Annotated in this window: 47 protein-coding genes and 1 riboswitch (1 of these 48 running past the window's edge); of the genes, 14 read left to right on the top strand and 33 right to left on the bottom strand. The window is 48.7% G+C overall.

Annotated features, from left to right (window positions below; genetic code table 11):
• The 9 genes from KJA68_RS05800 to KJA68_RS05760 all read right to left on the bottom strand — a co-directional run.
• On the bottom strand, positions 1-225 hold the 5' portion of the coding sequence (locus KJA68_RS05800) for a TOBE domain-containing protein (protein ID WP_213035987.1). It extends 204 nt beyond the left edge of the window; the window shows 225 of its 429 coding nt (coding positions 1-225); its start codon is at positions 223-225; the stop codon falls past the left edge of the window.
• Between the two features lie 335 nt (positions 226-560).
• On the bottom strand, positions 561-1,364 hold the full coding sequence (locus KJA68_RS05795; protein ID WP_213035986.1) for a TOBE domain-containing protein: 804 nt from the start codon (positions 1,362-1,364) through the stop codon (positions 561-563).
• 156 nt (positions 1,365-1,520) lie between these two features.
• Complete coding sequence (locus tag KJA68_RS05790; RefSeq protein ID WP_213035985.1) at positions 1,521-2,546, bottom strand: septal ring lytic transglycosylase RlpA family protein; 1,026 nt, start codon at positions 2,544-2,546, stop codon at positions 1,521-1,523.
• 30 nt (positions 2,547-2,576) lie between these two features.
• The gene (locus KJA68_RS10855) at positions 2,577-3,134 is read right to left on the bottom strand and encodes a septal ring lytic transglycosylase RlpA family protein (RefSeq protein WP_213035984.1); all 558 of its coding nucleotides are present in this window, start codon (positions 3,132-3,134) and stop codon (positions 2,577-2,579) included.
• Between the two features lie 249 nt (positions 3,135-3,383).
• Entirely contained in the window at positions 3,384-4,481 is a 1,098-nt protein-coding gene (rodA, locus tag KJA68_RS05780) for a rod shape-determining protein RodA (RefSeq protein WP_213035983.1), read from the bottom strand.
• Positions 4,474-6,378, bottom strand: coding sequence for a penicillin-binding protein 2 (mrdA, locus tag KJA68_RS05775; RefSeq protein ID WP_213035982.1), 1,905 nt, complete (start codon positions 6,376-6,378; stop codon positions 4,474-4,476). The genes rodA and mrdA overlap by 8 nt, the downstream gene beginning before the upstream one ends.
• Positions 6,375-6,893, bottom strand: coding sequence for a rod shape-determining protein MreD (mreD, locus tag KJA68_RS05770; RefSeq protein WP_213035981.1), 519 nt, complete (start codon positions 6,891-6,893; stop codon positions 6,375-6,377). Before mreD ends, mrdA begins: the two co-directional genes overlap by 4 nt.
• Positions 6,890-7,801, bottom strand: coding sequence for a rod shape-determining protein MreC (gene mreC, locus KJA68_RS05765; protein ID WP_213035980.1), 912 nt, complete (start codon positions 7,799-7,801; stop codon positions 6,890-6,892). Before mreC ends, mreD begins: the two co-directional genes overlap by 4 nt.
• Before the next feature lie 157 nt (positions 7,802-7,958).
• Positions 7,959-9,002 (bottom strand): rod shape-determining protein, encoded by a 1,044-nt coding sequence (locus KJA68_RS05760; protein ID WP_213035979.1) that lies wholly within the window; start codon positions 9,000-9,002, stop codon positions 7,959-7,961.
• Positions 9,003-9,118: 116 nt separating this feature from the next.
• Between KJA68_RS05760 and gatC the strand changes: the two genes are divergently transcribed.
• The 3 genes from gatC to gatB are packed head-to-tail and all read left to right on the top strand — an operon-like array spanning position 9,119 to position 12,350.
• Positions 9,119-9,406, top strand: a complete 288-nt coding sequence (gene gatC, locus KJA68_RS05755) for an Asp-tRNA(Asn)/Glu-tRNA(Gln) amidotransferase subunit GatC (RefSeq protein ID WP_213035978.1) — start codon at positions 9,119-9,121, stop codon at positions 9,404-9,406.
• A gap of 23 nt (positions 9,407-9,429) precedes the next feature.
• Positions 9,430-10,890, top strand: a complete 1,461-nt coding sequence (gatA, locus tag KJA68_RS05750; protein ID WP_213035977.1) for an Asp-tRNA(Asn)/Glu-tRNA(Gln) amidotransferase subunit GatA — start codon at positions 9,430-9,432, stop codon at positions 10,888-10,890.
• Between the two features lie 11 nt (positions 10,891-10,901).
• Entirely contained in the window at positions 10,902-12,350 is a 1,449-nt protein-coding gene (gene gatB, locus KJA68_RS05745) for an Asp-tRNA(Asn)/Glu-tRNA(Gln) amidotransferase subunit GatB (protein WP_213035976.1), read from the top strand.
• A 227-nt stretch (positions 12,351-12,577) separates the two neighbouring features.
• On the opposite strand, the gene KJA68_RS05740 is transcribed toward gatB, so the two are convergent.
• The 8 genes from KJA68_RS05740 to KJA68_RS05705 form a co-directional block, all read right to left on the bottom strand.
• Positions 12,578-13,201: a thiol:disulfide interchange protein DsbA/DsbL gene (locus KJA68_RS05740; protein ID WP_213035975.1), complete on the bottom strand. Its 624-nt coding sequence runs from the start codon at positions 13,199-13,201 to the stop codon at positions 12,578-12,580.
• 250 nt (positions 13,202-13,451) lie between these two features.
• Positions 13,452-14,069 (bottom strand): SPOR domain-containing protein, encoded by a 618-nt coding sequence (locus KJA68_RS05735; RefSeq protein WP_213035974.1) that lies wholly within the window; start codon positions 14,067-14,069, stop codon positions 13,452-13,454.
• A 123-nt stretch (positions 14,070-14,192) separates the two neighbouring features.
• A complete protein-coding gene (gene argS / locus KJA68_RS05730; protein WP_213035973.1) occupies positions 14,193-15,869 on the bottom strand; it encodes an arginine--tRNA ligase in 1,677 nt (558 codons plus the stop codon).
• A gap of 184 nt (positions 15,870-16,053) precedes the next feature.
• Entirely contained in the window at positions 16,054-17,451 is a 1,398-nt protein-coding gene (locus KJA68_RS05725) for an FAD-binding oxidoreductase (RefSeq protein WP_213035972.1), read from the bottom strand.
• A 55-nt stretch (positions 17,452-17,506) separates the two neighbouring features.
• Positions 17,507-19,684, bottom strand: coding sequence for a primosomal protein N' (locus KJA68_RS05720; protein ID WP_213035971.1), 2,178 nt, complete (start codon positions 19,682-19,684; stop codon positions 17,507-17,509).
• Between the two features lie 82 nt (positions 19,685-19,766).
• Positions 19,767-20,831 (bottom strand): uroporphyrinogen decarboxylase, encoded by a 1,065-nt coding sequence (gene hemE, locus KJA68_RS05715; RefSeq protein WP_213035970.1) that lies wholly within the window; start codon positions 20,829-20,831, stop codon positions 19,767-19,769.
• A gap of 357 nt (positions 20,832-21,188) precedes the next feature.
• The gene (locus KJA68_RS05710; protein ID WP_213035969.1) at positions 21,189-22,616 is read right to left on the bottom strand and encodes a glutamate synthase subunit beta; all 1,428 of its coding nucleotides are present in this window, start codon (positions 22,614-22,616) and stop codon (positions 21,189-21,191) included.
• Complete coding sequence (locus tag KJA68_RS05705) at positions 22,617-27,314, bottom strand: glutamate synthase-related protein (RefSeq protein ID WP_213035968.1); 4,698 nt, start codon at positions 27,312-27,314, stop codon at positions 22,617-22,619. It lies immediately after the preceding gene.
• Positions 27,315-27,731: 417 nt separating this feature from the next.
• Between KJA68_RS05705 and gmk the strand changes: the two genes are divergently transcribed.
• The 6 genes from gmk (at position 27,732) to trpE (ending at position 33,560) form a co-directional block, all read left to right on the top strand.
• Entirely contained in the window at positions 27,732-28,340 is a 609-nt protein-coding gene (gene gmk / locus KJA68_RS05700) for a guanylate kinase (RefSeq protein WP_213036008.1), read from the top strand.
• Between the two features lie 14 nt (positions 28,341-28,354).
• Complete coding sequence (rpoZ, locus tag KJA68_RS05695) at positions 28,355-28,561, top strand: DNA-directed RNA polymerase subunit omega (protein WP_213035967.1); 207 nt, start codon at positions 28,355-28,357, stop codon at positions 28,559-28,561.
• Positions 28,562-28,953: 392 nt separating this feature from the next.
• On the top strand, positions 28,954-30,330 hold the full coding sequence (gene pabB / locus KJA68_RS05690; protein WP_213035966.1) for an aminodeoxychorismate synthase component I: 1,377 nt from the start codon (positions 28,954-28,956) through the stop codon (positions 30,328-30,330).
• A gap of 228 nt (positions 30,331-30,558) precedes the next feature.
• On the top strand, positions 30,559-31,242 hold the full coding sequence (gene rpe, locus KJA68_RS05685; protein ID WP_213036007.1) for a ribulose-phosphate 3-epimerase: 684 nt from the start codon (positions 30,559-30,561) through the stop codon (positions 31,240-31,242).
• Positions 31,242-31,928 carry a phosphoglycolate phosphatase gene (locus KJA68_RS05680; protein WP_213035965.1) on the top strand — a complete coding sequence of 229 codons (687 nt, stop codon included), beginning with the start codon at positions 31,242-31,244 and terminating at the stop codon, positions 31,926-31,928. Before rpe ends, KJA68_RS05680 begins: the two co-directional genes overlap by 1 nt.
• Positions 31,929-32,060: 132 nt before the next feature.
• Positions 32,061-33,560: an anthranilate synthase component I gene (gene trpE / locus KJA68_RS05675; protein WP_213035964.1), complete on the top strand. Its 1,500-nt coding sequence runs from the start codon at positions 32,061-32,063 to the stop codon at positions 33,558-33,560.
• A gap of 60 nt (positions 33,561-33,620) precedes the next feature.
• Here the strand turns inward: trpE and xth are convergent, their stop codons facing one another.
• The 9 genes from xth to ahcY form a co-directional block, all read right to left on the bottom strand.
• On the bottom strand, positions 33,621-34,388 hold the full coding sequence (xth, locus tag KJA68_RS05670) for an exodeoxyribonuclease III (RefSeq protein ID WP_213035963.1): 768 nt from the start codon (positions 34,386-34,388) through the stop codon (positions 33,621-33,623).
• A 62-nt stretch (positions 34,389-34,450) separates the two neighbouring features.
• Positions 34,451-36,532: a M3 family metallopeptidase gene (locus KJA68_RS05665; RefSeq protein ID WP_213036006.1), complete on the bottom strand. Its 2,082-nt coding sequence runs from the start codon at positions 36,530-36,532 to the stop codon at positions 34,451-34,453.
• A gap of 362 nt (positions 36,533-36,894) precedes the next feature.
• The gene (locus KJA68_RS05660) at positions 36,895-38,187 is read right to left on the bottom strand and encodes a dihydroorotase (protein WP_213035962.1); all 1,293 of its coding nucleotides are present in this window, start codon (positions 38,185-38,187) and stop codon (positions 36,895-36,897) included.
• Positions 38,187-39,140: an aspartate carbamoyltransferase catalytic subunit gene (locus KJA68_RS05655; protein WP_213035961.1), complete on the bottom strand. Its 954-nt coding sequence runs from the start codon at positions 39,138-39,140 to the stop codon at positions 38,187-38,189. Before KJA68_RS05655 ends, KJA68_RS05660 begins: the two co-directional genes overlap by 1 nt.
• A complete protein-coding gene (gene ruvX / locus KJA68_RS05650; protein ID WP_320412107.1) occupies positions 39,137-39,595 on the bottom strand; it encodes a Holliday junction resolvase RuvX in 459 nt (152 codons plus the stop codon). The genes KJA68_RS05655 and ruvX overlap by 4 nt, the downstream gene beginning before the upstream one ends.
• Complete coding sequence (locus KJA68_RS05645; protein ID WP_213035959.1) at positions 39,588-40,148, bottom strand: YqgE/AlgH family protein; 561 nt, start codon at positions 40,146-40,148, stop codon at positions 39,588-39,590. The genes ruvX and KJA68_RS05645 overlap by 8 nt, the downstream gene beginning before the upstream one ends.
• A gap of 188 nt (positions 40,149-40,336) precedes the next feature.
• Complete coding sequence (gene metF, locus KJA68_RS05640; protein ID WP_213035958.1) at positions 40,337-41,188, bottom strand: methylenetetrahydrofolate reductase [NAD(P)H]; 852 nt, start codon at positions 41,186-41,188, stop codon at positions 40,337-40,339.
• A 31-nt stretch (positions 41,189-41,219) separates the two neighbouring features.
• A complete protein-coding gene (locus KJA68_RS05635; RefSeq protein ID WP_213035957.1) occupies positions 41,220-41,564 on the bottom strand; it encodes a phage holin family protein in 345 nt (114 codons plus the stop codon).
• Positions 41,565-41,601: 37 nt separating this feature from the next.
• On the bottom strand, positions 41,602-43,050 hold the full coding sequence (gene ahcY / locus KJA68_RS05630; protein ID WP_213035956.1) for an adenosylhomocysteinase: 1,449 nt from the start codon (positions 43,048-43,050) through the stop codon (positions 41,602-41,604).
• Positions 43,051-43,069: 19 nt separating this feature from the next.
• A riboswitch (S-adenosyl-L-homocysteine riboswitch) is annotated at positions 43,070-43,153 on the bottom strand.
• Positions 43,154-43,307: 154 nt separating this feature from the next.
• Between ahcY and pyrC the strand changes: the two genes are divergently transcribed.
• The 4 genes from pyrC (at position 43,308) to mpl (ending at position 50,113) form a co-directional block, all read left to right on the top strand.
• Complete coding sequence (pyrC, locus tag KJA68_RS05625; protein WP_213035955.1) at positions 43,308-44,342, top strand: dihydroorotase; 1,035 nt, start codon at positions 43,308-43,310, stop codon at positions 44,340-44,342.
• 167 nt (positions 44,343-44,509) lie between these two features.
• A complete protein-coding gene (gene metH, locus KJA68_RS05620; RefSeq protein WP_213036005.1) occupies positions 44,510-48,244 on the top strand; it encodes a methionine synthase in 3,735 nt (1,244 codons plus the stop codon).
• A gap of 179 nt (positions 48,245-48,423) precedes the next feature.
• Positions 48,424-48,768 carry a DMT family protein gene (locus tag KJA68_RS05615; RefSeq protein WP_213036004.1) on the top strand — a complete coding sequence of 115 codons (345 nt, stop codon included), beginning with the start codon at positions 48,424-48,426 and terminating at the stop codon, positions 48,766-48,768.
• 1 nt (position 48,769) lies between these two features.
• A complete protein-coding gene (gene mpl, locus KJA68_RS05610) occupies positions 48,770-50,113 on the top strand; it encodes a UDP-N-acetylmuramate:L-alanyl-gamma-D-glutamyl-meso-diaminopimelate ligase (protein WP_213035954.1) in 1,344 nt (447 codons plus the stop codon).
• Between the two features lie 215 nt (positions 50,114-50,328).
• Here the strand turns inward: mpl and KJA68_RS05605 are convergent, their stop codons facing one another.
• The 4 genes from KJA68_RS05605 to glnA all read right to left on the bottom strand — a co-directional run bounded on the left by KJA68_RS05605 (position 50,329) and on the right by glnA (position 55,128).
• Positions 50,329-50,586: a DUF2934 domain-containing protein gene (locus tag KJA68_RS05605; RefSeq protein WP_213035953.1), complete on the bottom strand. Its 258-nt coding sequence runs from the start codon at positions 50,584-50,586 to the stop codon at positions 50,329-50,331.
• Positions 50,587-50,785: 199 nt separating this feature from the next.
• On the bottom strand, positions 50,786-51,838 hold the full coding sequence (tal, locus tag KJA68_RS05600) for a transaldolase (protein WP_246487082.1): 1,053 nt from the start codon (positions 51,836-51,838) through the stop codon (positions 50,786-50,788).
• Positions 51,839-51,982: 144 nt separating this feature from the next.
• Positions 51,983-53,446 carry a glucose-6-phosphate dehydrogenase gene (zwf, locus tag KJA68_RS05595; RefSeq protein ID WP_320412106.1) on the bottom strand — a complete coding sequence of 488 codons (1,464 nt, stop codon included), beginning with the start codon at positions 53,444-53,446 and terminating at the stop codon, positions 51,983-51,985.
• 260 nt (positions 53,447-53,706) lie between these two features.
• A complete protein-coding gene (glnA, locus tag KJA68_RS05590; protein WP_213035952.1) occupies positions 53,707-55,128 on the bottom strand; it encodes a type I glutamate--ammonia ligase in 1,422 nt (473 codons plus the stop codon).
• A 366-nt stretch (positions 55,129-55,494) separates the two neighbouring features.
• Here glnA and KJA68_RS05585 point away from each other — a divergent pair, with 366 nt between their 5' ends.
• Positions 55,495-55,947: a rhodanese-like domain-containing protein gene (locus KJA68_RS05585; protein WP_213035951.1), complete on the top strand. Its 453-nt coding sequence runs from the start codon at positions 55,495-55,497 to the stop codon at positions 55,945-55,947.
• Positions 55,948-55,988: 41 nt separating this feature from the next.
• Here the strand turns inward: KJA68_RS05585 and KJA68_RS05580 are convergent, their stop codons facing one another.
• The 3 genes from KJA68_RS05580 to gldC are packed head-to-tail and all read right to left on the bottom strand — an operon-like array spanning position 55,989 to position 57,441.
• On the bottom strand, positions 55,989-56,807 hold the full coding sequence (locus tag KJA68_RS05580; RefSeq protein WP_213035950.1) for an undecaprenyl-diphosphate phosphatase: 819 nt from the start codon (positions 56,805-56,807) through the stop codon (positions 55,989-55,991).
• Between the two features lie 10 nt (positions 56,808-56,817).
• Positions 56,818-57,039 (bottom strand): hypothetical protein, encoded by a 222-nt coding sequence (locus tag KJA68_RS05575; protein ID WP_213035949.1) that lies wholly within the window; start codon positions 57,037-57,039, stop codon positions 56,818-56,820.
• 60 nt (positions 57,040-57,099) lie between these two features.
• A complete protein-coding gene (gldC, locus tag KJA68_RS05570; RefSeq protein ID WP_213035948.1) occupies positions 57,100-57,441 on the bottom strand; it encodes a gliding motility protein GldC in 342 nt (113 codons plus the stop codon).
• Positions 57,442-57,671: the final 230 nt, after the last annotated feature.

Raw genomic sequence — 57,671 nt, 5'->3', positions numbered from 1 at the left:
GGTCACAATTTTTTCATCTGCAGCAGTCAGTATCACCCATGAAGACTTGATCAGCGCAGTTGCCTCCCTGCCTGGCGCAAGGCCCAATGACGTGACGCTTTCATTGGTAATGATTGAATATATCAGCACGCCATTACCCAGTCTCAATGTCACTTCTGAATTTACTGCACCAATCGCTATGGATTCCACACTGCCTTTCAGCATATTTCTAGCACTGGTTCTCATTTCTCATCTCCCTTAAACCGAATTTGAGTTTGCCATTCTTTTATCTGGCGATCCCATGCATTTACATCCGGGCTCCAACCCGCATGCACCCCGCTGATACTGATTTTTTCCAATCTGCATCTGCATACGTAATATATACAACTATATAACGAAAAGCAAGCAATTCACACCCATCCGGAAATAACAAACTGATAGTAAAATCTTCCTGGCTGCTATCAACTATTACTCCAGGCTGCGGACTACTCAACCTGAATCAATTTCAACCCGAATTGCACTGCACTGCAAAATATTCAAAAATTTACACCGGCAGACGAAAAATCTGCCGAATTCCAGGATTAATCCACCCCGAGAATGATGTGGGACGACTTGATCAAGACGCAAGCGCGACTACCGACCACCAGCCCTAGCATTTTCCGTGACTCATCGGTAATAATTGCAGCAAGAGTCACGCCATTGCCCAGATCCAGCAGCACCTCGGTATTCACTGAACCGCACTCAATGCGACTGACTGTCCCGCAAAGTCGGTTGCGCGCAGAAACCCTGGCATTTTCATCCGCAGTCGTCAGAATTACCCAGGACGCATCGATTAATGCAAAGACTGCCTTGCCCGGCAGCAAATCCAGGGAACGGACGCTTTCAAGGGTAACCATGGCATGCAGGATTTCGCCACTGGCCAGTCTGAGCGTGACCTCCGCATTCACCGCCCCTCTTTGCACATTTTCTACAACTCCCCTGAAAGCATTGCGTGCGCTTGTGTTTACCCCGATCCGCTTTAGCAGTTCAAAACTATTCCCCAGGCCTGTATCTTTTTCGAGCACCGAAAAAAACTGGGCTTGCAATGCCGCAATGCGCCCCATTTCTTCCACCAGCCGCAGGCCCGCTGCGGTTAGCTCTGCGCCGCCCCCGCCGCGACCTCCCTGATGAGCGGTTACTAAAGGTACACCGGCAAGGTTGTTCATCGCTTCCACCGCTTCCCATGCTCCTTTGTAGGTCATTCCAAGGGATTTGGCAGCGCCGTTAATTGAATTTTCGCGACTTATTGCAACGAGCAGTTCAAGGCGTCGTGCAGAAACCTTACTGCCATTAAAATCAAGTGACAGGGAAGGGCTGATATTCCCTACGGAAATTGTGGATTGCACGGTCATCTCGATTCGCAAGTCCAGTCAGGATCCGGAGCCGGCCTGACCATACAAGCAGGCACACATCCCATTCTATCCAAAGAATTCATCATGCGTTCTCCCATGAATTACACCCGGTCAATTTCCTAAAAATCCTGCAGTTCCATGCTGTTTCCATTAGTGGAATTTTACCAGGGGCCTGAAGCCCAAGCGTGGCTCCAGCCTCTCTGCAGTTGCACGTGCCTCTTCCTGCGACAGGTAAGGACCAACATGAATGCGGATCATGTCATCGTCCTTCTGGTACAGCTCAACACGCTTTCCACTCCCCTCAAATTCAATATTCATGCGTGAAAGAAAGCTTTCCGCACTCTGCTGCGACCGGAATGCACCCAATTGCAGATAGACATTTCCACTGGCCAGCTCCCCGCCCAGGGCAGATGGAACCAGTGCCGGACTGGTTTTCTTTGCCGCAGCAACCGGAGCAGAAAATGCAGGCGGGGGCTTGATCGGAGCCACCACAACCGAATCCATGGTTGACTTTAAGGGGGTAATCACTACAGATTCGGTATCCTCCGGAGGAAGAGCCTTATTTTCTGCAACAAGACCTTCCACTTCCACCACAACTTCGGCACTACCATTATTAACAATTCCAAGTTTATGTGCGGCAGCATAGGAAAGATCAATAATACGATCATGCATGAACGGGCCACGATCATTGATCCGAACCACCACCGATTTTTTATTGGCAAGATTGGTTACACGCGCATAGCTGGGTACTGGTAAAACAGGGTGAGCCGCAGACATGCTATACATATCGTATATTTCTCCACTTGCAGTACGCTTGCCATGAAACTTCTTGCCATACCAGGAAGCGATACCGCGCTCTTTATACCCGCCCGGAGAAGTTAGCGGGGTATAGGTCTTTCCTAACGCAGAATAGGGGCTGTTCGCAAAACGGTGCAAGGGTTCCACGCGCGGAACCGCGTCGGGAATGGAGTCCAGATTGGCTGGTATGTCCTTACCAGGACTATCTCCTTCCAGATATCCGCCACGCTTGGGTTGAGTTCCGGAAATGGTTGGAACCGCATTCGATTCTATTACCGGGGCTGGGGAACTGCGTGTTTCTTCCTTCCGCGTAGGTGTGCTGCTGCATGCAGTGAGAACCAATGCAGCAAACAGTATCCATCCAGTTTGTATTTTCATTTTCCTGGCTCCCTGTTAGACTCTTGATCGTTAATATGTTTTTTTATTCAGCGATGAATCTTGAACAGGTGAAGTATAGCGCATTCTTGTCCTATCCATTTCCACCACAACTTCAGCACCACCATTATTGACAATCCCGAGCTTATCTGCGGCAGTGTAGGAAAGATCAATGATGCGATCATGCACGAACGGGCCACGATCATTGATCCGAACCACTACCGATTTTTTGTTGGCAAGATTGGTTACACGCGCATAACTGGGTATAGGTAAAACAGGATGAGCCGCAGACATGCTATACATATCGTATATTTCTCCACTTGCAGTTCGCTTGCCATGAAACTTACTGCCATACCAGGAAGCTATACCGCGCTCTTTGTACCCGCCCGGAGATATTAGGGGTATATAGGTCTTTCCTAATACAGAATACGGGCTGTTCGCAAAACGGTGCAAGGGTTCCGCGCGCTGAACCCCATTCGACTCTATCACTGGAGCTGGGGAACTGCGTGTTTCTTCCTTCTGTGCGGGTATATTGCTGCATGCAGTGAGAACCAATACAGTAAACAGTATTAATCCAGTTTGTTGAATCACTTACCTGACCCCCTGTTAGACCATGGATCATTAAAATGCCATTATTAATCAAAGATGAATCTTGAAGAGTCGATGTATAGCGCACTTCTGCCCCACCAATTCAACCCAGAACCGTTGTAAACTGCTTTTTGACACTGAATTCATTCCACAGACCATCCGGCCTAGCCTTTCCCTGAACATAACCACATATCCAGTTCTTCTGGCTTAAGCTTTGTTTCCGCGCTGCCCAAGAGAAATTCTAGCAACACATCAGGTTTGTATCAGTTTTTTGTGGGCATGTATGCTCATCAAAATACCAAAACCTAACAGCAATATAACCATAGATGTGCCGCCATAACTTATAAGCGGTAACGGCACCCCTACTACCGGCAAGATACCGCTTACCATCCCCATATTGACAAAAGCATATGTCGAAAAAGTAAGTGTAATGCTTCCGGCCATCAAACGGGTAAAATAGGTCGAAGCATGCGCAGTAATGACAAAACCTCGCGCAATGACAAAAAGGTACAAGCATAAAAGCACCAGATTTCCCAACAGGCCAAACTCTTCAGAATACACGGCGAATATAAAATCCGTAGTCCGTTCCGGCAAAAAATCAAGGTGTGTCTGTGTACCATGCAGATAGCCCTTGCCGACCATCCCGCCCGATCCGACTGCTATAACCGACTGAATAGTATGGTAACCCCTGCCCAGCGCATCCTGCGCCGGATCCAGCAGCATCAGAATCCGGTGACGCTGATAATCGTGCAACGTTGACCATACAAACGGCAAACTTGCCATGGCCACAGCCAGAAAAGTCAGCATGACACGCCAGGATATTCCGGCCAGGAATAATACATAAAATCCACTGGCAGCGATCATAATGGATGTACCCAGATCGGGCTGGCGGGCAATCAATAGCACCGGCAGCAGCAGCAGCAGCGTTGCAATGAAATAATTTTTCAAGGTCAGCATGGCCTCGTTCTTTTCAAAATACCATGCCATCATTAACGGTACCGCTATCCGCATCAGCTCAGAAGGCTGTATGGTCGTCACACCAATATTTAACCAGCGCCGGGCACCATTCGTAATCTCTCCGAAAAAAGCCACGGCAACCAGCAATGCCATGCCCATAAGGTAAGCCGGCACTGCAACCCGCATCAGGTAATGAAGAGGCATATTAGCCGCCAGCCACATCGCGGAACAAGCCACCAGTATGTTTATCACCTGCAACAGCACGCGGTTCCAGTTACCGCCACTAGCACTATACAACACTACCAGACTGGTCAGCAGAAGCAGTCCGATCGCAGCCAACAGAACCGGGTCAAGACACGCTATGAAACGTTGCCAGATGTGCCGTTTATTCATCTTCATCGATCCCTTCTGCTCCCTCCACTGGCTGCAAGGGCTGGGGAAGCTTGCCCAACAGGAAGTAATCCAGCATCTTGCGAGCAATTGGCGCAGCGGTAGAACTGCCATGCCCGCCGTTTTCAACCAAAACCGCCAAAGCGATCTTGGGCTGGTCTGCAGGCGCAAAGGTCATGAACCAGGCATGATCGCGATGCCGTTCCTGAATCTGGCTCTCAATATACCTTTCGCCTTGTTTTATACCTATTACCTGAGCCGTACCAGTTTTTCCAGCGAAAGCATAGGGTGCCCCCGCTCCCGCTTGAGCAGCGGTACCTCCGGGCTGCGTCACCGCGACCATCGCTTTTTTCACCAGCGCAAGATGATCGGGATTGATATTGAGGCTAGATTCCAGATGGGTTCCAAATGGACGCCTTTCGTTCGTGCGCGGAATTTGCACCTCCTTCAGCAAATGCGGACGATGTGCTGATCCACCATTTGCCAGTATTGCCGTGGCATAAGCCAATTGTAACGGGGTTACCAGACTATAACCCTGACCTATGCCAACCGATACGGTATCACCGACATACCATTTCTGCTTGTAGCGTCTTCTCTTCCATTCCTGCGACGGCAGCAGGCCGGGAACTTCACCTTCCATATCGATTCCGGTCTTCTTGCCAAACCCGAACCCGGAGAAATAATCATATATATGGTCAACACCAATATCCGTAGCCAGCCCATAATAATAAGTGTCACATGACACCACGATTGATTTAAACAAATCCACGCTGCCGTGCCCTTCTTTTTTCCAATCACGGTATCGGTGTCGGCTATTGGGTAGGCTGAAATACCCCGGATCACTGATCGTGTAATCCGGGGAGCGTTTGTTGTAATGCAACCCGGCCAGTGCCATGAAGGGCTTGATGGTGGAACCCGGTGCATATTGTCCGCGTATTGCGCGGTTATTCAGCGGTCTATCCGGAGAATTATTCAGCTCGCTCCAGCTCTGCTCATCAATTCCATCAACAAACAGATTAGAATCGTAGCCTGGTTTGCTAACGAAAGCCAATACCTCCCCATTGCTTGGGTCTATAGCCACCAGCGCCCCCCTGTAGCTGCCGAATGCCTGCTCGGCAATCGCCTGCAATTTGGCATCTATCGTTAGCACCAGATTATTACCCGGAATGGGAGGGGTACGGGAAAGCACACGGACTTCACGCCCAGCAGCATCAACCTCTACCTGTTCGATACCCGTTATACCGTGCAACTCACTTTCATAATGCTGCTCGATACCGGTTTTTCCAATATAGTCAGAGCCGCGGTAATTTGCACTAACCCCATCTTCTTCAAGATGCGCAAGTTCATTCTTGTTTATTCGGCCAATGTAACCAACCAAATGAGAACTCTGGTCATGAAGGGGGTACTCTCGGAATAAACGCGCCTTGATTTCCACCCCAGGAAAACGATAGCGCTGTCCGGTGAAACGCGCCACTTCACTATCAGTCAGACGGTTGCGAATGGGTAGGCTTTCATATTTTCGGTTATCCGCGAGCATTCTTTTAAAACGCTTGCGATCACCCGGCTGGATATCCACTATCTTTGCCAGCTCTTCTATCGTTTCCTGCAGGTCTGGCACTTTGCTTAAGGTAATTTCCAGCGTATACGCCGAGTAGTTATGTGCCAGAACCACGCCATTGCGGTCGAGTATCAGGCCACGGCTGGGTGCAATGGGTACGACAGCGATACGATTATTCTCTGCCAGAGTCTGATAGTGATTCTTCTGTATCACCTGTAAATAAATAAAACGCGAAAAAAGAACTAACAGAAGCAATAACACAAACACTATACATATTGCCAGACGTTGACGGAAATTATGAATCTCTCGGAGAGTGTCTTTAAACTCAATATGGGGCTTCATAACCGATCAGATACGCTCCTCGAACGCCTCAAGGTTCGCACCAACATCGACATAGGCGCCCAGAGAAGGGCTGTCAGTATGCAGCCGAGAAAGTATTCCCATACAATATTTCCGCGCAGCAGCCAATGCACTACGGCATAAACCGCATAAGCAAGCAATAGCAATGGAAAGATTTGCAGTGTCTGCTGGAGCAAATTGAACATGAGCAGCCTGCGATGCAGCAATATGCCACAGAATGCTAACACTGAATACGCCATGGCATGCTGCCCGATAAAACTTGCATCCACCACGTCAGCCAGTATGCCCAGCATCCATGCGATGCCAATCCCCACCTGTAACGGTTTGTGCGTACACCAGTACAACAGCACCAGTGCCAGAAAATCCGGACGAAATTCCAGCCATATTCCTTGCCACGGCAGCCAATTGAGTAACAACGCGACACACAGGCTGGCCGCGATAAGTATGGGACTGTCCGGCGCCTGAAACTCCTGGACAGACAAAGTGCGATCTCTCACCGTCCACCCGCCTGCCTGCTATTCGATGGGCTGCCGGCTATCTCTTCCTCTGCGCCATCCGGTCCCTTGAATTTCTGAATCGTAGACAGAATCATCAATTGACGCCGCTGGTCCACGCCCGCAATCGGGCTGCACAAAATACGGGCAAAAGGATAGGCAGGATCTCTTTCAACGTGAATTACCCGGGCTACCGGCAGACCATCTGGATAAATACCATCTATACCGGAAGTCACCAGGACATCACCATTCTGAATGTCCGAACTGGGTGGCATATAGCGCAACGTCAGCCTACTGGTATCACCAGTACCAAATACAACCGATCGCAACCCATTCCGCAATACCTGAACCGGTACGGAATGATCCTTGTCGGTTATCAGTGTCACTTCGCTCATCCAGGGATAAACACGCGTAACCTGGCCAACGATACCGCTTTCATCCATTACGATCTGTCCTGCCTCTACATTTTCCTGCGTACCCTTGTCCAGGAACACCTTGCGATTAAAAATGTCTCTTGCGGCATACAGAATCTCGGCAAGTTGCATGGAATAATCGGCACGCTGCTGCACTGACAGAAGGTTACGCAAGTGCTGATTTTCGGACTTTAACACTGCAAATTGCTGCAACTTTGAAGCAGCCTGGATATTCAAGCGGCGTAACTCGGCATTGTCGCGAACCAGTTGGTCGTGAGTAATAAAATAATCTCCCACCCCGTGCCACAGTGCGCTTGGAACCGTGACCAGCCTCTGCAAAGGGTAGACAAGAAATGTGAGCCCACTTCGGGCGGTTTCCAGATACTGGTATTTTACATCGACCAGCAACAAGATTAACGAAAGCACCACGAACAGGCCCAGCCGAATTGCAGGAGAAGGACCCCGATGGAAGAAGCGAAGAGGCTGATTTTGTTCCATTATGGCATTCCAACAGCCATTCCTGCTTACAAATAATTAATTATAACGCAACATTCCTTCTCTCTCCATTCATTAAAAAATGGTCTGTCCAGAGAAAATAAAATCATGGTCAGGCTGTAGCGGATTACATTTATTTATGACTTATCCAATCAAAAATCTAATCGCTGGTAAAAATACCGCTAAATTTATCCATCCTGTCGAGTGCCTTCCCGGAACCCCGCACCACACAGGTAAGTGGGTCATCGGCGATCAGCACGGGTAAACCTGTTTCCTCCATCAATAGTCGATCAATATCACGCAGCAGAGCTCCTCCTCCAGTCAAAACCATACCCTTCCTGGCAATGTCCGAACCCAACTCGGGGGGGGTCTGTTCCAGCGCAATCTTCACAGCACTTACAATATTATTAAGCGGATCGGTTAATGCCTCCAGGATTTCATTGCTGGAAATAGTAAAACTGCGCGGCACTCCTTCTGCCAGATTTCGCCCCATTACTTCCATTTCCCGCACTTCACTGCCCGGAAAAGCCGAACCAATTTCCTTTTTGATCTGTTCACCTGTTGTTTCGCCAATCAACATGCCGTAGTTGCGACGAATATAGTTAATGATAGCATCGTCAAATTTATCACCACCAACACGTATGGAACCTGAATATACCGCACCACCCAGCGAAATCACCCCAACTTCAGTGGTACCACCACCAATATCCACTACCATTGAACCATTCGGTTCTTCTACTGGCAGATCCGCACCGATTGCTGCAGCCATCGGCTCTTCAATCAGCTCGACCCTGCGTGCCCCTGCTCCATATGCAGATTCACGGATCGCGCGCCGCTCGACCTGAGTTGAACCACAGGGTACACAAATGACGATGCGCGGACTGGGGCTAAAAATACCCGATTTATGCACCCGTTTGATGAACTGCTTAAGCATTTGCTCGGTTACAGTAAAATCTGCAATTACGCCATCTCTCATCGGACGTATGCAAGTAATATTGCCTGGCGTACGTCCAAGCATCTGCTTGGCTGCAAGCCCGACCTGCTGTATCACCTTTTTATCATTCGGGCCATTTCCCTGGCGAATCGCCACAACTGAGGGTTCATCCAGCACAATGCCCTTGCCACGCGCCCATATCAGGGTATTAGCAGTACCTAAATCTATCGCCAGGTCATTGGCAAAATAGCTGTCAAAAAATCGAAACATGATGAATCCCGGAATTAAAAGAATTAAAAAAGATAAGCCAGATTTCTAAAAAAAATAATCCGGATAGATTATTATGATACCCTATCAAAGTACGTTTAATAAAGAATTCTCAGACTATGTTGCTCAGTATTGATGATGTCTTCAAGATTGCCCGACTAGCTCGGCTTGGGTTAACTGAAGATGAAGCGCAAATTGCACATTCCCAGCTTTCAAGTATCTTCGGCCTGATCGCTGAAATGCAGGCGGTCGATACCCATGGCATCGAACCGATGTCACACGCTCAGGACATATCCCAGCGATTACGTGAGGACACGGTCACAGAAACCAATCAACGTGAGCTATTTCAATCTGCAGCCCCCCAAGTCAAGAACGGGTTGTACCTGGTCCCCCAAGTCATCGAATAACCATCTGCATCAAACCTAAGGTCATGTTAACTTCCAGTCTGTCACAGCTAGGCGCTGCATTGCGCAGCAAAAAAATTTCCAGTGTTGAACTGACTCAGCTTTACCTCAAGCGCATTGCAGCACTCAATCCAGAACTCAATGCCTACATCACAGTTAATGAAGAACTGAGTCTGCAGCAAGCCCGCGCAGCAGATACCCAACTAGCACTATCTCATACGCACGCTTTGACAGGCATTCCCATTGCCCAAAAAGATATATTCTGCGCCAAGGGCTGGCGCACCACATGCGGATCCAAAATGCTGAGCAATTTTATTGCTCCCTATGATGCTCATGTCATTGAACAGTTTAATCGCGCCGGTGCTGTGAATCTTGGAAAAACCAACATGGACGAATTTGCCATGGGCTCCAGCAATGAAACATCTTTCTTTGGCAAGGTAAAAAACCCATGGAATCGCAACAGTGTTCCGGGCGGAAGCTCTGGCGGCAGTGCAGCAGCTATATCAGCCCGCATGTGTGCTGCCGCCACCGGAACCGACACAGGCGGCTCAATCCGCCAGCCTGCTGCACTATGTGGCATATCTGGCCTGAAGCCAACCTACGGCGTAATATCGCGCTATGGTATGGTTGCTTTTGCATCCAGCTTGGACCAGGCGGGACCCATGGCTCGTAGCGCAGAGGACTTGTCTTTACTTTTAAATGCAATGGCAGGATTCGACGCACGCGACTCCACCAGTCTGCAACGTGAACCCGAGGACTACACGCGAAATCTAAACACACCGCTGAACGGTCTGCGCATCGGTCTGCCCAAAGAGTTCTTCACCGAAGGCGTCCACTCTGATGTCGCCAATGCAATTGAATCAGCTATTGCTGAATATAAAAAATTAGGTGCCCGAATAGTAGATATCCATCTGCCCAACTCTAGCCTGTCTGTCCCTGTATATTATGTATTGGCCCCGGCAGAAGCCTCCAGCAACCTGTCCAGATTTGACGGGGTACGTTACGGCTACCGCGCATCCGGATATGCCAATCTAGCGGAAATGTATGAAAAATCCCGTGCCCAAGGATTCGGCGCGGAAGTAAAACGCCGCATCATGATCGGCACCTACGTGCTGTCGCATGGTTATTACGATGCATATTATTTGCAGGCGCAAAAAATTCGCCGCCTAATCGCACAAGATTTTGTCGAGGCATTCAAGCAGTGCGACGTCATCATGGGACCTACAACTCCTACCACTGCTTTTAATCTGGGAGAAAAAAACGACGACCCGGTGCAGATGTACCTTTCTGACATTTATACCATCGCAGTGAACCTTGCAGGCCTGCCCGGGATGTCGATTCCTGCCGGATTCAGCAACAATGGCCTGCCTATTGGCCTGCAAATTATCGGTAATTATTTCGAAGAGGCTCGCATGCTTAACGTGGCGCATCAATATCAGCAGGTGGCCGACTGGCATACCCGCTCTCCGCAACATATCGAGGTGTAAGGAGCCACGCCATGCATTGGGAAATTGTGATCGGATTAGAAGTACATGTTCAACTATCGACCTGCAGCAAGATCTTTTCTGGCGCTCCCACCGCATTTGGGGCAGAACCCAATACCCAGGCCTGTGCAATAGATTTGGCACTGCCAGGTGTATTACCCATGTTGAATCGCGGCGCCGTGGAACGCGCAATCAAGTTTGGCCTTTCAGTAGGCGCGCACATTGCTCCACGCTCAGTATTTTCGCGCAAAAATTATTTTTATCCCGACCTGCCCAAAGGATACCAGATCAGCCAGTTTGATTTACCAATAGTCGGACAAGGCTCCCTGACTATTCAGGTTCCTACAGGGACAAATGGCCAGACTTACGAAAAAACGGTGCGGATTACCCGTGCACACCTTGAAGAAGATGCTGGAAAATCCTTGCATGAAGACATTCAGGGGCTAACCGGAATTGATCTAAACCGCGCCGGAACACCCCTCCTGGAAATTGTATCGGAGCCGGATATGCGCTCTGCTGCCGAAGCCGTGTCCTATGCCAGAATGCTTCATACCTTGGTACGCTGGATCGGCATCTGCGATGGCAACATGCAGGAAGGCTCATTCCGTTGCGATGCCAACGTTTCCATACGTCGCCCGGGAAAAGAATTGGGTACACGGCGCGAAATCAAAAACCTGAACTCATTCCGTTTTCTGCAGCAGGCAATTGAATATGAAGCACAGTGGCAGATTGATACACTCGAAGGTGGCGGCTCCATCCAGCAGGCAACCGTACTATTTGACACCGAAAAAGGTGAAACCCGTTCCATGCGCAGCAAAGAAGATGCGCAGGATTACCGCTACTTTCCAGATCCTGACCTGCTGCCAGTTGTAATTGACGATGAATGGATCGAGCAGATACGTAGCTCACTTCCAGAATTGCCTCTGTCCAAACAAGCACACTATACCGCCGATTTCGGGCTATCCGCTTACGATGCAAACACATTAACATCCTCCCGGGAAATGGCAGATTTCTTCGAAGCAACGCTCAACGAAGTCCCCAACGAGGCCAAACTTTGCGCCAACTGGCTTATGGGTGACATAAATGCCTCCCTGAACCGTCAAAGCCTCGATATCACTCAATGCCCGATCTCGCCCCGGCAACTTGGCTGCATACTCAAAAGAATTGTGGATGGAACCATTTCAAGTACCGCCGCCAAGGAAGTTTTTAAGACTCTTTGGAGTGAGGGAGGTGAGCCGGATGCCATAATTGACACAAAAGGATTAAAGCAAATGTCCGATACTGGCGCGATGGAGGCCATGATAGAAGAAATTATTGCTTCCAATCCGTCACAGGTTGCTGAATATCGAAACGGCAAGGAAAAATTGTTCGGATTTTTTGCGGGTCTCGCAATGAAAGCCAGCAAAGGAAAAGCTAATCCGGCCCAGATGAATGAAATATTGAAACGCAAATTAGCGGGTTAAAACCAGCGCACTGCCAACTTGTACGCCAACAAAAACGTACGATTCACGCATGCATGGCAAATGCGGCAAACCTATTTTCAAAGAAAATCGGGTAAGGGTATACAGATTGCCTATCACCCATCGGGGTCCAGGAAGCAATCGGTCCCAAGTACTTTAGATAACCAAAAAATGGACGACCCACTCTACCAAGTAGGCCGTCCTGTTTAAATACATTACACAACACGCTGTTATTTCCCTGCGCGTGCTCTGCGCACTTTATCAATCAGAGCATCCAGCACTTTTATCGTTTCTTCTGGACCCAGACCACTAACCAGATATTTCCCGTCCACTATAAAAGATGGGGTAGCACGGATTCCATATATCTGCTGGAGCTGCTTGCTGCGCGTAACCTTGCTTTGCATGGCAAAGGAATTATAGGCTTCGTTAAATTTTTTCCGATCAACGCCCTGCTGCCCCACAAATTCAGTAATTTTGGCTTCATCCCTCAAATCAATATTATTGACGTTCCAGGCATTGAACAATTCATCATGCAACTGCTTTTGCTGTCCCAATATTTCAAGAGAGTAAAAAGTTCTCGCCATCGGCTCCCAAGAACTACTGAAAATTGTAGGAATATAGACCAGCTCGACCTCCTTCGCCATTCTCTTTTCCCAGGAAGTCAGCGGAGGATGCATCTTGAAACAGTGCGAACAGCCGTAGAAAAAAAATTCCAACACTTCAATTTTACTGCCTGTACGGGTTGGCTGAGGTGTATTGAGCACTTTATAATCCTTACCAGGTTCGAGTCCGGCAAAAACCTGACTAGCACATAGCAACGCCAAAACCGCAACAATCTGCTTGATGAATCTCATATTATTCTCCATGCAAAATTAATACTGCTTTTAAAAATTAACAAGAAAATACAACACGTCACCTATACTGTTTTTTCTGCGTACGTTTTTATCACCCTGACAAAAAAACACACTACACATTCACAATCCCGTCGTTCTCGCGACGATTGATACTTCGACAAGCCAGAATATACAAATCAACCATTCGGGTACAATTTTAAAATTTCAAAATTAAACAATACCTGTATTCCCTAACAATGCCCATTACAATTTAACGAGCAAGAATTGGAGTGGCGCTTATCCCGTTTTGTTTCAAAATCAGCTGCACATTTTTTACTTCTTCCCTGCCCGCATAAGGGCCCATATGCACCCGATGCCATACGCCTTTATCAGGAACCTCTGCCACCTGCACGCTAGCTTCCAGACCAAGCATAGCCAGCCTGGCTTTCAAATTATCTGCGTCAACCGCATTGGGAAATGAACCCACCTGCAACAGATACATTTCTTTCTCGGGAGCTTGGCCAGCAGCCTGCACCGGCTGACTCCGCTGCTGCACGGCAGGACTTTCGATAGTCTTGGGTATAGGCACCGAAACATCCTGTGTGTCAGTCAACACCTTATAAAATTCAAAACGTGGCTTACCCCCCCCCTCATTCGAGCCAGAATTCGATGGGTTGCCTCCTTCTTGACCGCTTTTAACCGGAGCATCGGCCACAAGTTTTGATTTTCCATTCGTTACATTCTCGATAAATGCACTCGGTGTCTTCAAAATGTACCACGCAACCCCGCCAGCAATAAGCAAACCAACCACCATGCCGACCAATATCCCGGTCAGTAGCGAGCTACCCCGCCGCGAAGGTGCAGATCGAGTATTACTGTATTTACTCATTTCGCCATTCCTTCATAAACATCACCTGCCGCTCCCAGGAGTGCAGCCGAACCCAGACAAAAAGGTCACTCTGCAATTCATTACTAGCTTTCAGATACTTACAAGCATCGGAACCAACCCGGCTCACATTTTTGCCGGCGCAGAAACCCCCAAAAGAGCCAGCCCATTACGCATTACCTGGGCCACCGCAGCAATCAAAGCCAGTCGTGCCAGCTTGATATCTTCATCTTCAACCAGAAAACGAGTAGCATTGTAATAACCGTGGAGATCAGCAGCCAAGTCTTTCAAAAAAAAGGCGATCAGATGAGGAGCCAAATCTTTCGCCGCACTCTCAATCACCTGCGGGTAATCAATCAAGTGCTGCAGTAACGCTCGCTCATTTTCACTATCCAGTACACTGACATTGGCGCGGTGCAATTCCGCTATATCGCCTTTCCATTGTCCCAGTACACTACAAATACGCGCATGGGCGTATTGAATATAATACACAGGGTTCTCATTGCTCTTCGATTTAGCCAGGTCAATATCAAATACCAGTTGGGAATCAGGATGACGAGCAGCAAGGAAAAAACGTGTTGCATCACAACCTACTTCATCGATCAAGTCGCGCAATGTCACGTAGCTGCCAGCCCGTTTGGAAATTTTTACCTCTTCACCATTCCGCAATACTGTTACCATCTGATGAAGCACATAATCCGGCCAGTCTGGCGGAATTCCAGCGTCTAAAGCCTGCAACCCCGCACGCACGCGAGTGATAGTGCTATGATGATCTGCTCCCTGTTCATTGATGACACGCACAAAACCACGACGCCATTTATCCAGGTGATAAGCTACATCTGGCACAAAATAGGTATAGCTTCCATCACTCTTCCGCATTACACGGTCTTTGTCATCCCCAAAGTCTGTAGTGCGCAACCATAGCGCATTGTCTTGTTCATATGTATAACCACTAGCAATGAGCCTGTTGACGGTTTCTTCCACTTTACCATCGGTATACAAGGCCGACTCCAGAGAATACACATCAAAATTTACCCCGAATGCACGCAAATCAAGATCCTGTTCGCTGCGCAGATAAGCTACCGAAAAAGAACGAATAGCACGGAGATCGCCAATATCACCTGATGCCTGAACATGCTGATCATCCGCTTCCACCATTTCTTGAGCCATGTACGCACGGGCAACATCGGCAATATATTCGCCACGATAGCCATTCTCAGGCCAAGACAGGTCATCCGGTGAAATCCCCATACAACGTAACTGAACAGAGATGGCAAGGTTGTCAATCTGTACGCCAGCATCGTTATAATAAAATTCCCGTGTTACGTTCCAACCTGCAGCCTGCAATACACGGCACAAACAATCACCGACAGCCGCACCCCGACCATGTCCCACATGCAACGGTCCCGTTGGATTTGCGGAAACAAACTCCACCTGTAATTTTCGCCCCGCACCCAGATGAATGTGGCCATATCCCATACCAGCACGCAGCACGCCATGAACCACATTCTGTTTGGCTGCTACCGTAATGAATATATTGATAAAACCTGCCCCTGCAATCTCCACCTTTTCCACCACATGCGATGTCGGCAAGGCCGTAATCAGGGACCGTGCGATTTCATTCGGAGCTTTGCGCAACAATCTGGCAAGCTGCATTGCCAGGTTGCAGGCATAATCCCCGTGCTGCACATGTTTTGGACGCTCGATCACGATGTCGATTTCTGTCACTTCAGGTGCTACTATGCGCACTGCCTGAGCAAACAAATCTGAAAGATGTGACCTAAAATTTAACACAACAGACATTACACAAAACTTTCATAATTTTAAATTATAACACCTGACAGAACTGACCATTTCTCCCCCGGCCAGATCAATCTTCCCGCACATCGTTTTCTCAAAAACAACCATCAATTAAATGATTCTGACCCGATTTACAAACTGCTACCTGGCCCAATTGCCGCGACCGCCCAATCAACAAGTTCAAACCCTATATTACCTTCCCTGGATTCATTAAATTTTCTGGGTCGATCGTGAACTTGATGCTACGCATCAATCCCATTTCGATTGCATCCTTGTATTGGCATATCTCATTACGCTTAAGCTGTCCTAATCCATGTTCGGCGCTGATGCTGCCGCCCAGTCCATTCACAATATCGTACACAATCCGGTTAACCTGCTGGCTTTTTTCGATTAATACAGAATTCCGGACAGCGTCCGGCATAGAAACATTGTAATGAATGTTGCCATCACCAATATGGCCAAAAGCAACAATACGCACACCATTGAATACTGCACGCAATGCTGAATTAGCCTGGGTAAGAAATTCAGCCACATGGCTGAGCGGCACCGCAACGTCATGCTTAACACTAAAACCTTCAAGTTTTTGTGCTTCGCTAATATTTTTCCGCAAATACCACCAGCTTGCCGCACGCTCATTTGAATCAACAGAAAACTCAAGGATCCCTTCACCAAACCCTTGCAACGCATAATTCAGAGACAGGTCCAATGAAACCGGAAGCACATCCGATAACTCTATCAGCACGATCCAATCATGGCGTCGTGAGAGAGGTTCATGCGCATTTGAAATATGATGTAAAACCAGATCAAGACAGGAGCTGGAAATAATTTCAAAAGCGCTTATTTTATCTCCACAATTCTCCCGTAAATAGGCAAGCAATCCAACCGCTACCGCAGGATCACGCACTGCCACACACGCAGAAGCCACCGATCGTGGTCGCGGAAACAATTTCAGTACCGCAGCAGTAATAATGCCAAGCGTACCTTCTGCCCCAATAAATAATTGTTTCAAATCATAACCAGTATTATCTTTGCGCAGTCTGCGTAATCCATCCCAGATACGGCCATCCGGTAAAACCACTTCAAGACCAAGAACAAGATCGCGCATATTGCCATAACGGAGCACTCCAACCCCACCAGCATTGGTGGAAATATTCCCGCCGATTTCGCAGTATTCCGCGATGGCGGAGAGGCCAAGCGGGAAAAGACGATTAGCCTGCTCCGCAGCTTTCCGTATCGCGGCCAGAGAACATCCCGCTTCTGCCGTTAGCGTGTAGTTAACTGTATCCAGCGCATAAATCCGGTTCATGCGCGACAAATTCACTACAATCTGCTGGCTATGGGGCAAAGGGACTGCCCCCCCGCACAAACTGGTATTACCACCTTGCGGAACAATTGCGAGACCATGCTCGGCGCAAGCCGCAACCACCGCAGCAACCTGCTGTTTATCACCCGGCAAGACTACCGCCAGCGCATCACCGCTATAACGGCCACGCCAATCTATGCAATAAGGGGCAGCCATCTCGCCACTTAATACATAGTCCAGGCCAACGACATTCCACAGGATTTTTTGAACCCTTGAATACATAATTTTTTTCAGCGAATTACTTTCTAAATACCCTGACTTCCCATAACATGGGTTTTTAGAAATCTATCGGGTCTATGTCCAGTGACCAACGCAAATTCCGTGCAGGCAAAGCATGTACCAAAGGAAGCCATTCTCGCAAGAAATGCTGTAAAGATTTACGCGCTTCACTTTGCACCAGTAATTGCGCTATAAAGTGGCTCGACCGACGCGGCATAGCTGCAGGGACTACTCCATAAATTTCAACCAGCCCGGCAAGCTTAATTCCAGCATCGCGCGCATGTTGTAGAAAAGTATACAGACATGTCTCCTGTTTTGCTTCTGCACGTAGCAATGCCTGATACACGAATGGCGGGAAACCGGCATATTGACGTTCCACAAGCAGATTTTTTGCCCACGCATCATAATCGTGATCCCGCAAAGCACTGAACAATAGGTGGTCCGGAAATGCTGTCTGAAGTAACACTTCGCCTGGTTTTCCTGAACGGCCGGCGCGCCCTGCAACCTGAGAAAGCTGGGCAAAAAGTTTCTCTGACGCACGAAAATCACTACTATATAAAGCAGAATCCGGACTAAGCACCCCTACTAAGGTCAGGTTAGGAAAATCGTGCCCCTTCGCCAGCATTTGCGTACCTACCAGAATGTCCACTGCATCTTGATGAATCTGCTGCCGAATAGCCTGCCATGTTCCCTTATTACGCGTACTGTCGCGATCTACCCGGAGAATGCGAGCATCAGGAAAATGATCTTGCAATGCACTCTCTACACGCTGCGTGCCAATGCCGACCGGCAGCAAGTCGGCATTGCCACAGGACGGGCAGGCTTGCGGAACCCTCTCGTGGTAGCCACAATGATGGCAGCGCAACCGGCGATCCTTGAGATGCAGCACCAATTTCCCTGCGCAACTTGAACAACCTGACAGCCAGCCGCATGCCCCACACATCAGTACAGGAGCATACCCCCGCCGATTAATGAAGATCAGACTTTGCTCCCTTCGCTGCAACCTCTCTGCAACAGCATCCAGAAGCGGTTCACTAAGGCCATGCCGAAAGACAGTTTTTCCGGTGTCAATGCAATGAATGATCGGCAACTGGGCTTGCGCCACCGCACGCCGGGTCAAACGCAACATCCGGTAACGTCCGGTCTGTGCATTATAATAACTCTCGAGCGAAGGAGTGGCCGATCCCAGCACAACCGGCACGCCGCACTGACTTGCGCGAAAAACTGCCACATCCCGTGCCGAATAACGCAAACCATCCTGCTGCTTAAAGGAGGCATCCTGCTCCTCATCCACAATCAGCAATGCAAGTTTTGGCGCAGGAGCAAATACTGCCAGGCGCGTTCCAAGTATGATGCGTGCTTGACCGGATTGCGCACGAAGCCAGTTCTGCAGGCGTTCCCCTTCACTTAGGCCACTATGGAGAGTTACCAGCTCTACCCCCGGCAAACGGACGCGAAAATAACTTTCCAGCTGGGGGGTAAGGTTGATTTCAGGTACCAAAAGCAACACCTGCCCGTTGCGCTGTACTATATGGTGCATTAAATGCACATAAATTTCTGTCTTCCCGCTCCCGGTAATTCCGTGCAGCAAAAAACATTCAAAACATTGCACTGCGTTAACCACATCCACTGCCTGCTGTTGCTCCAAGGTCAACGCATGAGCGTTTTTCAATATATGTGGACCTGGAATCTCCGGCATCACACAAGACTTCACCCAGCCTGCATCCTGCAAAGACTTGAGGGCAGATGGTCCACGCGAAGATAATGCACGCACTTGCACGTGAGATAACGTGCCCAGCTGCAAGGCCGCAAATATTCGGCGCTGCACTGCACTGCGCTTGGGCAGAAAGTTTATATCGAGGTTGCGTCCACTATCGCTCAGCATATACCGAACCGAATCCTTGAGCACAACCTTATGACAGGAACGCAAACGGGCCGGCAAACCGGACAAAACTGTAGCACCTAGGGGATAATGGTAATACTCACTGCAAAAACGAAACAACCCAAGCAAATCTGCAGGCATAGGCGGAATATTATCCACCACCTTCAACACCGGCTTGATCCGTTCCACTGGAAAAACCGAATCGGTTACAGACTCCATTACCACTCCCGCCATGATTCTGCGTCCAAATGGAACCCATACCAATTGCCCCGGAACAATGTCAGTACCATTATCCAGAGAGTAGTCAAATAATTTTGACAATGGCACATCTAACGCGACGCGAACAATTGTCATGTAATGAAACCTGCTCCAGAAATTCCGGCTTGCGCCTGACTTTCAGAATGATCCTGTAATTCGACGGAAGTAACAAAGATCTCTAGTGATATTTACGGCTTAATTCATGTACAGCCTGTACAAGCACAGCAGCATTATCTGCATTGGTGAACTGGGAAATTCCATGCCCCAGATTAAACACATGACCACTGCCATAACCATAGCTGGCAAGAACATGTTCCGTTTCGGCACGAATTACTTCTGGCGTGGAAAACAATACGGCTGGATCCAGGTTTCCTTGCAGCGCAACCTTATGGCCTACTTTCTGACGTGCTACCCCAATGTCAATAGTCCAGTCTAGTCCTACCGCATCGCATCCAATATCAGCAATGCTATCGAGCCACAGGCCACCGCCTTTAGTAAATACAATAACAGGTATAACCGTGCCATCATATTCCCGCTTTAGTCCTTGGACAATTTGTTGCATATACGGCAGGGAAAATTCGTGGTAAGCCGCGTGCGATAGCACCCCCCCCCATGAATCAAAAATCATTACCGCCTGCGCACCTGCTTCTATCTGTGCATTCAGATATTGCGTTACTGCTCCTGCAGTAATTCCCAAAATGTGATGGATCAACTTCGGTTCCTTGTACATCAACGTCTTTACCCGTGCATAGTCACTGCTGCCTCCGCCTTCAACCATGTAACAGGATAATGTCCATGGACTTCCAGAAAATCCGATCAACGGCACTTTGCCATTAAGAGCCTTGCGAATTTGTGACACGGTATCAGTAACATAACGTAGATCCTTGCCGATGTCTGGTGCTCTCAAAGCCTTAATGGCAGCAGCATCACTCAAAGGACGAGCAAACCTGGGTCCTTCCCCCTCGGTGAAATACAATCCAAGTCCCATCGCATCCGGTATGGTAAGAATGTCAGAAAACAGGATGGCAGCATCCAGCGGAAAGCGATCTAACGGTTGCAATGTCACCTCTGTCGCCAGATCAGGATTTTTACATAAATCCATAAAGCTGCCCGCACGCTTTCTCGTTGCACAGTATTCCGGCAAATACCGTCCAGCTTGGCGCATCATCCAAACCGGGGTGTAATCAGTCGGCTGACGAAGCAGGGCACGCAGAAAGGTGTCGTTTTTTAACTTAAAATTCATATTGATCTCTTCGTAATTTATCCAGATTAAGTGTAAACGACCTAATTCTTCATTGTTCCCCTAGTCAGAAAAACCGGACAGTTATGGCCTGATCATGCAATAAGACGGATCATCTGGGTAACAGTCATCTAACATACGAACATGCCGATAGTCTCCAGGAACCAGCAATTCATGGCGTCCTGAAATATCAGTTAGCAAATTCTCCACTAAACCATGAAATATAAAAATGGTTGCAGAATCAAACAGCAAGCCTATTCAATACCAGTAGGAATCACCAAGTGAACTGTATGGCATGTAAAGCCAGCACAGATGGCTCACCGATAACCGCATCCCGACCATTGACAAACCAGCATAACCTTAAAGTGGCAGGCTGGAACTACCCATCAGATACTCATCCACTGCGCGTGCGGCCTGTCGGCCTTCACGGATTGCCCAAACAACCAGGGATTGGCCGCGCCGCATATCACCGGCAGCAAATATCTTACCTACCGATGTCTGGTAATAACCTGCTCCATCCGTAGCCGCACGAGCATTTCCACGGCCGTCCTTCTCAATGCTAAATGCATCCAGAATTTTCTGCACGGGGCTGACAAAACCCATCGCCAGCAGCACGAGGTCCGCCTTGATTTCAAATTCGCTCCCCGCGATTTCGTGCATTTTTCCATCTTTCCATTCAACACGTACGGCACGCAATTTTTCGACCTTGCCATTCTTGCCGATTAATTCCTTAGTTGCCACAGCCCAGTCCCGCTGACATCCCTCTTCATGAGAACTGGAGGTGCGCAGCTTCATCGGCCAGTAAGGCCAAACCATGGACTTGTTCTCCTGTTCCGGGGGGCGCGACATAACCTCAAACTGTGTCACTGAAATCGCTCCCTGCCGGTTCGAAGTCCCAACGCAATCCGATCCAGTGTCCCCGCCGCCGATAACCACTACATGTTTACCTGTGGCCTTTATTTGTTCAGACAAAACATCTCCGGCTACCACGCGATTTTGCTGTGGCAAAAAATCCATTGCAAAATGCACCCCATCCAGGTTGCGACCCGGAACCGGAAGATCTCTGGGCTGCTCCGCCCCTCCAGCCAATACCACTGCATCAAACTCATCCTGCAGTTTCTGAGGCGGCACATGCAGGCCAATATCTTGCCCAACAAGAAACTCCACCCCTTCTGCACGCATCTGATCAATACGACGATCAATATGGGATTTTTCAAGCTTAAAATCAGGAATACCATAACGCAGCAGACCGCCAATCCGGTCATTTTTCTCAAACACCACTACGTCATGCCCTATGCGTGCCAACTGCTGCGCACATGCCAGACCAGCCGGACCAGAACCAACAATCGCAACCCGCTTGCCAGTTTTTGTCCTGGCAGGCTGTGGTTTTACCCAGCCTTCCTCCCAGCCTTTATCAATAATGGCATGCTCAATCGACTTAATACCCACCGCATCATCATTGATGTTTAATGTGCAGGCCGCCTCACAGGGTGCCGGGCAAATACGCCCGGTAAACTCAGGGAAATTATTCGTAGAATGCAGAACATCCAGCGCGGATTTCCACTGGTTACGATAAATCAGATCATTCCAGTCCGGAATGATATTATTAACTGGGCAGCCTGTAGTACAAAATGGAATGCCGCAGTCCATGCAGCGCGAACCCTGAATGGAAGCTTCCTGATCATTCAGGCGTGGCATAAATTCCTGATAGTTTTTCAGACGTTCCACAACAGGAGAGCTCTGCTCGCTCAGGCGGCGAAATTCCATAAACCCGGTAATCTTACCCATTTAAACAACCTCCAGTTGCTTGTTTTGCTGCGCCGCAACTTCCTGCAGTGCACGGCGGTATTCTGTCGGCATGACCTTGACGAACTTAGGCAAATAATAGGCCCAGTTATTCAATATTTTTTGGGCGCGAACACTTTCGGTATAACGCAGATGCGCAGTCACCATACCGAACAGGACCTGTTCATCCGCCTTACCGAGATGATTGAAATGCACTCGTCCATGCATTTCAACTTCCCCCAGTTCGCTCGCGGCAGCCTCCTCTGGAATGGGCTCCAGTTGCACCATCGCCAGATTACATCTGCTCTCAAAGCAGCCCTCCTCATCCAGCACATAAGCAACACCCCCAGACATGCCTGCAGCAAAATTGCGTCCTGTCTTCCCCAGCACTACTACTACTCCACCGGTCATATACTCACAACCGTGATCGCCCAAACCTTCTACTACTGCAATTGCACCTGAGTTACGCACTGCGAAACGCTCGCCTGCCACCCCGCGGAAATAGCATTCTCCGCTGGTAGCACCGTACAGAACGGTATTACCAACGATAATATTTTCTTCGGCAACTATGTGACATTCCTCTGGTGGCAGTACCGTTATACGCCCGCCGCACAACCCCTTTCCGACATAATCATTTCCCTCTCCTGTCAGCTCGAAAGTCACACCATGCACAAGAAAAGCTCCAAAACTCTGCCCTGCCGTACCCCTGAATTTCACCCTGATCGTGTCGTCTGGCAACCCCGCCTGACCATAACGCCTTGCCACCTCATGCGAAAGCATTGCGCCAGCAGTACGGTTAACATTGCAAATACGGGCTTCAATAGTCACCGGAAGCCGTTTTTCCAGTGCTGGCATTGCTTCGTCAATTAGCCGGTGATCCAAAGCATCAGCCAAACCATGATCCTGTTCCTCTGCACGGCGCCGCGACACACTTGGAGGCACATCCGGCTGATAGAAAATCCTGCTGAAGTCCAACCCCTTGGCTTTCCAATGGGCAATCGCAGGATTTGTATTGAGCAAATCGCTGCGTCCGATCAAATCATCAAACCTTCGAATGCCAATCGCCGCCATGTATGCACGGATCTCTTCCGCCACAAAGAAGAAATAATTCACCACATGCTCTGGCTGGCCCGTGAATTTCTTCCGCAGCAGTGGATCCTGCGTAGCCACGCCAACCGGACAGGTATTAAGATGGCATTTACGCATCATGATACAACCTTCAACCACCAGAGGCGCCGTAGCAAAACCAAACTCGTCCGCCCCCAGCAAAGCACCAATTAATACATCCCGCCCGGTTTTCAACTGCCCGTCCACCTGCAAAACCACACGTCCACGCAACCGATTCAATACCAAGGTTTGCTGGGCTTCTGCCAGCCCGAGTTCCCACGGAGTACCCGCGTGTTTAATGGAAGACAATGGCGAAGCGCCCGTACCGCCATCATGACCCGCTACGGTTATATGATCCGCTTTGGCTTTGGCTACTCCTGCTGCAACTGTGCCCACCCCCACTTCCGAAACCAGTTTTACCGAAATTGAAGCCTGCGGATTGGCATTCTTCAGGTCATGAATTAACTGCGCCAAGTCTTCAATGGAATATATATCGTGATGTGGCGGTGGTGAGATCAACCCTACACCGGGTATCGAATAACGCAGCTTGGCAATATATTCCGATACCTTATGCCCAGGTAACTGCCCGCCTTCCCCTGGCTTCGCACCTTGCGCCATCTTGATCTGAATCTGGTCAGCACTGGTCAAATATTCAGCTGTCACCCCAAAGCGCCCGGAGGCCACCTGTTTTATCCTGGAACGCAATGAATCGCCCGGCAACAACGACAAATCGGATTCAATGCGCCCCTTTCCTATGATCTCAGATAGTTTCTCTCCACCTTTAATGGGGAGGAAGCGGGCAGGGTCTTCTCCTCCCTCCCCTGTGTTGGATTTACCACCAATCCGGTTCATTGCAATGGCCAAAACGGTGTGTGCCTCTGTAGAAATGGAGCCAAGCGACATTGCGCCGGTAACAAAACGCTTAACAATTTCCTTTGCAGGTTCAACTTCTTCCAACGGCACTGGCGGCCCAGCCGGCTTGATTTCAAACAATCCACGCAAAGTTTTCATATGCCGTGTCTGATCATTAATCAGATTCGCATATTCCCGATAAGTCTGCGCGTTGTTACTGCGCGTGGCATGCTGTAGCCTGGCAATAACATCCGGCGTCCACATATGCTCTTCACCACGCACTCGAAATGCATATTCTCCTCCTGCTTCTAGCGCATTGGACAACACAGGGTCGTTGCCAAAAGCGCTCTGATGAATACGCAACGCCTCTTCAGCCACCTCACGCAAACCAATACCTTCAATCTGTGTGGCGGTGCCAGTGAAATACTGTGAAACGAAATCCGCATTCAGGCCGATCGCCTCAAAAATCTGTGCACCACAATAAGACTGGTAAGTCGAAATGCCCATTTTGGACATTACCTTGAGCAACCCCTTGTTTACCGCCTTGATATAACGCTTATCAGCTTCCTTAACTGATAAACCTGCAGGCAAGTCACTGCTCATATTAGCGATTGTCTCAAAAGCAAGCCACGGACATACCGCCTCGGCCCCATATCCGGCCAGCAAGGCGAAATGATGTGTTTCACGCGCAGAGCCCGTGTCCACCACCAATCCGGTGCTGGTGCGCAGCCCCTCTCGAACCAGATGGTGGTGCACCGATGCACAGGCAAGCAAAGCCGGGATCGCCACACGCGCAGATGTAACCCTGCGATCCGATAAAATCAGCACATTGAATCCATCTGCGACCGCCTGATCGGCAGAGGCTCTCAACGTATGGATGGCACCCTCACACCCAGCTGCCCCTTCGCTAGCAGGATAGGTGATATCCAATACCCTCGCCTTGTACTGCCCCTTGGTTAAAGCGCTGATTTCACAAAGCTTGGATAAATCTGCATTGGACAAAACCGGTTGTGGAACCTCAAGGCGAAGCGGTGGGTCCATTTCATCGATACCGAGCAAATTGGGTTTTGGTCCAATAAACGAAGTAAGCGACATTACGATTTCTTCTCGGATCGGGTCTATCGGCGGATTGGTCACCTGAGCAAAAAGCTGCTTGAAATAATTGTACAGACCTTTATTCTTGTCTGACAAAACAGGCAGGGCAGCATCATTCCCCATAGAACCCGTTGCCTCTTCCCCGGCGGCAGCCATGGGCGCCAGTATGAATTTGATGTCTTCCTGCGAGTAACCAAATGCCTGTTGGATGTCCAGAAGGCTGTCGCCTACGGGAATATCCTTGTCAGCAGCCTTTATGTCGGAACTTGGCAAATCGGCAAGAAAATAACGTGATTTTCTGATCCATTCACGGTACGGTTTGGCAGTAGCCAGCTGAAGCTTCAATTCAGCGTCGTCTATTATGCGTCCGACCTGCATGTCGATAAGAAACATTTTGCCAGGTTGCAGCCGCCATTTTTTCACGATCTTACTTTGGGGAACATCCAGCACCCCCATTTCGGAGGCCATTAGCACCAAATCATCCTCAGTTATAAGATAACGGGCCGGGCGCAATCCATTTCGGTCCAGCGTGGCTCCAATCATGCGGCCATCCGTAAACGCCACTGCGGCTGGTCCATCCCATGGCTCCATTAATGCTGCATGATATTCATAGAAAGCGCGACGCTCTTCATCCATTAATGGGTTCCCTGCCCATGCCTCTGGAATTAACAGCATCATCGCGTGAGGCAGCGAATAGCCGCCAGCCACCAGCAATTCCAAGGCATTATCAAAACAGGCAGAATCGGATTGCCCTTCCTGAATTAGCGGCCACAACTTTTCCAAGTCCTGACCCAGCAAACTGGAGGACATGGCGGCGTGACGCGCCGTCATCCAGTTCACATTTCCACGCAGCGTGTTGATTTCACCATTGTGTGCAATCATGCGAAATGGATGTGCCAGATCCCATGAAGGAAAGGTATTCGTGGAAAACCTCTGGTGAACCAGCGCCAATGCGCTAATCAAACTCTCATCCTGCAAATCCAGATAATATTTGCCAACCTGATCCGCCAACAGCATGCCCTTGTAGACAATTGTATTGGCAGAAAGGGATGGAATATAAAAACCTCGCCCCTGCTCGTTTGGCAACCCACGTACGGCATGCTCAACCACCTTGCGGATAACGAACAGCTTGCGTTCGAAACAGGCGGCATCCTCGCAATCCCTGCCGCGCCCTATGAATATCTGGCGTACCACAGGCTCCACTGCCCTGACACTTTCACCCAAGCCAGAGTTGTCCACCGGGACGTCTCGCCAGCCTAACAAAACCTGACCTTCTTCCACAACCTTGCTAGCGATCATCTGCTCGCAGGATGCACGTGCCTGCATATCACGCGGCAGAAACAACATGCCAACCCCATATTCGCCCGCCGTTGGCAACTCCATTCCCTGTTCTACGCAGGATTTACGCAAAAATGCATCAGGGATCTGGATAAGAATGCCCGCACCATCACCAGCCAGTGGATCTGCGCCTACGGCACCTCGATGGGTAAGATTTTCCAAAATTTGCAGGCCTTGATTTACTATTTCATGGCTCCGCTTCCCCTTGATATGCGCCACAAATCCCACCCCACAAGCATCATGCTCATGGCGCGGGTCATATAGCCCCTGCTGGACCGGCAACGAAGAATGACTCACACTGTTCCTCATTAAAAATCATTAACCCAAAATTAATCTAATGTGGCGGCACTCCGCCACAACGCTATTCCTGCATTGCTGTACCTGCAAAAAACAAGGCGAAAGGGCGGGAATATTACCCTGTCTACGACCGCACGGCAACCATAAACCTTTACCCAGATATTATTCTGGGTTGTCACATGCCTGCTGCATCAGATATAACCAAGCACCGGGTGCCACAGGAAAACAATCGGCCCATTCACTACTAAATGCAATTGCAGCACTTCAGCTTGAAGGGCCAATACACGGACTTCAGGACATTAACAAATATGGAGTTATTTTTGACTTTACTGCAATGATGGTAAAATTAACACGTCAAAGCATACAGGCATGCTTTGGGATTTAATTGTCATCCGGCTTTTAATAAAACTATCGGATTTAAAGAATAATATGCAGGGAAACCTTTTCATCGTCAGCGCGCCTTCCGGAGCCGGGAAAACCAGCCTGGTTCATGCGCTGCTAGCCTGCAACCAGGAAATTAAATTGTCCGTTTCCTATACTACACGAACACCGCGTCCCGGCGAAACCGAGGGAAAAGACTATCACTTCATCGACCATGCAAATTTCCTGGCCATGCAAAAACATGGGGATTTTCTGGAATACGCGGAAGTATATGGCAATCTTTATGGGACATCAAAATCATGGATCGAGACAGAGATTTCGAAAGGAAATGACATCTTACTGGAAATTGATTGGCAGGGCGCTGCGCAAATACGACTTGCATTTTCGGATTGCATCAGCATTTTTATCCTCCCTCCATCCCTGAAGGCACTGGAGAGTCGTTTGCAAGCTCGTGGGCAGGATGAACCCTATGTAATCATGCAACGCCTTAACGCCGCAAAAGAAGACATTGCGCACGTCGGAGAGTTTGATTATGTTATTATTAACGATCAACTGGAAATTGCCCTGCAGCAGTTAAATGCTGTTGTCGTTGCCACAGGGCTTCGGCGCGACAGGCAACTAGCACGCCAACACACACTAATAGATCAACTGCAATAAGGAGCAAAAGACCCATGGCACGTATAACAATGGATGACTGCCTGATTAACATTCCAAACCGATTTGAACTCACACTGGCTGCTGCCTATCGCGCACGCCAGTTGGCAAACGGTGCTAGCTATCTTGTAGAGCAATGCAAGGACAAACCAACGGTAATCGCCCTGCGTGAAATCAGTGAAGGGAAAGTTGGGGTTGAAATTCTCACCCGCGGAGTTTCCTGAATTCTTGAAGCTTACCCTCCGTGGAGCATAGCACCTACTTTCCACCTAGATAATTACCCGTACAAACTAAAAAACAGACGGGAAATAGCTAATTTAGATTAGAAAAAATTCCACTTTCGCAATCCTGATTTAATCTGCAGTGTTTAGAGCGCAAACTAAACTGCCGCTATAGCCGACAGCCTGACGTCATCAGAAAACCGTTCATGGAGCGGAATTTCCGAATAATCTATATTCACACCACCCCACTGCTGAATGTACCAGCCTTCTTCCAGAAATCAATATCTCATTCCCAACTTTATTATTTGAGTAAATTTAAATTTCGTATCTGACTTTTCAAACTGCGCTAATCAGAAAGGACAGATAGTTATTCCATCAAATATACAGCACCTAGAATGTTCTACTGTTCTCCACTTCCCTATGCACAGGATGCCACCCCATACTACAGGGCCATAGCAGATTTACCTTGGGCAGCATGGCTTGATAGCTGCGGAAACGGACGCTTCGATATTCTGTGCGCGCAGCCAGTCACAACCTTGGTCACCTGTGGTCCATGTACCGAAATTGCAAAGACAACCAATGTGCAACACTCAGTGTCTGACCCGTTCGAACTTTTGCGCCAAGAACTGGGCACTCCCATCGCGGCTATACCAGGCTTCCCCTTTACAGGTGGTGCATTAGGGTATTGGGGCTACGATCTGGCGCGGCGAATGATTCATCTGCCTGCCCAGACACAAAATCAGGAATGCCTTCCAGACATGATGACTGGCATATATGACTGGGCAATTGTTCTGGATCACCTGGAAAAAAGTGCACATCTGGTATCGCAGCAACGCGATCCAACTACGGAAAAAGTTTTACCCCAAATACTTGCACGGCTCCAGCAAAACCGCCCCATGCCCAAAGAAAAATTCAAAGTGCATGGAGAAATCCAGTCAAACCTTAGCCGCACAAAATATGAATCTGCATTTAAAACTGTACAACGCTATCTATATACAGGCGACTGTTACCAAGTAAACCTTGCACAGCGGTTTGCCGCACCTGCTTCTGGGAATTCTTTCGCCGCATACCTGGATTTGCGACAATTAAGTCCCGCTCCTTATGCTGCATTTCTTAATTTCCCACAAGTACAAATTCTATGCGCTTCTCCGGAACAATTTTTGCAAATTCAAGCTGGGAAAGTTCAAACCAGTCCCATCAAAGGAACACGTGCACGCGCCATTCATGATCCGGTCGAAGACAAAAAAGTGGCAGAAGCACTCGGCCAGAGCGCGAAAGATCGTGCCGAAAATCTAATGATTGTTGATTTACTGCGAAACGATCTGGGTAAATGTTGCAACTATGGTTCAATCCAAGTACCCAAGCTATTCAAAGTAACAGAATTTGCCCAAGTACACCATTTGGTCAGCACCATAACCGGCCAGCTTGCACCAGGACGTGATGCGCTAGCACTGCTGCAAGACTGCTTTCCGGGAGGTTCTGTAACAGGTGCCCCCAAACAACGTGCAATGCAAATAATCGAAGAAATCGAACCACATAGACGCGGAATATATTGCGGTGCAATTGGATACGTCGGATTCGACGGCAATATGGATAGCAATATTACTATTCGTACACTGGTATTTGCCAATAACGAAATTCAGTTCTGGGCAGGCGGAGGCATCATTGCCGATTCGCGCACTGATGAAGAATATCAGGAAACCTTGGACAAAACTGCAGCCATGCTCAAGTTGCTGCAGCGATATGGAGGAACATATCAAAACGAATCATGAGGTCGGGAGCGATTTTTTGTCCGTCCATTGACAGCCAGCAATCCACGGAATTGAAAATACTCTTCCCCATCACGAAAACTATCAATCCAATGTTTACTTCAAGATTCTATGACGGGAACAGCTCATGACGTGATAAAAGTAGCGACCTGAATGTCATTGAATGTAATCATGGGCAAAGTTTCGGGTAGAATGCGCAATTTAAAAGTTAAACTAGTCAAAGGCTTCTCCATGTACAAAATTGCACCCAGCATTCTCTCCGCCAACTTTGCCAAACTCGGTGAAGAAGTAGCCAATGTCATTGCTTCCGGCGCGGACATCATCCACTTCGATGTAATGGACAACCATTATGTACCTAATTTGACCATTGGTCCGCTGGTCTGCTCCGCCATACGCCCAGTTACCCAAGCACCAATCGATGTACACCTGATGGTCAAACCAGTGGATCGCATCATTCCGGATTTTGCAAAGGCCGGTGCCAACATCATCTCTTTCCACCCCGAAGCATCTGAACACGTCGACCGCACGATCGGTCTGATCCAGGAGCATGGATGCAAGGCCGGACTGGTCTTCAATCCCAGCACCCCCCTGAGCTATCTTGACCATGTCATGGATAAAATCGACCTAATTCTGATCATGTCCGTTAACCCCGGCTTTGGCGGACAGAAATTTATTCCTAGCGCACTGGATAAACTGCGTAGTGCTCGACAAAAAATAAATGAAAGCGGACGGGACATCATGCTGGAAATCGACGGCGGCGTAAACACGAACAATATTGCAGAAATCGCTAAGGCAGGTTGCGATACTTTCGTAGCTGGCTCTGCTGTATATGGAGCTGGCAAAGATACCGACCCACACCGCTACGACTCCATCATCGCCGCTCTGCGCTCCGAGCTGGCTAAAGCAGGCAAATAATGTCACACACAAATTTCCCACTCAGCATTTCCGCCATTCTGATAGATCTGGATGGCACATTGCTTCACACCGCTCCTGAACTGGCTGCTGCAGCCAATCGCATGCTGGATGAAATGGGACGCCCTGCCGTTTCACAAGACCTGCTGGTTAGCTATATCGGCAACGGCGTAAGCTGGCTGGTTAAACGTGCTCTGACCGGCGATATGCATGCTGAACCGGACGCTGGATTGTTTAACCAGGCACTCCCGATTTTTGAACGGCATTATCATGAACTGCTCTTGCAAAGCAAACCATTCGACGGGGTCATTGCTGGACTTGACGCCATGAGGGCAGCCAAATTCCATCTAGGGTGCATTACCAACAAGTTGAAATCATTTACCGAACCCCTGCTTGAAGGTACAGGGCTTGCACATTATTTCGAGCTTGTACTTTCTGGTGATAGCCTGCCGGAGAAAAAACCACACCCGATGCCATTGCTGCATGCAGCCCAGTTCTTCCGCGTTCCCGTTGAGCAGGTTTTGCTGATTGGCGATTCGCTCAATGACACAGTTGCTGCACGCGCAGCAGGTTGTCCGGTTATTTGTGTGCCCTACGGATACAATCATGGAGAACCAGTGGACACCCTTGATCTTGACGCGGTAATTGACACACTTCCAGATGCCATGAAGTTAATTCAAAAAGCATAACCCGATGACACACGAAAATTTCAAAATCTGATTGAAGGCTTCTATCATAACAAAGATGATCGCCACCTCTGAATCAGGACTGCATTCATCATAGGACAGCCTTTTTCCTATTTCTTGAACCAGGAGCAATTCGTGTTAAATCCAATCTCAAAGCAACTCTTCGATCACCTTGCCAAGCAGGGATATAACCGCATCCCTTTGGTTTCCGAAACATTTGCAGATTTGGACACACCGCTGTCACTTTATCTCAAGCTCGCCAATAAACCCTATTCCTATCTGCTGGAGTCAGTACAGGGCGGCGAACGCTTCGGCCGGTATTCCTTCATTGGCCTGCCCGCCGATACGCACATATCTGTGCGTGGTACACAGGTCACGATCCATGGCCCGGCAGGCGACACCACTATTCATGCAGACAATCCACTCGATTTCATCAAGGATTACCGATCACGTTTCAAGGTTGCCCCTCTCTCTGAACTGCCCCGCTTTACTGGCGGGCTAGCAGGCTATTTCGGGTATGAAACCATACGCTATATCGAGCCACGCCTGGCCAAATCACAAAAACCTGACATACTCGGCACGCCGGATATCCTGCTGATGCTCACCGAACAACTGGCGGTAGTGGATAACCTATCCGGAAAACTCACCTTCATCGTATATGCCAACCCGGAACTGCAAGATGCCTATGATCTGGCTCGTCAGCGCCTGCGAGAACTGGCCTTATTGCTGCGCCAGCCTGTGGCCATCCCGAATGCCCCGCAATTCCCACCCCAGCAAGCAGTATCGGAATTCGGAGAGGATGCCTATAAAAAAGCGGTAGAAAAAGCCAAGCACTACATACTTGAAGGCGACATCATGCAGGTTGTACCTTCACAACGCATGAGCCAGCCATTCCCAGCATCCCCTCTCAACCTTTACCGGGCGCTGCGTTCCATAAACCCTTCGCCATATATGTTCTATTACGACATGGGCGACCACCATGTGGTTGGTGCTTCACCGGAAATTCTGGTACGCCTGGAAGGAAACAGCGTCACCGTGCGTCCCATTGCCGGTACCCGTCCACGCGGCAAGACGCCACAACAGGACGCAGAACTGGCGCAGGAACTTCTGGCCGACCCTAAAGAATTGGCAGAACACCTGATGCTCATTGATCTGGGGCGAAATGACGTTGGGCGTGTCGCACAGCATGGAACTGTACGGCTCACCGAAAAAATGGTTATTGAGAAATATTCACATGTGATGCACATCGTATCGAACGTCGAAGGGACACTTAAACCCGGACTGGATGCCATTGAGGTATTAAAAGCGACTTTTCCTGCCGGTACGGTAAGCGGCGCCAGCAAGATACGCGCAATGGAAGTTATTGATGAACTGGAACCTTCTAAACGCGGCATCTATGCGGGAGCGGTCGGCTACCTCGCTTTCAACGGAGACATGGATCTTGCCATCGCAATCCGTACCGCAGTGATCAAGTCAGGCGTCCTCTATGTTCAGTCCGGGGGCGGCCTGGTGGCAGACTCGGTACCGGACAGCGAATGGACCGAGACGCAGAACAAGGCGCGCGCTGTGCTGCGTGCAGCAGAAATGGTACTCGCCGGTCTGGATAACACAGATGAATCAGAAAATAGTCTATAAAAATCAATGTATCATTACATTCTCATTGATAACCCGAGGTATAGACTCTTTCTCAAAAATCTAAATTACAATATTCGCCACCACCGGAGTATGGTCTGAAGGGCGCTCCAGCTTGCGCGGCGCACGGTCTATGGTGCAATCGGTACAGACTGGAATCAGCACCTCACTCAATAAAATATGGTCGATGCGCAGCCCCATGTTGCGCCGAAAAGCCATCATGCGGTAATCCCACCAGCTATAGGATTTCTCCGGCTGCTCGAAAAGACGAAAGCTGTCTCTCAGCCCCAACTGTTCGAGCTCCCTGAATTCAGCACGCTCCGGTTCACTCACCAGTACATTTCCTTCCCATGCCTTGGGATCATGCACATCCCGGTCTTCAGGCGCAATGTTGAAATCACCAAGCAGCGCAAGCCTTGGATAGCACACCAGCTCGTTCTTTAGCCACTTCCGCAGGGCAAGATACCAGCTCAGCTTGTACTGATATTTTTCCGAACCCACACTTTGGCCATTCGGGGCATAAATACAGACTACCCGTACGCCGTTCAGCGTTGCCGCGATCACGCGGCGCTGTTCGTCTGGGAAATCAGGTATGCCACACATTACATCCTCAAGAACTGCTTTGCTGATGATAGCCACCCCGTTATATGTTCTTTGCCCGCTGAACACAGCCTGATATCCTGCCTGCTGCAGTTCTGACAGGGGAAACTTACTGTCCTCCTGCTTGGTCTCTTGCAAACACAACACATCCGGCTGGTTTGCTTCCAACCAGTCCAGCGCATGCGGCAGGCGCACCTTCAATGAATTTACATTCCATGTTGCAAGCTTCATACATCCGCTCCATCCTGCAGAAAATTTTTATTACAGAATTTTCCGGACCTCATGGATCTGGTTCAGCTCAAGCCAGCCAAGGGAAGATTTTCCACCAGCAAGCCACTGTGCCTCAACAGAGCATCAATTTTCGGTTCGCGTCCCCTGAATGACACGAAAGATTGCATTGCATCACGACTTCCTCCCACCGCCAACACTTCATCGCGAAAGCGGAGGCCTACCGCAAGATTTAGGACCCCGCTTTCCTCAAACAGGCTATACGCATCTGCAGACAACACTTCCGCCCACTTGTAACTATAATAACCTGCTGCATAACCACCGGAAAAAATATGAGAAAAACTATTGGGAAACCGATTGAAAGCCGGTGGTATCAATACCGCCACTTCACTGCGTACTTCGTCCAGAAGTTGCTGGATAGTTTGTGCACCATCTGGATCAAAATCGCTGTGCAGACGCATGTCAAACAAAGAAAACTCTATCTGGCGCAAAGTTTGCAAGCCACTCTGAAAATTTTTTGCCGCAAGCATCTTGTCAAACAACCCCCTCGGTAATTTTTTCCCGGTATCAACATGCCTCGTCAAATCCTGCAAAACCTCCCACTCCCAGCAGAAATTTTCCATAAGCTGGCTGGGCAATTCCACTGCATCCCATTCGACCCCGTTGATACCCGATACACCGAGATCTTCGACCTGCGTCAGCATATGATGCAACCCATGACCAAATTCATGGAACAGGGTAATCACTTCATCATGAGTAAAGTACGCTTGTCTGTCTCCCACTGGTGGAGCAAAATTACAATTCAGATAAGCTACGGGAGTCTGTATGCCAACCGCAGTGCGACGGCGAGTAATGGCATCATCCATCCATGCGCCTCCACGTTTGTTGCTGCGTGCGTATAGATCAAGATAGAACTGACCAACCAGCCTGCCTTCGCTGTCCAGGATTTCATAAAAGCTGACTGTCATGTGCCATAACGGCGCAGGTGCAGACCGGACATGCAAGCCAAAGAGTGATTCGACCAGCTTGAACATCCCTTCCAATACTTTATCTTCAGGAAAGTATTGTTTTACCTCCTGCTCGGAAAAAGCATACCGCTGCCGGCGCAAATGCTCGCTCGCATAACTGATATCCCATGTCTGCAAATCGGTTATGCCTAGGCATTCATGGGTAAATTCACGTAACTCCGCCAGATCTCTCTCGGCAAAAGGTCGGGCGCGTTGCGCAAGCTTACGCAGAAAATCATTTACCTGTTGCGGTGTACTGGCCATCTTGGTTTCCAGTGACAGTTCGGCAAAATTTGCAAATCCCAGCAGATGCGCCTCTTCAGCTCGCAACTTCATAATCTGCTGCATCAGCGGCGCATTATCCCATTCCGGCCTGGACTGACCATCCACCACTGCATTTGGCGAAAGCTCGCTGGCACGAGTGCTGTAGGCAACATACATGCGCTTGCGTAACGCGCGATTGTCCGCATACTGCATAAGGGGACCATAGGACGGGGCCTTCAGAGTAAACAACCAACCCGTTTTTCCTTCTTCTTGCGCGGCTTCTGCAGCAGCCTGACGTTCATCTGCCGGCATGCCGGACAACTCCGCCTCATCCTCTACAAGCCATGTATAAGCATTCGTGGCATCTAGCAGGTTATCGGAAAAACGGGAGCATAATGTGGATAACTCCTCCTGGATGGCGAGAAAGCGTGCCTTTTCCGCTTGCGGCAACTCTGCGCCTCCAAGGCGAAAGTCACGCAGCTGATTTTCAATAATTTTCTGGCGCGGCACACCTAAAGTCCCGAATTCTGCACTTGCACGTATCGCTTTCATTTTCTGGAACAGCGCCAGATTCTGCGCCAGTCCGGCGTAATACTGCGAAACTCTGGGCAAGTTGGCGTTATATACCTCACGCAATGGGGTGGAATTCAATACCGCATTCAAATGCGAAACCTGGCCCCATAATCGCGACAAGCGCTCATTGGCATCCGTTAATGGCTGTATGAAATTATTCCAGGTAGGGACAGAAGCATCGGCCAGCAATCGCTCGATCAATGCGTAATTTTCCATTAACAACTGATCCAGTGCTGGAGCAACGTGCTTGGAACGGATTTCCGTAAAACGAGGCAAGCCGGAAAAATCAAGTAACGGGTTCATATGGTATAAAAAACCTTTCATGCACAATTCATTTTATTCTTACAAAAAACCAATCCAGATACGGATCATACCCGCACAATATCTGCAATCACTCCAATATCTGATATGTACAACTATTTAACCAGGTTGAAACGATTCAACCTGCAACAGCCGGAGACGGCAATGAATAACATTGCACCCAGAGAAAACAAAATCCTTGTGAGCATTCTGCATGCAAACTACCTGATTCCTGATCCATTACAATTCGGCAGGGAAGACCGCCCGTTCATTCCCGGCAAACCACTACAATCAAAACCATTCAATTACAATTGATTACATCCACGGACAGAAACTGCATACTGCATAAAGCCACCTGCACAGAACTACTGTCCGTGCTTTGGCTGAAACTGATAAACAAGCTGACCACGGATCAGGGTATAGCACACGCGCCCTTGCAGCTCCACACCAAGAAACGGCGTATTCTTCCCCTGACTGCTCAATGCAGCCGGTTTTATTTGCCAGAAAACATCAGGATCAAACACACACACGTCTGCAATACTGCCGACGGACAAATGACCTGCATCCAGGCCCAGGATTTGTGCAGGCTGGTGCGTTATCCGGGCAAGCCCGTCGGCAATGGGGCGGCGCTCCTGCCTCGCCCATTTCAAAGCAAGCGGCAATAATAGTTCCAGCCCTGTAGCTCCCGCTTCAGCCTCAGCGAAAGGCAGCTGTTTGGCATCCTCATCAACAGGAGAATGATCGGAACAAATTGCATCTATTGATCCATCGAGCAACCCGGCACGCAAAGCATCACGATCGCGCAGGCTACGCAATGGCGGAACCAGGTGGCAATGGGCATCAAAAAACCCGATGTCCATTTCAGACAGGTGAACATGATTGGCCGAAACATCACAGGTAATGGGCATCCCCTGCTGCTTAGCGGCACGCACCAATGCCACCCCATCAGCAGAAGATATCCGGCAGACATGCAGCCGCACCCCGGTTTCGCGCGCCAATTGCAGCATGGTAGCAAGCGCGATCGTTTCAGCACACACAGGAATCGCCGGTAACCCCAGACGGGTCGCCACTTCCCCGTCGTGCGCCACCCCATCACGTGCCAGAAAACTATCCTGGGGTCTTAACCATACGCTAAAACCAAAGGTAGCCGCATATTGCATCGAGCGCATCAATACCCTCGTATCCGTAATCGCCGCATCAGCCTGGCTAAAGGCTATGCAGCCGGCATCAGCCAATTCGGCCATTTCCGTAAGTTCCACACCTTTCAAACCGTACGTCAGCGCGCCCACGGGATACACCCGAGCTTTGTTCAATTCCCGGGCACGGTGTTTTAGCATCTCTACCAGACCCGGCTCATCCAACGGAGGATCGGTATCTGGTGGACAAGCCAATATCGTAATACCGCCTGCCACTGCCGCATTCATCTCTGATTCAAGCGTGGCCTTATATTCATAACCCGGTTCGCGAAGCCTTGCTGCAAGATCAATCAAGCCAGGGGCAACAACCAGGTTTGTGGCATCAACCACCTGCTGCGCGACAAAATCTGCTGGTGCAATGCCAACCGCAGCCACCCTGCCATCCATGATGAACAAATCATGACGGCCATCAATATTATTTTTAGGATCAATCAGATGTCCGTTTTTAATCCGGATATTCATCACCCAACTCCTGCCAGCGTGCTCATTACCGCCATTCGCACCGCAATGCCAAAAGTAACTTGCGGCAGGATAACGGACTGCGCCCCGTCCGCAACGCTGGAATCAATCTCCACGCCACGATTCATCGGGCCCGGATGCATCACAATTGCGTCCGATCTGGCCAGCGCCAGTTTTTCCTGGGTAAGGCCATAATACTTAAAATACTCTTGGGCACTGGGCAAAATCGCGCCCTGCATGCGTTCGTTCTGCAAGCGCAGCATCATTACCACATCCACATCGCGCAGACCTGCTGCCAGATCATGGAAAACCCGCACCCCAAGCTTGTCAACGCAACCGGGCAACAATGTTTTCGGAGCAATCACCCTCACTTCCGGCACACCCAGAGTGGTGAGAGCATGAATCTGTGAACGTGCAACGCGCGAATGCAGGATATCGCCGACAATTGCTACCCGCAAATTATGGAATTCCTTTTTGTAATATCGAATAGTGAACATATCGAGCAACGCCTGTGTCGGATGCGCATGGCGCCCGTCACCTGCATTGATTACATGAATTTCAGGCGCGACATGCCTGGCGATCAGGTGGGCGGCACCGCTTTGCGCATGGCGCACCACAAACATGTCCGCATGCATGGCGCACAGATTATCGACTGTATCCAACAAACTTTCGCCCTTGCTGGCAGATGAAGAGCTTATGTTCAGGTTAACCACATCCGCCGAAAGCCGCTTGGCTGCAATCTCAAAAGTAGTGCGGGTACGAGTACTGTTCTCGAAAAAAATATTGAATATGGATATACCGTGCAATAACGGTAATTTTTTAATTTCGCGACCTTCCGCCACGTTCAAAAAAGAATCTGCTTTATCCAGGATTTTAAACAGAATAGATGCAGACAAACCCTCGGTGGACAGCAAGTGCTGAAGTTCACCATGCTTATTGAGTTGTGGATTATTCATGCAGGTTGTTTTATCACAGGCTCATCAAAATAAGCCTGCAGAATTTGCTGCGCGGCCACCTGATCAAGCAACGGCTTTTGCCTGATGCCACGTATTCCCATCGCAGCCAAATGTAAACTTGCCGTTGCGGAAGTATATCGCTCGTCCACTAAAAACACAGGCAAGGCAAAACGCCCTTTAAGTCGCTGTGCGAAACGCCGGCAAAGATGAGTCAATTCGTGCGTGATACCATCCTCATGACACGGCAATCCCACTACCAAAGCGTTGGGTTCCCATTCGCGAACCAAATCCCCGATAGCAGCAAAGCGCTGCATTTTTTGTTCGCCATGCAGGGTAATTAATGGCCTGGCTGTACGAGAAACCGAATTCCCAACCGCCACACCAATGCGCTTCTTGCCAAAATCAAATGCCAAAAAAACGCCGTGATCAACAATGGTATTGCCCTCTTCAGGCATGTCCTGCATACTCCGAGAGCGAGGAATAATCTACACCCAGCAAAGCCATCGCCGCAAGCAAGCGTTCCTCTGAAGGCAATTCGAACAGTATATGTTCAGAAGCAGGTACTGTCAGCCACGCGTTTTGAGTCAATTCGTGCTCTAGTTGCCCTTGGGCCCAACCGGAATAGCCCAGAGTCAGCAGAAGATTTTTTGGCTCCCGTCCTTCCCCTACCGCTAACAAAATATCCTTAGATGTAGTCAAGCCAAGATTTTGATTTATAGCCAAGGTGGATTGCCATTGCCCTACCGGCTTATGCAGCACAAAACCCCGATCAGTCTGCACCGGTCCACCAAAATATACAGGCATGCCGGCCAGTTCAAATTCATCCGCCGGGATTTTTGTCTGCGCGAACAGTTCGCCTAGCGTGAGATTGGTTGGCCGGTTCACTATGATGCCCAGTGCCCCTTGTTCGTTATGTTCACAAACGTAAACAAGAGTTTTTGCAAAATGAGAATCTGCCATGGCCGGCATGGCGATCAAAAAATGATGTCTTAAATCAAGTTGCAACATATTTCTTATTGTAATTCATAATTCAGCCTCTTACGTAAAGAGAATTCATTTTTGCCAGCTGATCTGGCAACCAGCCCATCTCGGAGGCATCTTGATCACCGGGTTTCCGCATTCAATAGGGAATATAGAAAAACCACTTTTCAGCTTTCCTGCAAAAAATTTCAGACAACCTACGATAATCTGCCAGTTCAGAACAAGACCCTACAGGTGGTTTCCAGTCGCTTCCAGATTTCCAGTGAAAGACGGGACTGGTTCAGTGTATAGAAATGGAGGCCTGGCGCGCCTCCCGCAAGCAAACGCTCACATAACCGGGTAACCACGTCCAGTCCAAATGCCTGCACAGATGCACTGTCATCCCCATAACCCTCAAAAACTTTACGCATCCAGCGTGGGATTTCTGCACCGCATCCATCCGAAAAGCGCGCCAATTGCGAAAATTTCATAATAGGCATTATGCCGGGCACAATAGGAAGTGTAACCCCCATTCTGTGGCATTCGTCAACAAAACGAAAATATGCATCTGGATTGTAAAAATACTGAGTGATGGCGGAATTTGCTCCGGCATCTACCTTACGTTTAAAGTTCCGCAGATCATCTTGCGGAGATTTCGCCTGAGGATGAAATTCTGGATAAGCAGCCACTTCAATATGGAAATGTTCCCCAGTCTCGGCGCGGATGAACGAAACTAGATCACTTGCATGATGGAATTCACCAAAAACAGCCATCCCTGAAGGGAGATCACCACGCAGTGCCACGATCCTCCTGACACCTATCTTCTTATATAAATCCAAAATCGCACGAATGTTCTCACGTGTTGAACCAACGCAGGACAAATGCGGCGCAGCATCATACCCATCGGCCATGATCTGCTGTACTGTTTCCAGAGTGCGATCTTGCGTCGAGCCGCCCGCACCAAAAGTTACCGAAAAAAAAGCAGGTTTCAGAACGGTCAATTCCCCGCAGGTAATAGCAAGTTTTTTTGCCCCTTCCTGTGTCTGAGGGGGAAAAAATTCAAAACTAAATGATTTAGCATGTTCCATGATCGAAAATTACTGATTCCAGTTGCCGCACCTATTCCCGCACTGGCAAAAACAGAGAGAATACATAGGAAAAAACACTATACAGCAGAGCGCCGAATACCCCTGCCCAAAAACCACCAACCTCAAATCCTTCTAAAATTGAACCTGCAAACCAAAAGAGCAAACCGTTAATGACCAAAATAAACAATCCTAATGACAGCACGGTAACCGGCAATGTCAGCAGAATCAGCAATGGTCGCAAAAAAGTGTTGATCAGGCCCAGTATTAATGCAGTAAGCAATGCGGTCAAAAAACCATCCACAGTTATGCCTGGAAGAAAATAGGCCACCCCAAGCAACGCAAGTGCATTGCATACCCATATCAGAACAAGTCGCATCGTAACTCCCCAGTATTTTAAATATGAGGTCGGCGCATCAATAACGATAATGATCTGGCTTGTATGGGCCTTCCTTGGATACCCCAATGTAAGCCGCCTGCTGGTCTGTCAGTGCAGTCAGTTGTGCATTCAGCTTCTTTAATTGCAGTGCCGCCACTTTTTCATCCAGATGCTTAGGCAAAGTATATACACCAACCGGATATTTCCCATTTCCCTTCTCAGCCTCGCTCCAGAGCTCAATCTGCGCAAGGGTCTGATTGGCAAATGATGAGCTCATTACATAGGAAGGATGACCAGTACCACAACCCAGGTTCACCAGACGACCTTCAGCCAGAAGGATTATGCGCTTTTCTGGCTGCCCATCAGGTGCAGGGAAAATAATATGATCTACCTGGGGCTTAATATTTTCCCAAGTGTACGCCCTGAGCGAAGCCACATCAATTTCATTATCAAAATGCCCTATATTGCATACGATTGCCTGGTTTTTCATTTTCTTCATGTGTTCGAGAGTAATCACATGGTAATTACCTGTGCAAGTAACAAAAATATCGCCATGCTCTGCAGCATAGTCCATCGTGACTACGCGAAAGCCTTCCATGGCTGCCTGCAGTGCACAAATCGGATCAATCTCGGTAACCCACACTTGGGCTGACAAAGCACGCATGGCCTGAGCCGAACCCTTACCTACATCGCCATACCCTGCAATAACAACAATCTTTCCTGCAATCATCACATCGGTTGCCCGTTTGATACCATCTACCAGGGATTCCCGGCAGCCGTACAGATTATCGAATTTGGATTTAGTAACGGAGTCATTGACATTAATTCCAGGGAACATCAGCTCACCACGGGCATGCATCTGGTACAGACGGTGCACCCCAGTCGTCGTTTCTTCGGTCACCCCTCTGATTGCAGCTAGACGGCTCGAATACCACCCAGGTTGAACGGCAAGACGCTGTTTAATGGAAGCATACAGATAGGTTTCTTCCTCGGAAACAGGCCTGCTAAGCACCGATGCATCTCTTTCGGCGCGCGCGCCCAAATGCAGCAGCAAGGTGGCATCCCCGCCATCATCCAGAATCATATTGGCATACCTGCCATCAGACCATTCGAAAATACGATGGGTGTATTCCCAGTATTCTTCCAATGTCTCACCCTTGACTGCAAATACCGGCGTGCCATTTGCAGCAATCGCTGCAGCTGCATGATCCTGAGTGGAATAAATATTGCAGGAAGCCCACCGCACCTCGGCGCCCAAGGCTTCCAGGGTTTCAATCAGCACGGCCGTCTGGATCGTCATATGCAGAGATCCGGCAATGCGGGCACCGCGCAGCGGCTGGACACAGGCATATTCCTCACGAATTGCCATCAACCCAGGCATTTCTGTCTCAGCAATGGCAATCTCCTTGCGTCCCCAGGAAGCAAGGTTGATGTCGGCAATCTTATAATCGTAATCGCTACATTCCGGGTTGGTAACGGCCAGCATGTTTCTCTCCATTCAAGTAAATGAATGAGCGCCGTTACTACAGGGGCATCCCGCATTCCAAGCCTGGCCCTGATTGAGCAGGGTCGCAGCGCCCCTCGGAACTGGAGAAGCAAGGTACGCCATGAATATGGCATCCAAACTTTTTTTATTTTAACACAATCATTACCATGAATTACAACCATACTGCACCACAACCTTCCGCAACGACCATACATCCCATACCCAATCGCTTTAAACATTCAGGTAAAATTACCGGCATGGAACTGATAAAACTAACCCGACCTGATGACTGGCACCTGCATCTGCGTGATGGCGCCTTCATGCACTCAGTGCTACCCGATAGTGCACGCCAGTTCGCCCGTGCGATCATCATGCCCAACCTGCGCCCGCCCATTACCACCACCAGGCAGGCAGAAGCTTACCGCGCTCGCATTGTTGCTGCACTCCCTGCGGACTCGGATTTTGAACCATTAATGACGCTGTACCTTACCGACAATACTTCAGCGGATGAAATCCGCATCGCACAACAAAGTGATACCGTACATGCAGTCAAATACTACCCGGCTGGTGCCACTACCAACTCCGATTCGGGCGTCACCGACATCCGAAAGACCTATGCCGCGCTGGAAGAAATGCAGCGCTGCGGCATGCCACTGCTTGTGCATGGGGAAGTAACCGACCCTGCAATCGACATTTTTGACCGTGAAGCAGTATTCCTAGACCGCGTACTGGAGCCATTGCTGCGCGACATGCCTTGTTTACGCGTGATACTGGAGCATATCAGCACGATTGACGCTATACAGTTTGTAACATGTGCACCCGACCAAATCGCCGCCACCATTACCGTTCATCATCTCCTGTACAACCGCAATGCCCTGTTCAGCGGCGGCATCCAGCCGCACTATTATTGCCTGCCTGTACTAAAACGTGAATCTCATCGCAAGGCATTGCTCGCAGCCGCCACCAGCGGCAACAAAAAATTTTTCCTGGGTACGGACAGTGCCCCGCATGCAAGTCATTCCAAAGAGACTGCCTGTGGCTGCGCCGGTATCTACACCGCCCACGCCGCAATGGAACTCTATGCGGAAATATTCGAGCAGAGTGGAGCTCTGGACAAACTGGAAGGCTTTGCGAGTTTCTATGGCGCCGATTTTTATCGGTTGCCGCGCAATACCCGGCAAATCACCCTAATAAAAGAGGAATGGCAAGTACCCGAGACTATCGGATTTGGCAATGACCGACTGGTCCCATTGCGGGCAAATCAAACCTTGAAGTGGAAGCTGGCAGAGTAAAAGTAATTGTTTAAAGCCGTTTTGTTCGCGTCTGATCTGCTCATGATCCAACAAAATTGTAACGATATGCAAGGCACCATCATGCTGCAATCGGCCATGCCAACGCCTATAAAATTTGCCCTGCTTGATACATGGTAAAATTCAGTTCCACTTTCAGACACGACACCATGAACCGCCAGCCCCACCCGATTGAACATTTGCTGAAACAGCGCATCCTGATCCTGGACGGTGCAATGGGGACGATGATTCAGCAATACAAACTCGCCGAAGAGCATTATCGCGGAACAGCCGCACATAATGACGATCCGACCTGGCCCCACCAAAGCTATGCAAACCACCCGTTAGATCTAAAGGGGAACAATGATCTTCTGGTACTGACTCAACCCCAGATCATCCGCCATATCCACGCACAATACTTGGAAGCGGGGGCGGATATTATCGAAACCAACACTTTCAATGCTAACGCAATATCCATGGCTGACTACCAGATGGAACATCTGGTTTACGAGCTGAATGTTGCCGGCGCAAAACTGGCGCGTGAAATCTGCAACGAATATGAAAAACTGACTCCCGGCAAACCACGGTTTGTAGCAGGCGTACTTGGTCCAACTACACGTACTGCATCAATCTCCCCCGACGTGAATGATCCCGGTTTCCGCAATATTACTTTCGATCAGCTGGTGGAAGGCTATACCGAATCCATACGCGGCCTGCTGGATGGTGGGGCGGATCTGCTGATGGTAGAAACCATTTTCGACACACTGAATGCCAAGGCTGCGCTGTTTGCAATCGAACAGTTCTTTGATCGCCACCAGCTCCAAGTTCCGGTTATGATTTCAGGTACGATCACCGATGCCTCAGGACGCACCCTGTCAGGACAGACAACCGAGGCATTCTGGAATTCACTATCACATGTCAAACCATTGTCCATCGGACTCAATTGTGCTCTTGGCGCGGAGCTGATGCGCCCTTACATAGCAGAATTATCACGCGTTGCAACCACTTATCTCAGTGCACATCCAAACGCAGGGCTACCCAATCCACTATCAGAAACAGGCTATGATGAATCACCAGAACATACTGCAAGGCTGGTTAAGGAATTTGCCACCAGCGGCTTCGTCAACATCGTAGGGGGATGCTGCGGTACCACACCCGCACACATCAAAGCTATTGCTGATGCATTACAAGGCATTCCTCCGCGCGAAATCCCCCAACTCGAAAAAATGTGCAGACTATCTGGCCTAGAGCCATTCAACATTGGAGAGAATTCACTGTTTGTCAATGTTGGTGAACGCACCAATGTGACCGGCTCACGGATGTTTGCACGCATGATCCTCTCAGGGGATTACCAAGCAGCCGTTAACGTTGCCAGGCAGCAAGTAGAAAATGGCGCACAGGTTATCGATATCAACATGGATGAAGCGATGCTGGATTCACAGTTTGCCATGACGAAATTCCTTAATCTAATTGCAGCCGAACCGGATATTTCACGGGTTCCGGTCATGCTCGACTCTTCCAAATGGTCCGTGCTTGAAGCAGGACTTAAATGCGTGCAGGGAAAAGCGATTGTCAACTCGATCAGTCTGAAAGAAGGCACAACCGAATTCATCAGATATGCCACCCTGATTCACCGCTATGGCGCAGCTGCAGTGGTTATGGCATTTGACGAAAAGGGCCAGGCTGACACACAACAGCGAAAAATCGAAATCTGCCAGCGCAGCTATGACATTCTGGTACACCAGATCGGTTTTCCGCCGGAAGATATCATTTTCGACCCAAACATTTTTGCCATTGCTACTGGGATAGAGGAGCACAACAACTATGCAGTGGACTTTATCGAGGCTACACGCTGGATCAGAAAAAATCTGCCTCATGCAAAAGTAAGCGGCGGAGTATCCAATGTATCTTTCTCTTTCCGCGGCAATGACGCAATGCGTGAAGCCATTCATACCGTGTTTCTTTATCACGCAGTACAGGCGGGGCTCAACATGGGCATCGTAAATGCCGGTCAGCTCGGAGTATATGATGAACTGGCTGGCGACTTACGCGAAGCGGTAGAGGATGTAGTGCTGAACCGCCATCCGGATGCAGGTGAACGACTGGTGGCAATGGCGGATAGCGTAACCGGAGGAACCAAGGCCAAGATCGAAGATCTCGCATGGAGGCGGGGTACTGTACAAGAACGCCTGACCCACGCACTGGTACATGGCATTAATACCTATATCGTGGAAGATACAGAAGAAGCACGTCAACAGGCATCGCATCCGATCAAAGTAATCGAGGGTGTACTGATGAACGGCATGAATGAGGTAGGAGATCTATTCGGTGCCGGTAAAATGTTTTTACCGCAAGTGGTCAAATCCGCACGTGTTATGAAACAGGCGGTTGCACATCTGGTTCCTTTCATTGAAGCAGAAAAAGCCCGCTCAGGTGACAACAAACCCAAAGGTAAAATTGTCATTGCTACGGTCAAAGGCGATGTGCATGACATCGGGAAAAACATCGTAACCGTAGTATTGCAGTGCAACAATTTTGAGGTAATCAACATGGGGGTAATGGTACCGTGCCAGAAAATTCTGGATACGGCCCGCGAATATCAAGCCGATATAATCGGTCTTTCCGGACTGATCACTCCCTCTCTGGAAGAAATGACCCATGTAGCCCGGGAAATGCAGCGCCAAGGTTTCACCATCCCATTGCTGATTGGCGGCGCAACTACTTCACGAGTCCATACTGCAGTAAAAATCGAACCCAATTATCCCAGCGGGGTAACCGTGTATGTGACAGATGCATCACGGGCCGTGGGAGTGTGCAACAACCTGCTGAGCAGCACCCTAAACGACCATTACATCGCTGATATAAAACGTGATTATTCCAAAACGCGCGAACTTCATGCTGGCAAGAGGTCCCAAGGTGCGCGTTATACACTGGCAGAAGCACGCGCGCATGGACTGAAGACAGACTGGACACAGTACACCCCACCAAAACCCAACAGTATCGGTATCCAGACACTGATTGACTACCCTCTATCTGAAATCAGCACATACATTGACTGGACACCGTTTTTTCAAACCTGGGAGCTATCTGGGAAATATCCAGAAATTCTTAATGATAACGTTATCGGAGAAGCTGCGCGCAACTTGTTCCAAGATGCCAAATCCATGCTGAAGCACATCATAGAAGAAAAATGGTTGCGCGCAAATGCTGTTTTTGGCCTGTTTCCTGCCAACAGTGTCCATAGCGACGACATCGAGATTTACACGAATGAAACGCGCAACCAGGTAGCCATGACCTGGCACAATCTCCGTCAACAAATGGTAAAGCCTGAGGACAAACCCAATCTGAGTCTCGGAGATTTCATCGCACCCAAAGAAAGCGGGATGCCCGATTATATCGGGGCTTTTGCGGTCACTACCGGCATTGGAATTGACGGACGCGTAGCAGAATATGAACGCAAACATGACGACTACAGCAGCATAATGCTGAAAGCATTGGCTGACCGTTTGGCAGAGGCATTCGCCGAATTATTGCATGCCCGCATCCGACGCGAATTCTGGGGATATGCCGCAGACGAGGAAATGAGCAACGAAGACTTGATCAGCGAAAAATATCGTGGAATCCGCCCCGCCCCAGGCTACCCGGCTTGCCCTGATCATACCGAGAAAAGTGCCCTGTTTGAGCTCCTGGATGCAACCAGCAAGGCAGGAATTACCCTGACGGAAAATTTTGCCATGATGCCCGCTGCAAGCGTAAGCGGCTTCTTTTTTTCTCACCCACAGGCACGATACTTTGCCACCGCAAAAATAGACAAGGATCAAATCAAAGATTACGCGCAGCGCAAAGGACTCAGCCTAGAGGAAACAGAACGCTGGCTAGCACCCGTACTAAATTATGAAACATAATATGGAGCAGCATTCTGTATCAATAAGTTACTAAAAATATATAATTTTTCCCTATTTGTGATTTGCAGTTCTCCCAACGTACACTCTGCATGCTCATGAATTTTCTCATACAGGATCGAATCGTCTCTATTATTTAACCCAATACCGGATCTTTACTATTGAACGACCAGAATAATACTATGCCGCATCCATTGTTACTTACCACATTGCTCCTGACGGCTTCAAATGTATTCATGACTTTCGCCTGGTATGGCCACCTCAAAAACCTATCACAATCTCCATGGTACATTGCCGCACTGACAAGCTGGGGCATTGCGCTATTTGAATATTTGCTGCAGGTACCCGCTAACCGCATTGGGTTTGCTGAACTCAACCTCGGGCAACTGAAAATTTTGCAGGAAGCCATCACTCTATCGGTATTCGTACCTTTCGCTGTGCTATATATGGACCAACCACTAAAACTGGACTATCTGTATGCCGCCCTATGCCTGATTGGTGCAGTGTTTTTTATTTTTAGGACTTAATATGCATATCCATATTCTGGGTATCTGTGGCACCTTCATGGGCGGCATCGCCTTATTGGCAAAACAGGCTGGATACCGCGTCACCGGCTGCGATGCCAATGTTTATCCACCAATGAGCACCCAGCTCGAAGCCCAGGGAATAGAACTCATTCAAGGTTTCAGCCCGGAACAGATCGGGATTCATCCAGATATTTTTATTATCGGGAATGTAATCTCGCGTGGAAATCCACTAATAGAAGAAATACTGAATCGCAACCTGCCCTACCTTTCCGGACCACAATGGCTGGCGCAATATTTACTGCAGGATAAATGGGTACTGGCTGTCGCAGGAACCCATGGCAAAACTACCACCAGCTCCATGCTGGCCTGGATGCTGGAATATTCAGGCATGAAACCTGGATTCCTGATTGGCGGCGTACCGCAAAATTTTGGAGTTTCCGCACGTTTAACCGACTCATCCTTCTTTGTCATTGAAGCGGATGAATATGACACCGCTTTCTTCGACAAACGTTCCAAGTTCATCCATTACCACCCACGTACCGTCATTCTTAACAATTTGGAATTCGATCATGCAGACATTTTCCCGGATCTTGATTTCATTGAAACGCAATTTCATCACCTGATTCGTACCATACCCGGTAACGGGCTGATTATCTGTAACGGAAGAGAGGAGGCATTAAGCCGAGTAATCAGACGCGGCTGCTGGACACCCGTGGAACTATTTGGCTGTCCTGGGGGATGGGACATAGACACACACAACCACATAATTTTTTCAGGTAATGCACATGGTAAACTTCAGCTGGATCTAATGGGCGAACACAATCGTCTCAACGCACTTGCAGCAATTTCTGCCGCGCGACATGCCGGTGTGCCAGTTACCCAAGGCCTCTCTGCATTAAAAGAATTTAAAAATGTCAAACGGCGCATGGAAGTACGCGGAATGGTCAACGGTATCACCGTTTACGACGATTTCGCCCATCATCCCACTGCAATTGCAACAACCTTATCAGGGCTGCGCGCGAAAACTGGAAATGCTCGCATAATGGCGGTACTCGAACCGCGATCCAACACCATGAAACTGGGAGTCATGAGAAATTCCCTGCCAGCCAGTCTCCGCGATGCCGATATGATATTCTGCTACAACTCCAGCTTGGGATGGGATGCCAGAGCAATCTTTTCTCCGTTGGGTCAACGGGCTATTGTAACCGACCAAATGGATGAACTGATAGCTGCCATTGCCACCGCGGCCCGCCCCGGGGACCATATACTGATCATGAGTAACGGCGAATTCGGCGGGATACACGAAAAACTGCTAAGGAGGCTCTGGACACTGGAAAAAGAATAATACTCTGAAATCTACACTTACCATATTCCGGGATACAATCCAGACACGCCGAAATATTCAATCACGTCTCTGTTACCCTAGTTTTGCATATTTTATTCTCGACACATCGCCCCCAACTATTTTTGGTCATATTGTTTGGCAAGCGAAACACCCCGGAGTTCAAAAAAACCTCGAATAATCCAAGGATGCAAACTACTGCATACCATCGTTATGCATTATGGTTTATTATGAGATTCACCCCATCGGGAAATCAACAGACCAATCTCCGCTTCCGCGGCATACCAGTCAGCTTCGGGATCTCCTCCTTCAAAGTTTCGATTCAAGGCTCTCATGTATGCTGCTTCCGCGATCATTTGTTGCCTTTTCTCGGGAGAAACATCCGCCTTCTTTTTTCCTGTGGAAGCTTTCCTCCGGGTCCTTTTGACACCTATCGGGGATGCAGATTCCTTCTGAAGATATAGTGCATTTTCCATGCTAACTCCTTCCATAATTCTTCATGTTCAGATTTCAACATTTAAAGAATAAATGAATGACCTGAATGATTCTGTGCGTTACCGCACATATCCAATTTGGCATTTGCATCCATACCTGTCTTTCTCCGGGCCTGCTCGCTCACAATTCTTGCTACCGTCTTGCCAATCCCGATGAAAAAAGAACACCTGCTTAACACTCTTACTTGCTCTGCATCAAAATATCACTTTTTTCCCGGATAGAGTCCACCAGATCATTCCACGACTTGGCAAAAATATCAATTCCTTGCCTCTGAAGATCAGAAGCCAGCTCTTCACTCTGAATTCCTGCCTGATTAAATGCAGCGAGTACACTGCCAGCACCGCCCCCATCCACTGGCAAGATACCTTCCACTTTTCCATGATCTGAAAAAGCAAGCAACGTCTTCTCCGGCATGGTACTGATGGTATCCGGTGCCACAAGTGCTTCAATATATAATGTATCAGAAGAACCGGGATCTTTGGTCCCCGTACTTGCCCAGAGCAAGGTTTGCTGGCAGGCTCCCGAATCATATAGCTTATGCCAGCGAGCCGATTCATACAAATTCCGATAGGCTTTGTAAATATTTTTGGCAATCGCTATGGCAAGGCAATTATTCAAGCCTGGTGGCGTCTTGCCCTGAACCGCCAAATCCCAACGGCTAACAAAAACCGAAGCAACAGAGCGCACTTTAGGATCCAGACCGCTGGCAATGCGCCGCTCTATGCCGCGCATATACGCATCAGCTGCTGCCAGGTAATGCTCCTCCGAGAAAAGCAGTGTTACATTCACAGGCACTCCTGCAAAAACAACTTCTTCAATTGCGGAAGCCCCTACACGATTACCCGGAATCTTGATAAAGAAATTAGGCCGCCCCGCCTGCGTATATAACCGGATAGCCGCCTCTATGGTGCTGGCAGCAGCATCGGCCAGCAAGGGGGAAACTTCTAGCGACACCCAACCGTCCAATCCTTCACTGGCATCATAAATTGGACGAAAAAGATCGGCTGCCCGAGTTAAATCTTCCAGTGCAAGCTCGAAAAAGAGTGCCTCGCCTGATTTCCCCCCCAATGCATGAACAAGAATAGATTCGTCATAGGCATTTCCCTTATTAATGGCATTATGAAAAATCGTCGGATTTGAAGTGAGGCCGGTTACAAACAGTTGTTTTATATAACAACTTAATGTCCCGCTATTCAAAAGCTCACGTGTGATCGTGTGATATTGTCGAGCCAAATTCTTTGGCCGGAATTATGCAGGTTTCGGATTGGATTCATGATTTCTCCTGTTACACATTGATTGACTGAATAAAATCATTGCAACATGCTGGTCTTGTTACCAAAAGCAAACGAATCATTTAACAATATCCGTTTCCTCGCACTATTCCAGTTTGGGATTAAACCACCCTCCATCTGCTGCTATCAAGGTATCCGATTTTTCTGGCCCCCAGCTACCGGGATAATAGGGGATTACAGACTCATGGTATTTCAGGACCGGCTCTACTACTGCCCAAGCCGCTTCAATTGCATCCGCACGGGTGTATAGCACACTATAACCGGCCATGGCATCTGCCAGCAACCGTGCATAAGGCATATCCTCTTCCGATTGTTTGTAAAGCAAATCCAGTTCATGTTGTTCGCCAACAAACTCTTTGCCTATGCGCTTCACGCGAGCCGCAAGGGCTATTACGAAGCGTGGGGACAACTGAAAACGCAGATAATTGGCCCGGCCATTTTCAGGAGCAGAATCGGCAAACAACTTTTGAGGTGGCGGCTTCAACTGAATCAATACCTCAGCTGCTGTTGCAGCCAGAAATTTTCCAGAACGCAGATACCATGGAACCCCCGCCCAACGCCATGAATCAATAAAAAGGCGCAAAGAGCAAAACGTCTCAACATCGGAATCCTTTGCAACTCGCTGCTCATCCCGATAGCCAACATACTGGCCACGAACAATATCTTCAGGCTGCAACGGACGCATCGCCTTAAAAACTTTTGCTTTTTCAATATGGACGGCCTCGTATCCCCGGTAAGCAGGTGGCTCCATAGCGAGCAGCGCCACGATCTGGAACAGATGGTTTTGAATTACATCACGAAGGCAACCCGCGCTTTCATAAAACTCACCACGACTTTCCACTCCAAAATTTTCCGCTAGAGTGATCTGTACACTGGCCACGCAATTCCGATTCCAGATCGGCTCAAGAAAAGAATTCGCAAAGCGGAAATAGAGGATATTCATGATCGCTTCCTTGCCAAGATAGTGATCAATCCGAAAAATCGACTCTTCCGGGAACACAGATTTTGCAATATTGTTTAATTCCCGGGCAGACGCCAGATCTCGTCCGAAGGGTTTTTCCACGATAACTCTTGCATTGTCTGCCAGTCCGGATTCACCCAATCCTTTTATAACCGTAGCAAAAAGCGCGGGAGGTATCGCGAGATAATGTGCCGGCCGACGAGAATCTGCAAGCACCTGCTTGATCGCGAGATAAACACCTGGATCGTTATAATCTCCCTCCACATACCGAAGCAAAGAAAGAAAATGAATTAGCGCCTGTCTGTCATCAATCTTGCAGGAACTTTTTATTCCATCCTCGGCCCGTTGCTGAAACTGGAGAAGACTCCAGGGCTGACGAGCAACGCCAACCACAGGTTTCGAGAGAATACCTCGCTTCGCAAGTGCATATAGCGCAGGAAAGATCTTCTTGTGCACAAGATCCCCCGTTGCACCAAACAATACCAGCGCATCTGAAGAAACCAAACTGTCTGTAGCATCGAATAGCCTGCTTTTTTCTTCTCTTTCAGACATGCCAGAAAAACCGCTTGCATACCACAAAATTGACATTCGCTTTTCGTCAGCACGAAACTGGGGCTATTTTGATCAAGATATAAGGAAAGAAACCGGAAATGCCTTGTTGAGCCTGCTAAATAAAGCGATGCTCAACAAGGCGTTATCCGTTGAAACTCATGTACTCTGTAGATCCCCCTTCACCCTTGATAAGCCTGACTATACCCGGTTCACGCAGGATGCGCCCCATGAAAGAAGAGAACCTGATGAACCGGCAAACCAACTTTCACGGGAAGGTCCGTACCTTGATAATCCATTTACAAACTGTAATACATATCATACTCAACTGGATGAGTCGTCATTCTGTATCGGGTCACCTCTTCCATCTTCAATTCGATGAAAGCATCAATAAAATCATTGGAAAATACTCCACCACGGGTCAGGAATTCACGGTCCCTGTCCAGTGATTCCAAAGCCTGTTCGAGACTGGAACACACCGTTGGAATTTTTGCATCTTCTTCCGGTGGCAGGTCATATAAATTTTTGTCCGCAGGATCGCCCGGATGAATTTTATTCTGTATGCCATCCAGGCCAGCCATTAACATGGCTGTGAAGGCCAGATAAGGATTGGCCGTTGGATCTGGGAAACGTACCTCAATGCGACGTGCCTTGTCGCTCTGCACAAATGGAATTCGAATCGAGGCAGAACGATTTCTTGCAGAATAAGCCAGCTTTACCGGAGCTTCAAAACCGGGAACCAAACGTTTGTAAGAGTTGGTACCAGGATTCGTAATAGCATTGAGCGCACGGGCATGTTTGACAATTCCACCAATATAATATAATGCTGTCTCTGATAGGCCGGCATAACCATTCCCCGCGAACAGATTTTTACCACCTTTCCAGATTGACTGGTGAACATGCATGCCTGAGCCATTATCTCCAACAATAGGCTTGGGCATAAAAGTCGCTGTTTTGCCATACTGATGTGCGACATTGTGCACTACATACTTAAGCTTCTGAGTTTGATCGGCGCGGTATACCAGGGTATTAAAACGGGTACCAATTTCACATTGCCCGGCTGTCGCGACTTCATGATGATGAACCTCAACAGGGACACCGATTTCTTCCAGTATCAGACACATCGCCGATCGCATATCCTGGAGCGAATCAACCGGGGGGACCGGAAAATAGCCGCCCTTAACCGTTGGACGGTGACCGGTATTGCCACTGTCAAATTTCTCTGCAGATGACCAGGCCGCCTCTTCGGAATGAACCTTGCAGAAACAACCGGACATATCCACTTGCCAGTTTACTGAATCAAAAATGAAAAACTCCGGCTCAGGGCCGAAATAACAAGTATCGCCTATTCCAGTGGATTTTAGATACGCCTCACCACGCTTGGCTATCGAACGCGGGTCACGGTCATAACCTTTTCCATCTGCCGGTTCCACAACATCACATGTCAACACCAATGTAGTTTCATCCATGAAAGGATCCAAGAAAGCAGAAGCAGGATCGGCCATCAACTGCATGTCCGAGGACTGTATACCCTTCCAGCCAGCAATGGAAGAGCCATCAAAAGCATGACCGGCCTCGAACCAATCATCGCTATCAGTTACCACATGCGCTGGAATTGAAACATGCTGTTCTTTGCCACGGGTATCGGTAAAGCGAAGGTCAACGAATTTCACTTCGTTATCTTTAATTATCTTCAGCACATCAGCGACCGATTTTGACATAATCTTCATTCCCTTTATATAAGTAAACACCTAAATTAAAAACTGGATCATTCCATTAAATCAAGCCAAAGATAACACTCTGAATTTAAGAAGGCACCAGCTTATATTCCAGCTACTAAATAAGTATTTTGCCACATTCGCAAAGACAAGTGGATTTAATATGCTTGTTCTCTATTTTTCTGTCCGGTCTTCTTTCTTAAAAATGCGGGAACAGCATAACAAATATGCACCTCCTCTTACCGAACCGTCATGAACTACTTGTCAAATTATGGATGAACAGGATTTATTTCTGCTTTAAAATGCCATGCGCCTGTCTTCTGTAGCTTTTGCCTGGAGATTACGCATTCAATACCAATGGAGAATATTATGGGTAAAATTACCGAGATCTTGAGTACTGCACAAAAACGTGCAAAAGAAATAAATGCACCTTATGAAGGAGCTCTCCTGCCTATTGAAGCCTACGAAATACTGCAAATCGCGCCTGCAACCAAACTGATTGACGTTCGAACAAAGGCCGAACTGGAGTGGGTAGGACGCATCCCGGGGGCCGTGGAAATTGAATGGGCTTCTTATCCCGGAATGAAATTAAACGTTTATTTCCTGACTCAACTAGAACAACAAGTGGACAAAGAAGCATTGGCACTATTTATATGCCGCAGTGGCACCCGCTCCCATAACGCAGCCATAGCAGCTACCAACGCTGGTTATTCCGGAAGCTACAACGTGTTAGAAGGGTTTGAGGGTGACAAAGATGCTAACCAGCATCGCAATGTGTTAGGTGGCTGGCGTGCCCGTGGACTACCATGGGAACAAAGTTAAGCACTGACTCTATTACGTGGCCACCGACCAAATCACAACTATCACCTTACTGCCCCGCCCAGTGCGGTTCCCAGCACCACCAATCCGAAAACAATCCGATACCAGGCGAACCCGATAAAAGTATGATTGGAAATAAACTTCAGCAAGCCAGCCACGGCCAGATAGGCACTAAAGAATGCGGCAATAAAACCAACCGCAAATATCGGCAAGTCTTCGGCTGATAACAGCTGCCAATTTTTGTAAAGATCGAGAGAAACTGCCCCGAACATAGTAGGAATGGCAAGAAAGAATGAAAATTCTGTAGCTACACGGCGATTCAGCCCAAATATCATTCCTCCCATTATCGTCGCACCCGATCGGGAAATACCAGGAAACATTGCTACTGACTGGGCAAATCCAACCCTAAGTGCATCCTGCCAGCTTATGTCTTCGATATTCTCAATACGCGGATGAAAAATACGCTTCTCCACCCATAATATCACCACGCCTCCCCCGATTAATGCCACTGCGACAGTGTAGGGGTTAAACAAATAAGTTTTAATCCAATGATGAAATATCAGGCCAAGCGCAACTGCCGGCAGAAATGCCACCAACAAATTTCTGACAAAATGCCAAGCAGCAGGTTCCCGCCGCACGAAACCATTCATTACCGTCAACAACTTGGCTCGAAACTCCCAAATCACCGCCAGTATGGCACCCAACTGAATCACAATCATGAAGACTTTTCCCCTGACATCATTGAAATTGAGAAGCTCGCCCGCAATGATCAGATGTCCGGTACTGGACACAGGCAGAAACTCGGTCAACCCTTCAACAATACCAAGAATAAAGGCTGCAATAAGCGATGAAGTATCCACCATTACTAACAAATCATTCAGGAGCAGGCCACTCGGGCATAGTCTCCAAATCAGGGTGGGTTAATTTTAGCAGCGCCATGGTTCCACCGTGTACGTTGTATCCCGCAGGCACCGAAGCACAAAATTCGATATTCAAGGTCCATGCGCTCCCATTTTTAGCTACTACCCGCCCCTTCAGAACACAATCATCTGGCACACCTTCAAGGGCCTGCCTTAATTCGCCAACCGTATTCATATATTACCTCTTTCCTCTTCAACTATGGAATAAATATGGCACAGCTAAATGCTATCAGCATCAAGCATCAAACTTTTGATTTGAAAACAAATCCAATTTTTCTCCAAACTGCTGAGCAAAATTACGCATCAATTTTGCCGCCTCTTTTTCCCCAGTAGCACGCTCAAAAGTGTCAGCCATGGATAAAAAAGTCTGATGATAAAATTGACACATCTCATCTACCATCATGTCCTTAGTCCAGAAATCCATGCGCATGGTATTGTTTTCCTTAGCATCCCAAACTGAAATCATAACCCCTTTGCTGGTGCTGTGAACTTTCGCATCCGAAGCGCTCCATTCTATCTTCTCTGCTACCATATTGTTATCCAGCGAGATAACAAATTTTATTTCTGCTTTTGTCATTTTAATTCCTTAAAGAACGACTGGAAAAATTTGATTCTTTTTCCAGCCAACACGGATTTACAATCGATACAAATTCTACTGGTCTACAAATTTTCAAGATTGGTAAAGGAACCTCTGATTTTTTCACGTAATACTTCGCTAATTTCGAGTCGATATCATGATTCGATACAAATTTCGTAATTCAGACATGCCCGGCGGGACATTGTCTCGCTAGATCAGCCATTCCCTGG

This window comes from Candidatus Nitrotoga fabula (genome assembly GCF_905221025.1).
Classification (GTDB): Bacteria; Pseudomonadota; Gammaproteobacteria; order Burkholderiales; family Gallionellaceae; genus Nitrotoga; species Nitrotoga fabula.
Note: the sequence above shows the minus strand (reverse complement) of the source record. Positions and strands in the feature narration are given on the sequence as shown.

Bases quoted from the DNA above. Each gene is read 5' to 3' on its own strand.
- KJA68_RS05790 (WP_213035985.1), bottom strand. From the start codon at position 2,546: ATGAAAATACAAACTGGATGGATACTGTTTGCTGCATTGGTTCTCACT.
- rodA (WP_213035983.1), bottom strand. From the start codon at position 4,481: ATGAATAAACGGCACATCTGGCAACGTTTCATAGCGTGTCTTGACCCG.
- mrdA (WP_213035982.1), bottom strand. From the start codon at position 6,378: ATGAAGCCCCATATTGAGTTTAAAGACACTCTCCGAGAGATTCATAAT.
- mreC (WP_213035980.1), bottom strand. From the start codon at position 7,801: ATGGAACAAAATCAGCCTCTTCGCTTCTTCCATCGGGGTCCTTCTCCT.
- KJA68_RS05760 (WP_213035979.1), bottom strand. From the start codon at position 9,002: ATGTTTCGATTTTTTGACAGCTATTTTGCCAATGACCTGGCGATAGAT.
- gatC (WP_213035978.1), top strand. From the start codon at position 9,119: ATGTTGCTCAGTATTGATGATGTCTTCAAGATTGCCCGACTAGCTCGG.
- gatA (WP_213035977.1), top strand. From the start codon at position 9,430: ATGTTAACTTCCAGTCTGTCACAGCTAGGCGCTGCATTGCGCAGCAAA.
- gatB (WP_213035976.1), top strand. From the start codon at position 10,902: ATGCATTGGGAAATTGTGATCGGATTAGAAGTACATGTTCAACTATCG.
- KJA68_RS05740 (WP_213035975.1), bottom strand. From the start codon at position 13,201: ATGAGATTCATCAAGCAGATTGTTGCGGTTTTGGCGTTGCTATGTGCT.
- KJA68_RS05735 (WP_213035974.1), bottom strand. From the start codon at position 14,069: ATGAGTAAATACAGTAATACTCGATCTGCACCTTCGCGGCGGGGTAGC.
- argS (WP_213035973.1), bottom strand. From the start codon at position 15,869: ATGTCTGTTGTGTTAAATTTTAGGTCACATCTTTCAGATTTGTTTGCT.
- KJA68_RS05725 (WP_213035972.1), bottom strand. From the start codon at position 17,451: ATGTATTCAAGGGTTCAAAAAATCCTGTGGAATGTCGTTGGCCTGGAC.
- KJA68_RS05720 (WP_213035971.1), bottom strand. From the start codon at position 19,684: ATGACAATTGTTCGCGTCGCGTTAGATGTGCCATTGTCAAAATTATTT.
- hemE (WP_213035970.1), bottom strand. From the start codon at position 20,831: ATGAATTTTAAGTTAAAAAACGACACCTTTCTGCGTGCCCTGCTTCGT.
- KJA68_RS05710 (WP_213035969.1), bottom strand. From the start codon at position 22,616: ATGGGTAAGATTACCGGGTTTATGGAATTTCGCCGCCTGAGCGAGCAG.
- KJA68_RS05705 (WP_213035968.1), bottom strand. From the start codon at position 27,314: ATGAGGAACAGTGTGAGTCATTCTTCGTTGCCGGTCCAGCAGGGGCTA.
- gmk (WP_213036008.1), top strand. From the start codon at position 27,732: ATGCAGGGAAACCTTTTCATCGTCAGCGCGCCTTCCGGAGCCGGGAAA.
- rpoZ (WP_213035967.1), top strand. From the start codon at position 28,355: ATGGCACGTATAACAATGGATGACTGCCTGATTAACATTCCAAACCGA.
- pabB (WP_213035966.1), top strand. From the start codon at position 28,954: ATGTTCTACTGTTCTCCACTTCCCTATGCACAGGATGCCACCCCATAC.
- rpe (WP_213036007.1), top strand. From the start codon at position 30,559: ATGTACAAAATTGCACCCAGCATTCTCTCCGCCAACTTTGCCAAACTC.
- KJA68_RS05680 (WP_213035965.1), top strand. From the start codon at position 31,242: ATGTCACACACAAATTTCCCACTCAGCATTTCCGCCATTCTGATAGAT.
- xth (WP_213035963.1), bottom strand. From the start codon at position 34,388: ATGAAGCTTGCAACATGGAATGTAAATTCATTGAAGGTGCGCCTGCCG.
- KJA68_RS05665 (WP_213036006.1), bottom strand. From the start codon at position 36,532: ATGAACCCGTTACTTGATTTTTCCGGCTTGCCTCGTTTTACGGAAATC.
- KJA68_RS05660 (WP_213035962.1), bottom strand. From the start codon at position 38,187: ATGAATATCCGGATTAAAAACGGACATCTGATTGATCCTAAAAATAAT.
- KJA68_RS05655 (WP_213035961.1), bottom strand. From the start codon at position 39,140: ATGAATAATCCACAACTCAATAAGCATGGTGAACTTCAGCACTTGCTG.
- ruvX (WP_320412107.1), bottom strand. From the start codon at position 39,595: ATGCCTGAAGAGGGCAATACCATTGTTGATCACGGCGTTTTTTTGGCA.
- KJA68_RS05645 (WP_213035959.1), bottom strand. From the start codon at position 40,148: ATGTTGCAACTTGATTTAAGACATCATTTTTTGATCGCCATGCCGGCC.
- metF (WP_213035958.1), bottom strand. From the start codon at position 41,188: ATGGAACATGCTAAATCATTTAGTTTTGAATTTTTTCCCCCTCAGACA.
- KJA68_RS05635 (WP_213035957.1), bottom strand. From the start codon at position 41,564: ATGCGACTTGTTCTGATATGGGTATGCAATGCACTTGCGTTGCTTGGG.
- ahcY (WP_213035956.1), bottom strand. From the start codon at position 43,050: ATGCTGGCCGTTACCAACCCGGAATGTAGCGATTACGATTATAAGATT.
- pyrC (WP_213035955.1), top strand. From the start codon at position 43,308: ATGGAACTGATAAAACTAACCCGACCTGATGACTGGCACCTGCATCTG.
- metH (WP_213036005.1), top strand. From the start codon at position 44,510: ATGAACCGCCAGCCCCACCCGATTGAACATTTGCTGAAACAGCGCATC.
- KJA68_RS05615 (WP_213036004.1), top strand. From the start codon at position 48,424: ATGCCGCATCCATTGTTACTTACCACATTGCTCCTGACGGCTTCAAAT.
- mpl (WP_213035954.1), top strand. From the start codon at position 48,770: ATGCATATCCATATTCTGGGTATCTGTGGCACCTTCATGGGCGGCATC.
- KJA68_RS05605 (WP_213035953.1), bottom strand. From the start codon at position 50,586: ATGGAAAATGCACTATATCTTCAGAAGGAATCTGCATCCCCGATAGGT.
- zwf (WP_320412106.1), bottom strand. From the start codon at position 53,446: ATGTCAATTTTGTGGTATGCAAGCGGTTTTTCTGGCATGTCTGAAAGA.
- glnA (WP_213035952.1), bottom strand. From the start codon at position 55,128: ATGTCAAAATCGGTCGCTGATGTGCTGAAGATAATTAAAGATAACGAA.
- KJA68_RS05585 (WP_213035951.1), top strand. From the start codon at position 55,495: ATGGGTAAAATTACCGAGATCTTGAGTACTGCACAAAAACGTGCAAAA.
- KJA68_RS05580 (WP_213035950.1), bottom strand. From the start codon at position 56,807: ATGGTGGATACTTCATCGCTTATTGCAGCCTTTATTCTTGGTATTGTT.
- KJA68_RS05575 (WP_213035949.1), bottom strand. From the start codon at position 57,039: ATGAATACGGTTGGCGAATTAAGGCAGGCCCTTGAAGGTGTGCCAGAT.
- gldC (WP_213035948.1), bottom strand. From the start codon at position 57,441: ATGACAAAAGCAGAAATAAAATTTGTTATCTCGCTGGATAACAATATG.